The organism is Bordetella bronchiseptica (genome assembly GCF_900636925.1).
GTDB classification, from domain to species: domain Bacteria; phylum Pseudomonadota; class Gammaproteobacteria; order Burkholderiales; family Burkholderiaceae_B; genus Bordetella; species Bordetella pertussis.
The window spans coordinates 2,555,168-2,609,692 of sequence record NZ_LR134326.1 but is presented as its reverse complement, the minus strand read 5'-3'; the positions used below and the strand labels follow the sequence as shown (position 1 = coordinate 2,609,692).

The following is a 54,525-nucleotide window of genomic DNA, read 5'->3' as shown; positions in this document are numbered from 1 at the left end:
GCCGCGCAAGGCAAAGCCTTCCCGCTCGGCCAGCCGCTCCAGGCCGCGCAGCAGATTGTTGATGGCGTGGTGGCTGTTGGACGATACGGCCACGCGCCGGCCGGCGCGCAGCAGCTGCAGCAGCACCCGCGAACCGGTGTAGGTCTTGCCGGCGCCGGGCGGCCCTTGCAGGAACAAGGTGGTTTCGTCCATGCGCGCCACGACATCCAGCACCTGGGGCAACAGCTCGGCGTGCGGCGCGACCAGCGGCGCGCCGCGCGCCAGGCCGCGGATGCGCGGGGGCTCGCGGCGCAGCAGCGCGTCCACGGCGCGCATCGGCGTGGACATGCCGTCCGGCGCCCGGCACACCGCGTCGCCGTAGCGGAACACCGCGTTGACCAGCTCCTTGTTGTTGACCGGCGCCGCGGGCCCCAGCGCCATGCGCGGCGGCGGCGCGGGTTTGCGCGCGCTGCAGGTGAAGCTGGCCAGGCGCGCGTGCGGGTCGACCACCAGATTGGCCAGGCTGGCGCCGGTGCGCACGTCGGTGCAGCGCGCGCCGGTGCGCAGCTTGGTTTCCTGCGCGGGATAGCGGTAGGTATAGCGCAACGACTGCGCCTGCCGTACGGGCGGCGCCGCGTCGTCGCGCGCCAGCCCGCCCAGGCATTCGGCGTCCTCGATCAGCTCGCCGTCGGTGGCTTCGGCGCGCGCGAACCAGGCCCACCAGGCGGGCTTCTGTTCGCGCCGGTGGAAGTCCAGCAGGTGCCACGCCAGCGCCCGGAACGCGTCGCGCGGCGACCAGGCGGCTTCGTCGGCCGGCAGATCGTCGGCCAGCGCGGCCCGGTAGGGCAGCAGGCGGCGCTCGGCCTCGGTCATCTCGCCGATGACAGCCCGCGCGGCGTCGAGGTCCTGCTGGCCGGCCTCGTTGTGCCACGGCAGGGCGGCGGGGCGGATGCCGCACAGCCAGTCGCGCAAGCGCCAGGTGGAGATCACGTCGTCGCGGTTGTATTCGGCGATGTCCTGCAGCAGGCGCGGCTCGCCGGTGGCTTTCCAGCGCTCGTAGTACACGATGCTGGCGCCGGCATTGGTGACCTCGCCCGCGCGCCGCGGCAGGTAGAAGCGCTCGACGTACTTGATGGAATAGCTGGGCTCGGAGATGCGCAGCCCTTCGCGCACGACACGGTACAGGTCAACCAGCTTGCCGACGCGCAGCAGGTGGTCGACCTCCGCTTCCCGGGTGCCGTGCAGCGACATCAGCTTCTTCAAGGCCGTGGCCTCGTAGGGCGCATAGTGATAGATGTGCGCATCGGGATGGCGCCGCAGCCGTTCGGCCACGAAATCCATGAAGGCTTCGAACGCCTGCTTCTCCTGGCGCCGGTCGTGGGCCCAGAACGGCACGAAGCGTTCGGCACCGTCGTCGATGACATACAGGCCGAACAGGTACTCGAGGCCGCCGTCCTCGAGCGGATCGCCCTCCATGTCGAAGAACATGTCGCCGGGGTCCGGGCGGGGCAGGCGCGCCAGGCCTCGCGGTCCCTCGTCCTGCGCCGCCAGCAGCTCGTAGTGGCGCGCGCCATCGACGCGGGCGCGCCATTGCAGGGCGGCCTGCGCGCGCAGCCGCTGCAGCGTGCCGGCTTCGATGCCGGCCACCTGCGCGTGCTCGGGCAGGGCGCCGAGCTGCGCCAGCGTGGCCACGCCCTGGGCGTTCAGGCGCCGGGCCTGCTGGCGCGACATGCCGGCCACCAGCGAAAGATGGTCGTCGGCGACGCGGCGCGCTTCGCAGGCCACGCGCCAGCGGCACTGCGGGCAATGCTCGCAGGGCTCGGGATAGGTCGGTGGCGCCGGCTCGGCGGCGATCGCAGCCTCGAAGCGCCTCAGGACCTGCCGCAGGTAATGGGCGTAGTCGGCCACGCGCAGCGCCAGCTCGCGGCCGCTGCCCAGCACCACATGCATGCTGCGCGGCGCGACGCCTTGTGCGTGCTCCAGCAACCAGGCGTAGAACGACAGCTGCAGCACGAAGCTGGCGCGCGGGCTGCGCGCCAGCTTGGTGTCCAGCGCCTCGTAGCCGTAGTCGCCCAGCGCCGACGGGCACTCGGTGCGCAACAGGAAATCGGCATGCCCCACGTAGGGGCCGTGACAGAGCGCGGCCTGGTAGATGACCGGGGCGCCCGCGGCCATCGCCGCGCGCGTGGCGGCCAGCCGCGCCGCCAGGTCCGGACCGGCGCGCGTGACGTCGGCCAGGTCGGGGTGGCGGGCGCGCAGGCGCTCCAGCCAGGCCTGCTCGTGCGCCTGGCCCTTGGCCTGCACCAGCGCCATCTGTTCGTCGTCGGCCGCCGCCGGCGCCTGGCCCGCGTCGAGCGCGCGCAGGTCCAGTTGGGTGAGGTGTTCGCAGGCCAGGAAACCCACCAGGTCCGAGGCGGCGTAGCGCCGCGTTGCGCCGAGCTGCTGCATGGCGGGTTCAGTCTTCCTGCAGGGCCGCGAAGCGCTCGGCCAGGAAATCGACCAGCGTGCGCACCGACGACAGCAGGCCGCGCCGCGACGGAAATACCGCGTGGATCAATTCGCGGCACGGCGCCCATTCGGGCAACAGGCGCACCAGGGTGCCGTCGGCCAGCTGGCCGCGCACCATCATCGAGGGCAGCTGCACCACGCCCACGCCGGCCACCGCCGCGCTGCGCAGCGCCAGCATGTCGGTGGTGACCATGCGCGGGGCCAGGGGCACCGTGGCCTGCGCGCCTTGCGGGCCGGTCAGCAGCCAGCTGTGGGGCTGGTTCGGCAGGCCCAGCGCCAGGCTGGGCCAGGCGGCCAGGTCCGCGGGCAGGGCGGGCGCGCCATGGCGCGCGAGCAGGGCGGGGCTGGCCACCAGGCATTGGCCGCGGTCGGCGAACGGGCGCATGACCAGGTCGCTGTTCTCCAGCGGCGGCGGACGCACACGGATCGCCACGTCCACGCCTTCGCCCAGCACGTCGACGCGGCGGTTGCTGGCGTCCAGGTGCAGGGTGACGCGCGGATAGCGCAGCATGAATTCGCCCAGCATGGCGCCGACATGGGTGTGCAGCAGGGCCACGGGACAGGACAGCCGCACCACGCCGCGCGGCTCGACCTGGGCCGCGTCGATCGCCTCCTGGGCGGCCTCGGCCTCCACCAGCATGGCCTTGCAGTGTTCGTAATAGGTCTGGCCGATGTCGGTGACGGAGAAGTGGCGCGTCGAGCGCTGGATCAGGCGCACGCCCAGCCGCTCTTCGAGCACGGCGATGCGCCGGCTCAGCTTGGATTTCGGCATCCCCAGGGCGCGGCCGGCCGGCGCGAAGCCCCGGTGATCGACCGTCTGTACGAAATAATAGAGGTCGTTGAGATCCTGCATGGACGCCCCTCGATAGTTCTGAAAATAGGACAGCGCGGCCCGGAATCGCAGTCTACCCGCATTTTCGCTTCAGCAGCATGCTGGCGAGTGCCTGCTGCTATGCTGCCAACCGGGGCAGCGACACGCGAGGATTCGAACATGGCCAGACTCCACATCATCATCTGCAGCACGCGGCCCGGGCGGGTCGGGCCGGCCGTGGCCGACTGGTTCCATGCCCAGGCCCTGGCGCATGGCGGCTTCGAGGTGGCGCTGGTGGATCTGGCGCAGGTCGGGCTGCCGCTCTACGACGAGCCGCGCCACCCCATGCTGCAGCAATACGAACATGCGCACACGCGCGCCTGGAGCCGCAGCGTGGCCAGCGCCGACGCGTTCGTGTTCGTCACGCCGGAATACAACTACGGGCCACCACCGGCGCTGGTCAATGCCCTGAACTATGTCTACAAAGAGTGGAACTACAAGCCGGCGGCTTTCGTCAGCTATGGCGGCGTCTCCGGCGGCATGCGCGCCGTGCAGGCCGAGAAGCAGACCCTGACGACCTTGCGCATGGTGCCCATCTTCGAATACGTGGCCATCCCGATGGTGGCCGAGCGCCTGGACGCGGCCGGCCGCTTCCAGCCTCAACCCATCCACGACAGCATGGCCCAGGGCCTGCTGACCGAACTGCGCCGGTTCAGCGACGCCTTGCAGGTGTTGCGCGAACCGGCCTCCACGCCATGATTCCGGACCCCGCCACGGCCCCCTCCATGAACCCTACGCAAACCACGAACCCCATGCGCCCCTTCCGCTCGGTGCTTTATACCCCCGGCGCCAACGCGCGCGCGCTGGCGCGCGCCCGCGAACTCGACGCCGATGCGCTGATCCTCGACCTGGAAGACGCGGTCGCGGTGTCGGCCAAGGAAGAGGCGCGCGTGCAGGTGACGCACGCCTTGCGCGAGGGCGGCTTCGGACGACGCAGCGTCATCGTGCGCGTCAATGGCCTGGACACGCCCTGGGGCGAGGACGATGTGCGGGCGCTGGCGCCGCTGGGTCCGCATGCGATGCTACTGCCCAAGGTCGAACATCCCGCGCAGCTGGCGCGCGCCGCCGCGCTGGCGGCCGAGGCCGGCGCGCCGGGCCTGGCATGGTGGGCCATGATCGAAACGCCGCTGGCCATCCTCAATATCGGCGCCATCGCCGCCGCGGGCGCGCCGCTGCGGGCCCTGGTGGCCGGCACGTCGGACCTGGTCAAGGCGCTGCATGCGCGCCACACGCCGGCGCGCGCCGAAGTCCAGGCGGCGCTGTCGATGACGGTGCTGGCCGCGCGCGCGCATGGACTGCTGGCGCTCGACGGCGTGCACCTGGACCTGGCCGACGCCGAAGGCCTGCGCCACGCCTGCCGGCAAGGCCGCGACCTGGGCTTCGACGGCAAGACGCTGATCCATCCGCGCCAGATCGACAGCGCCAACGCCGCCTTCGGACCGTCGGAAGCCGAGGTCGTGCGCGCGCACGCCATCATGGCGGCCTGGCAGGACGCGCAGGCGCGCGGCGCGGGCGTGACCGTGGTCGACGGCATGCTGGTGGAAGCGCTGCACGTCGAGGACGCGCAGCGCGTGCTGGCGCTGGCCCAGGCCATCGCCGCGGACTGAATCCCTCGCGCGTTCAGGGCCGGAAGATATCCGGCGGCATGCGCTCGACCATTTCGCAGGCGCGCTTCAGGTGCGCCTTGACCTCGGCGGCGGCCTTGCGGCCGTTGCCGTCGACGATGGCCTGGGCGATGCGGCGATGCTCGTCGATCGAGGCCTGGATGGCCTGCGGCGTGATCGCACCGCCCAGCTGGAACATGATCAGCGGTAGCTGCAGCTTGCGGATCAGCTCGGCCAGCTGGGTGTTGGCGCTGAGATCGGCAATGGCCTGGTGGAAGCGCCGGTTCTCGTCGAAGTAGGAAGGCGCGGCGGCCAGCGAGTGCTCGTCCCAGATCGGCCCGATGGCCTGCAGGAAACGCGCCTTGGCGGCGGGATCATCCATGCACTCGGCGGCGCGGCGGGCCGCCAGCGCCTCAAGCTCGGCGCGGATCTCGAACAGCTCCAGCATTTCCGCCTTCGAATAGCGGCGCACCATGGTGGTCTGGTTGGGAATGCTCTCGACCAGCCCCTCGGCCGACAGGCGGCGGAACGACTCGCGCACCGGGCCGCGGCTGACGCCCAGCTGGCGCGTCAGGTCCGCCTCGACCAGGCGCTGGCCGGGCACGAGGCGCCCGCTGAGTATGCCCTGGCGCAGCGTATCGACCACGTACTCGAGCGTGCTGCCGGAAGTTGCGTTGGGCTTGCTGGTTCCTGTCATGGCGTCCATTCGGATAGGCGATAACCCTGATTGTACGACAAGTTGCCGAACGTTATTGTCCTACAAAAACGTGCATCAATATTCCGCCAGACATGGCGGCGCCCTGAAGGGGAGAACCATGCAAAACCCGGCCGTACCCGGCGCGACGCGCGATCCCGCGCTGCCGCCATTCCTGTTCCAGACACTGAGGAGAGCGCGTCCATGAACGCCGTCCAGCGCATAGGCAAGCTGCTCAATCCGAGCAGCATCGCAATCGTCGGCGCCTCGCCGGCGCCCAACAAGCTGGCCGGCCAGCTGATCCCGGCGCTGCGCGAAGGCGGCTACGAAGGCGCCATCTATCCTGTCAACCCGCGCTACCAGGAAGTGGCCGGCCTGCGCTGCTTCGCCTCGGTCGGCGATATTCCGGACGAGGTCGACCACTGCGTGATCGTGGTCGGCAAGGAGCGGGTGCCGCAGGTCTTGCGCGATTGCTGCGCCAAGCAGGTACCCGGCGCCAGCATTTACACCTCGGGCTACGCCGAGGCCAGCGGCGACGGGCGCGAGGCGCAGCGCGCGCTCGAGGAGGTGGCCAGCGCGCTGACCTTCATCGGCCCCAACTGCATGGGCTTTTCCAACCTGACGGCGCGCGTCATGGCCGCGCCCTCGGCCGTGCTCAAGCGGGCCGAGGGCGTGGGCGACGTGGCGCTGGTGTCGCAAAGCGGCGGGCTGGCCTATGCAACGATGGCGTACTACGCCCAGCGCGACGGGCTGGGCTTCAGCCATATCGTCAATACCGGCAATTCGGCTGGCGTCTCGTACAGCGACCTGATCGAATACATGTTCCAGGATCCGGCCACGCGCGTGGTGCTGGCCGTGGCCGAAGCCGAGCGCGCCGCCTGCGAGGTGATCGACGCGGTGCACCGGCTGGGCCTGCGCAAACCGGTGGTCCTGCTCAAGCTGGGGCGCGGGCAGACGGGCACGCGCATGGCCTTGTCGCACACCGGCTCGCTGGCCGGCGACTACCGCCTGGTGCGCGACGTGGCCGAGCAGCACGGCATTGCCTGCGCCGACGACGTGGACCAGGCGCTGGGCCTGTGCGAGCTGTTGCGCCACGGCTTCGGCGCCGAGCATGCCGAGGGTATCGCCTCGCTGTGCATATCGGGCGGCAACATCACCTTGTTCGCCGACCAGGCCGATGCCCACGGACTGGGCTTTGCCGAGCTGGACGCCGCCACCGAGGCGCGCCTGGCGGCGGTGCTGCCGGACTATATCTCGGTGCACAACCCGATCGACATCACCGCGCTGGGCTACGAGAATCCGGCGTTGCATGCCGACGTGCTGGACGTGCTGCTGACCGACGCGGCGGTGCGCACCGTCGTGCCCATCCTGACCACGGTGGACGATTACACGGAAGTCTGCCGCCTGCTGGCCGACGTGCGCGCCAGGACGCGCTGCGCCATGATCGCCTTGTGGAACGGCGGCTCGTACGAGACTCGTTCGCGCGAAATCCTGCGCGAGGCCGCCATACCGGTGTTCCATTCGGCCGCCTTGCTGGCAGCCTGCCTGCAGCGGCTGCGCCGCGCCGCCGGCCGGCGCGCGCCTATGCAGGCCGCGTCCGCCGCGCCGGTGGCCGACGGCGCGCTGCGCGCCCTGCGCGAGAGCGAGGCCATGCAATGGCTGGCCGGGCATGGCGTGGCGGTACCGCCGCTGCGCGCCTGTGCCCGCGCCGGCCTGGCCGAGGCGGCGCGCGAGGTGGGCTACCCGCTGGTCATCAAGGCCGATTCGGCCGACACCCATATTTCCGACCAGGACAGCGTGATCCTGAATATCCGCAATGACGGCGAGCTGGCGCAGGCGCTCGAGCGCGTGGCCGGCTGGCCGGACGAGCGCGTGCTGGCCATGCGCTATTTGCCCGGGCAGGAGCTGGTGGCCGGCGTGCTGGCGCATCCGCAATTGGGCCAGGTGCTGATGGTGGGTTCGGGCGGGCAGTGGGTGGAACTGCTCAAGGATGTGCGCTTCGCCGCGCTGCCGGCCAGCCGCGACGAACTGGCCGACGCCCTGGCCGGCACGCTGGTCGGGCGCGCGCTGCACGCGCGCTTTCGCGGCGCGGCGGGCTTTGACGAGGCGGTCGGGCTGCTGGCGGCCCTGGCCGAGGCGGCCGTGCGGGCCGGCCCGCAAGTGGCGCAGATCGAACTCAACCCAGTGACGGTGGGCCGTCACGGCGCGGTGGCGGTCGATGCCGCCGTCTACCTGCGCGCTTAGCGCGAATCAACCGAGGAGATGACCATGAAAAGAATCACGACCCTGTTGCGCGTGCTGGCGTTGGCCGGGGCGATCGCGCCGATGTGGGCGCAGGCCGCCGACTTTCCCAGCAAGCCGGTGCGCGTGGTGGTGCCTTATTCGCCAGGCGGCCCGGCCGACGCGCTGATGCGCGCGGTGGGGCAGAAGCTGAGCGACAAGTGGGGCCAGCCCGTCATCGTGGAGAACCGCCCGGGCGCCAACGAGATCATCGGCGCCGATACCGTGATCAAGGCCGCCCCCGACGGATACACGCTGCTGCTGGGCTCCGAGGCCGCGTTCTCGCTCAACCCGCAGCTGTACGCCAAGCTGTCGTACAAGCCGGCCGACCTGGCGCCGGTCAGCCGGCTGGTCACGGCGCAGTTGATGCTGGTGACGCGCCCTGATTTCCCGGCCGACGACGTGGCCGGGCTCATCAAGCACCTGAAGGCCAACCCGGGCAAGTACACCTATGGCATCACCGGCATCGGCGGCGTGCTGCACCTGGCCGGAGCGTGGTTCAACCAGCTCTATGGGGTGCAGACCAGCGAGGTGCCGTACAAGGGCCTGCCGCTGGCCATGCAGGACGTCATGGCCGGGCGGGTGGACATGCTGTTCGCCATTGCCGGCGGCCCCATGCCGCACGTGGCCACCGGCAAGCTGAAGGCGATCGCGCTGGCCGGGCCGCACCGCGTGGCGATCGCGCCCGATGTGCCCACGTTCGCGCAAGCCGGCTATCCCGAATTCGACGCGTCGGTCTACTTCGCGCTGGCGGCGCCGGCCGGCACTCCCGAGGATGTGCGCCGCAAGGTGGCCGACGACGTGGGCGCGGTGGTCAGCGACGCCGACTTCGTGGCTCGCAACCTGACCGCCATCGGCTTCGAACCGGTGCGCGAAACCCCGCAGGCGTTCGCCGCCTTCCTCGAGCTGGACCGCGGCGTCGCGGCCCAACGCGTGCAGGCGGCCGGCGTCAAGCTGGACCAACCCTGATTTTCCCCACACAAGGACTCTCACCATGAATGCACTGACTTCAGACATGGGCTGGAGCGACGCCCGCACCATCGTCGTGCGCGGGCACGACCTGAACCACGAGATCATCGGCCACCTCAACCTGGGCGACTTCGCCTTCCTCGAGATCACCGGCCGCAAGCCCGATCCGCAGGAGTCCACGCTGTTCAACGCCTTGCTGGCCGTGCTGGTCGAGCACGGCATGACGCCCACCGCCATGGTGGCGCGCCTGACCTACCTGGGCGCGCCCGAATCCATGCAGGCCGCCATCGCTGCCGGGCTGTGCGGCATGGGCACCAAGTTCGTCGGCACGGCCGAGGGCGCCGCGCGCCTGCTGCAGGAGGCCCTGCCGCTGGGCAGCGAGCAGGCGCTGGACATCGACGCCACCGCGCAGCGCATCGTGGCCGAGCAGCGCGCGGCGCGCCAGATGCTGCCCGGCATCGGCCACCCGGTGCACAAGCCGGTGGATCCGCGCACCACGGCGCTGTTCGCGCTGGCCGAGCGCACCGGCTTCCATGGGCGCTATGTGGCGCTGATGCAGGCCCTCTCGGCGCAGGCCGAAAAGGCGCTGGGCAAGCCGGGCGTGCTGCCGGTCAACGCCACCGGCGCACTGGCGGCGCTGGCCAGCGAGCTGGGCATTGCCTGGCAGCTGTGCCGCGGCATCGCCGTGATCGGCCGCGCGGTCGGCCTGGTGGGCCATATCGCCGAAGAGCTGCGCAACCCCATTGCCGAGCGCCTGTGGGTGCGCACCGACGCCGAGGTATCGGCGCACCTGAAGCCAGCCCCGCAGGAGCCGCGTCCATGAAGCTGCTGTCGCATATCCGCGTGCTCGACCTGGGCCGCTTCATCACCGCGCCGCTGGCCGGCCAGTTGCTGGGCGAGCTGGGCGCCGACGTGGTCAAGGTGGAGTCGCGCGACGCCATCGATCCGTTTCGCGCCTTCGAGGGCGGGCTGTACGGCCCGCACTTCCAGTCGCACAACCGCAACAAGCGCAGCCTGGCGCTGGAGTTCGCCACGCCCGAGGGGCAGGCGGCGCTGCGCCGTCTGATCGCCGGGGCCGACGTGGTGCTGCTCAACATGCGCCCGGGCGCCGAGCACAAGCTGGGCCTGGACTACGAAAGCCTGCGCGCGCTCAATCCGGGCCTGGTGTACTGCTCGATCACCGGCTTCGGCGCCAGCGGTCCCTATGCGCACCGGCCGGCCTTCGACAACGTCGGCCAGGCCTTGTCGGGCTGGCTGTCGATGTTCCACCAGGGCAGCGACCCGCGCGTGCCCGGCCCGCCGGTGTCCGACTCGCTGACCGGCCTGTACGCCGCCATGGGCGTGCTGGCCGCCTTGCTCGAACGCGCCCGCAGCGGGCAGGGACGCAAGGTGGAAGTCTCCATGCTGGAATCGCTGATCGCCTTTTCCAACGAGCCGCTGGGCCAGTTGTCGGCCAAGGGCGCGCGGCCGGCGCACTACGGCCGCGCCTCGCTGTCGCAGTCGTACATCCTGACCTGCGCCGACGGCCTGCGCATCGGCCTGCACTTGTCCAGTCCCGAGAAGTTCTGGCGCTCGCTGGTCGAGGCGATCGAACGGCCGGACCTGCTGGCGCGCTTTCCCGACCGCGCCAGCCGCGTCGACGGCTACGAGGCGCTGGCGCGCGAACTGGCCGCGGTGTTCGCGCAGCGCGAGCGCGCCGACTGGATGCGCGTGCTCGAAGCGCACGACGTGCCGGCCGCCCCGGAGCGCCTGCTCGACGAACTGGCCGACGACGCCCAGGTTCGCCACCTGGAGGTGTTCCAGCAACTGCGGCATCCGCGGCATGGGCCGGTGACGGCCGCCAACCGCGCCATCCGTTTCGATGGCGACAATCACAGCGCCTTCGCGCCGCCGCCGGCATTCGGCGAGCACACACTGGAAGTCCTGGTCCAGGCGGGCTTCGGCGCCGAGGACATCGAACGCCTGCACGCCTGCGGCGCCATCGCCGCGACCGGACACGGAGCCCACGCATGAAACCGAACATCCTGCAATGGGCGCTGGGCGCCGCCTTCGCCTGCGTGGCCGCTGCCTCGACGGCGCAGGACTACCCGGCGCGGCCGGTGCACCTGATCGTGCCGTACCCTCCGGGCGGCGGCACCGACGTCGTGGCGCGCGCGGTGGCCCAGCGGCTGCAGGCCGAGCTGGGACAGCCGGTGGTGGTCGAAAGCAAGCCGGGTGCCAGCGAGATCATCGGCACCGGCAGCGTGGCGCGGGCCGCGCCGGACGGCTACACCATAGGCCTGGTGACCAGCACGTATTCGATCAACTGGGTTCTGGACGCCAGCCTGCCGTACAAACCGGCGCAGTTCGCCGCGGTGGCGCCGCTGGTCGGCGTGCCCATGCTGGCGCTGGTGCCGGCCGGCTCGCCGGTCCAGGACATGGCCGGCCTGGTGGCCGCCAGCAGGCAAGCGCCAGGACGCATGAACTACGCGTCGCTGGGCCCCAACAGCCTGCAGGCCATGTCCACCGAATGGCTCAAGCACCTGTCGGGCGCCGACCTCACCGCGGTGGCCTACAAGGGCGCGGCGCCGGCGCTGGTGGCGCTGTCCACGGGCGAGGTGGATTTCACCTTCGCCGGGCTGGGCGCGAGCCGGCCGATGCTCGATGCCGGCAAGGTGAGGGCGCTGGCGATCTCCACCGCGCAGGCCTTTCCGCCCATGCCGACGCTGCCGCCGGTGGCCCAGGCCGCGCCCGGCTATGACGTGCAGATCTGGTATGGCCTGATCGCGCCGGCCGGGGTGCCGCCAGCCATCCTGGACCGCCTCAACGCGGCGCTGGCGCGGGTCATGGACGATGCGGCGCTGCGCCGCCAGTTCAGCGACCTGGGCTATGTGCCGACCGTGATGGATCGCAAGGCGTTCGAGCAGTTCCTGCAGCGCGACACGCTGCAATGGCGCGAGATGATAGGCGCGGCGGGCATCCGCGCGCAGTAGGGAAGGGGCAGGGCGGCTCAGCGCGCCAGCGGGCGCGTCGAGCCGCGGATGGCCAGCGTGGCGGGAAAGCGCGAGGCGGTCGCGTGCGCCGGGTCGGCGGCGGCCGGCACGGCCTCGCCCTGGATGCGCGCCAGCAGCAGATTGATGGCGTAGGCGCCCAGGGGATAGACCGGCGGCGACACCGTGGTCAGGCCATCGCCCACCAGTTCGAACCAGTCGGGGTCGCCATAGCCGACCACCGACACATCGGCCGGGCAAGACAGGCCCAGGCCGCGCAGCGCCTTGAGCGCGCCGACGGTCAGGCGCGAGCTGCCGATGATCAGCGCGGTGGGCGGCTTGGGGCCGCTCATCAGGCCGTGCACGGCGCGATGGGCGAACTCGACCCGCGGCGGGCCGACGGCGGTCAGGCTGGCGTCCAGCCCGGCCTTGCTCATGGCGCTGCTGAAACCGGACAGGCGGTCTTCGCCCAGGCTCAGGTCCGTGGTGGTGCCGACATAGGCGATGCGCCGGTGGCCGTAGTGGATCAGGTGCTCGGCGGCGGCGCGCGTGGCGGCCCGTTCGTCGATCACCACCGCTTCGGCGGCCACCGCCGCGTGCTGGCGGATCAGCTGGATGGCGCGCACGCCCTTGAGCAGGGCGATGGTCTCGGGCTTGGGCTTGATGGTGGGCGTGATGATCACGCCGGCCGCGCGCGACACCACGAACGCGCGCAAGTCGTTGAACTCGCGCTCGGGGTTGTCCTCGGTGATGCTCAGCGCCAGCTGGAAGCCGCGCGCCACCGCCGCGTCGGCCACGATCTTGGCCACGGCCGCGTAGAAATCGTTCTGGATGTCGGGCACGATCAGCCCGATCACCGGGCTGTGCGCCGTGCGCATGTTCTGCGCCGTGCCGTTGGGCACGTAGCCCATGGCCTGCGCCGCCTCGCGCACGCTGGCCTTGGTGGCGGCGCTGATCTTGGGATGGTCGGCCAGCGCGCGCGACACCGTGGCATGCGACAGCTTCAGGCGGGTCGCGATGTCCTTGATGGTGACGTTGGTGCGCGCCGCTATGCCAGCCATGGCTGATCCTGTTGCTGGCGCCGCTGGAACGGCGCGATGTCGGCCGCGCGCGCCAGCGCCAGGTCGATGTCGTCGACGCCTTCGAGCAGCAACTGGCGCCGGCCCGCGTCGATCTCGAACGGATAGGCGCGGCCGTCCGGGCCGATGACGCGCTGGCTGACCAGGTCCACCTCGCAGGCGCAGCCCGGGTCGGCCAGCGCCTGGGCCATCAGCGTCGCGACGTCGGCCGCGGGCAGGGTGACCGGCAGCAGGCCGTTCTTGAGGCAGTTCTCGTGGAAGATGGGGCCATAGCTGGCCGCGACGATGGCGCGTATGCCGTATCCCTGGTGCGCCCAGACCGCGTGTTCGCGCGACGAGCCGCAACCGTAGTTCTCGCGCGCCAGCACGATGGCCGCGCCCTGGTAGGCGGGCTGGTTGAGCACGCACTCGGGGCGGGGCTGGCCATGTTCGTCATAGCGCCAGGCGCCCATGAAGCCGTCGGCCAGCCCGTCGCGTTCGACGGTTACCAGCCAGCGCTGCGGGATGATCGCGTCGGTGTCGACGTGGTCCTGGTTCATGGGCAGGATGATGCCGTGGGCTCGAATGAAGGCTTGCATATTAGACCAGATCCCTGTGATCGACGATGGCGCCCGCGATGGCGGCGGCCGCGGCGCTGGCCGGGCTGGCCAGGTGAGTGCGCGCGCCCGGCCCCTGGCGGCCTTCGAAGTTGCGGTTGGAGGTGGAGACGCAGCGCTGGCCGGCCGGCACCTTGTCGGCGTTCATGCCCACGCACATCGAGCAGCCCGGTTCGCGCCATTCGAAGCCGGCGTCGAGGAACACGCGGTCCAGCCCCAGCGCTTCGGCGGCGCGCTTGACCCGCTGCGAGCCCGGCACCACCAGCGCGCGCACGCCGGCGGCCACGCGCCGGCCGCGCGCCACCGCCGCGGCGGCTTGCAGGTCGGACAGCCTGCCGTTGGTGCATGAACCGATGAACGCCCACTGCACCGGCACGCCCGCCAGCGGACGGCCCGCCCGCAGGCCCATGTAGTCATAGGCCTGCTGCATGGCGGCGCGCTCGCCGGCGTCGGCGGCGGCCGGATCAGGCAGCGGTTCGTGCACGTCCACGACCTGGGCCGGGTTCACGCCCCAGGTCATCTGCGGCGCCTGCAGTCCCAGGGTGATCGCGCGCTCGGACTCGTAGCGCGCGCCGGCGTCGCTGCGCAGCGCGCGAAACGCCGCCAGCGCCGCCTCGTCGCCGCGCACCGCGGGGGCATGGCGGCGCAGGTAGTCCAGGGTCACGTCGTCGGGCGCGATCAGCGCGGCGCGCGCGCCGGCCTCGATGGCCATGTTGCACAAGGTCAGGCGTTCTTCCATCGAGAGCGCCGCCACCGGCTCGCCGGCCAGCTCCAGGAACCCCACGGCCGCGCCGCGCACGCCGAGCTGGCGCAGGACATGCAGGGTCAGGTCCTTGGCGCTCAGGCCGGCGGGCAGGGCGCCTTGCAGCGTCAGGCGCATCGCGCGCGGGCGGCGCATGGCCAGGGTCTGGGTCGCCAGCACATGCTCGGCCTCCGAGGTGCCGATGCCCCAGGCCCAGGCGCCCAGCGCCCCCAGCGTCGAGGTGTGGCTGTCGCCACAGGCCACCGTCATGCCCGGCAGCACCAGGCCCAGTTCGGGCGCGATCACGTGCACGATGCCCTGGTCGGGGTCGTCCGGGCCGTAGTGGCGGATGCCGGTGCGCGCGGCGTTGGCGGCCAGCGCATCGATCATCGCCTGGCTGCCGTCCACGTGTTCGCCGCGCCGCCCGGGCGCGGTGGAGACGATGTGGTCGGCGATCGCCACGTTGCGCGCCGGACTGTGCACGGTGCGGCCCTGCGCGCGCAGCGCGGAGAAGGCCTGCGGGCTGGAAAGATCGTGCAGCAGGTGCCGGTCGATGTGGATCAGGCTGCGGCCGTCGGGCAGGTCGGCCACGTGGTGGCTGTCCCACAGGCGGTCGAACAGGGTGCGCGGCGGCGCACTGGCGGCGCCGGACGGGGTGGACGGGGTCATTCTGCCTCCTTGGTGCACACGTATGAAATTTTCATCGTGGCAGTATGTATCGGGTAAACCAGTATGTTCTGTTGTATTGACGCCCTAACTCTGGCTAATTATAGTTCGATCAGTGCAAACGTGTGCACTAAGAAAAACATCGTAGCGCCGACACAGCGAGGAGACAACCATGAATAGCATCAAGCGAGTACGCGGCAAGACCGCCGCCTTGTTCGCGGCGCTGGGCCTGTGGGCCGCGGCCGTGCCCGCGGCAGGCGCGGCGACCCCGTATCCCGAGCGCCCGATCCGGCTCATCGTGCCGTTCGGCGCGGGCGGCACCACCGACATCCTCGGCCGCGTGCTGGGCCAGCAACTGGGCGAGGCCCTCAAGCAGACCGTCATCGTGGAGAACCGCCCCGGCGCCAACGGCAACATCGGCAGCGACGCCGTGGCCAAGGCCGCGCCCGACGGCTATACGCTGCTGTTCGCCGCCGACGCCACCCTGGTCATCAACCCCACGCTGTACAGCCAGTTGCCATTCAAGCCCGAAAGCGACTTCGCGCCCATCTCGCGCATCGCGGTCGTGCCCCTGGTGCTGGTCGCCAACCCCGCGGTCAAGGCCGACACGCTGCCCGAACTGGTGAAGCTGGGCGGCAAGCCCGACGCGCGCCTGGACTTCGGCAGCGCCGGCGCGGGCAGCATGGGCCACCTGGTGGGCGAGCGCCTGAACCGCGCCACTGGCATGAGCATGACGCACATTCCCTACAAGAGCGGCGCCCAGGCCATCTCCGATGTGGTGTCCGGCCAGATCCCGCTGCTGATCACCGGCCTGGCGGTGGCCGAGCCGTTCCTGCGCGACGGCAAGCTGAAAGCCATCGCGGTGACCTCGGGACAGCGTTTTCCCGGCGCGCCCAAGGTGCCCACCATCGCCGAAGGCGGCGTGAAGGACTTCGATTCGCCCAGCTGGTATGGCCTGCTGGCGCCGGCCGGCACGCCCGCGCCCGTGCTGGAGAAGATCCACGCCGCCCTGGCCAGCGCCTTGCAGACCGAAGACATGAAGAAACGCATGGTGGAGCTGGGCGCCTGGCCCGTGGTCGATACCCAGGCGGCGTTCGCCGAACTCATCAAGGCCGATACGCAGCGCTGGTCGCAGATCATCCAGGCCGCCGGCATCACCGTCCAGTAACCCTTCCTATCCAGTATCCATGCGCATCACCGCCATACGAGAAATCGCCGTTCCCCTGCAGGGCAACATCTCCAACTCGCTGGTCAGTTTCGCCGAGCACACGGTCTCGCTGGTCGCCCTGGTCAGCGACGTCGTGCGCGACGGCCGGCCGCTCATCGGCTACGCCTTCGATTCGATCGGCCGCTACGCCCAGCCCGGGCTGATGCGCGAGCGCTTCATCCCGCGCCTGCTGCAGGCCGCGCCGCACGAGCTGCTCGATGACGGCGGGCAGGCGTTCGACCCGGCGCGCGCCAGCGCCATCATGCTGCGCAACGAGAAACCGGGCGGGCACGGCGACCGGGCGGCGGCCGTGGGCGCGCTGGAACTGGCGTTCTGGGACCTGAACGCCAAGCTGCGCGACGAGCCCGCCTATTGCACCATCGCGCGCCACGTCGGACGGCCGGCGCAAGCCGGCGCCACCCAGGTCTATGCGGCCGGCGGCTACTACTACGACAGCGGCGATCCGCTGCAGCGGCTGCGCGACGAGTTCCGCGGCTATCTCGACCAGGGCTTCGTCAAGTTCAAGATGAAGATCGGCGGCGCCTCGCTGGCCGACGACCTGGCCCGCATCGAGGCCGCGCTCGGCGTGGCGGGCGAGGGCGCCAACCTGGCGGTCGACGCCAACGGACGCTTCGACCTGGATACCGCGCTGGCCTATGCGCGCGCGCTCGAGCCCTATGGCTTGCGCTGGTACGAGGAAATCGGCGACCCGCTCGATTACCACCTGAACAGCCTGGTGGCGCAGGCCTACGCGGGCACCATCGCCACCGGCGAGAACCTGTTCTCGCTGCCCGACGTCAGGAACCTGCTGCATTTCGCCGGCGTGCGGCCCGGCCGCGATATCCTGCAGATGGACCCGGGGCTGTCGTACGGCTTGACCGAGTACCTGCGCATGATGGCGGCGGTCGAGGCGGCCGGCTTCGGGCGCTCCTGCCTGCACCCGCATGGCGGCCACCTGATCAACCTGCACATCGCCGCCGGATTGGGGCTGGGCGGCTGCGAGGCCTATCCGGGCGTGTTCCAGCCCTTCGGCGGCTACCCCGCGGCGTGCGCATTGGGCGCAGGCCAGGTGCGGCCGACCGACGCGCCGGGCTTCGGGCTGGAACAGAAACAAGAATTGGCGCCGTACATCTCCGTACTGGCGCACGGCAAGGCGTAAGGAAGAAATCATGAAGATTGCAATTATGGGATGCGGTGCGATGGGCTCGGTGTACGCCGGCCTGCTGGCGGCCAACGGCCATGAGGTCATCGCCGTCGACCGCTGGGCCGAACACGTCCAGGCCATGTCCGAACAGGGCCTGCGCGTCGAAGGCGCCAGCGGCGACCGCGTGGCGCGCCTGCGAGCCTACCGGGAGGCCCCGGCCGAACCCGTGGACCTGATCATCATCGCGGTCAAGGCGGCCCAGGCCGGCAGCGCCGCGGCGCAGGCGCGCGCCATGCTCGGTCCCGACACCCTGGTGCTGACCATCCAGAACGGCCTGGGCAGCGCCGACAGCGTGGCCGAGGCCATCGGCGCCGAGCGCCTGGCCGTGGGCATCGCGGCGGCCTTCGGCGCCTCGCTGAGCGGTCCGGGCCATGTCCACCACAACGGCATGTCGGCGGTGCGCATGGGCGCCTACGCCGGCCTCGGCGCCGAGAAGCTGGATGGCATCGCCGAAGTGTGGCGCGGCGCGGGCTTCAACGCGCAGGCGGTCGACAACCTGCCGGCCATGCAATGGGAAAAGCTGATCTGCAACGTCGCCTACAGCGCGCCGTGCACGCTGACCGGCCTGACCATCGGCGAAGTGCTGGATGCTCCGCATGCCAGCGCGGTCAGCCAGGCCGCCGCCACCGAAGCCTGGAACGTCGCGCGCGCGCTGGGCGTGCCGGTCGCCGTGGAAGACCCGGTTGCGCATGTGCGCGCATTCGGCGAACGCATCCGCGGCGCCAAGCCGTCGGTCATGCTGGACCACGAACAGCGGCGCGTCAGCGAAATCGACTACATCAACGGCGCCATCCCCAGGCAGGCGGCCCGCGCCGGCATCCAGGCCCCGGTCAACCAGACCCTTACCGCGCTGGTCAAGCAGCGCGAGGAGGCGTGGAAGTAGCCCGTCGCCGGCGCTGGCTGTCCCTGCGGGGACAGATACCGTCCGTCTTGGCAGGCTAGCGTTCATGGCGTACGGCAGTGTGCCTGTCCCCGCGGGGACAGGCACCCCGGATCAGCGCGTGCCAGTCCCCATGCGGGGACAGGCACGCGGGAAGCAGGCTTAGGCTTCCGACACGGGCCCCGGCGTGTAGCTCGCGCCGCCGCGCGGCGTCTTGTCGCCGATCCAGGCCTGGACCTCGATCTCCACGTCCACTTCCATGGCCAGCTTGGCTTCGACGGTGCTGCGGCACGGGAAGCCGTCCTGGAAGTGCTGTTTGTAGGCGTCGTTGAAATCGGCGAACAGCGCCAGATCGGACAGCCACACCGTCACCTTCACCACGTCCTGCAGACCGGCGCCGGCCAGCGCCAGCGTTTCGCGTATGCGGGCGATGGCGGCGTCGGTCTGGGCGCGGATATCGCCGCGCACCACCTGGCCGTTGGCGTCCATCGGGATCTGGCCGGACAGGAACAGGAAGCCGCCGGCGATGGTCGCGCGCGAAAAGGGCAGGGGCAGGGGGCTGGCAATGCGGGTGATGGCAGACATGTGGGTTTCCTTCTGCAAAGCATGAAAAAGTCCGAAGCAGCCATTCTCGGGGCGATGGCGCGGCAGGGCAAGCCGACGCGCCGTTCAGCGCCCGGGCGGCGCAATGCTTTGCCTTACGGCCTGTCGAGCAGGCGCAGCCCGCCGTCGCCGGTCAGTTCGATGTATTGCGTGTTGCGGTACGCGCCCGAACCGGCGGTTTCGCTGACCAGCCGCAGCACGCGCTTGCCCTGGCGTTCGTCCAGCGCCCATTCCACCAGCACGCCGTCGCGCGCGATGGCCAGCCCGGCGCGAAAGGCGCCGGCGTCCAGGTCGTCGTAGCGGTTGACGACGTACGAGCCGATCGAAGCCGGCTCGCAGGCGCCGTTGCTGACGACGACCGCGCCGCCGCCCGGCAGCGGCGCGCTGACGGCCTGTGCGGCGGGCGGGCAGGGCGCGGCGCCCGATGGCGCGGCCAGCACAGGCGCGGCAGGAACGGCCAGCAGGACGGCCAGGCAGGCCAGGGCAAGGCGTGGACGGCAAGACGGCATGGCGGCTATTCCTCGGACAGGGCGGCAGGCGCCGGCCCCGCCACTGTATGGGCTGGGCGGCGATGGCGCAAGCGCGCGTCAGCGCACCACCGTGTCGGCCACCAATCGCAGGCCGCTGCTGCCCACCGCCACGCCGCGCAGCACGCCGAGCAGGTCGCCAGGCCGGGCCTCGGCGGCGCCGGCGCGGCTCACGCGGATTTCCACGTCCACCGTGCTCGCCTGGGCCAGCGTGGCCGCCGGCGACATGGCCTGGGCGCGGTCGAGGGTGAAGTCCAGCGGCAGCTCGCGTACCTGCTTGCGCAGGATGGCCAGCGGCATGCGCCCGCCGCCGGCCGGGCGCGCCAGGATGAACACGGTATCGGTATCGGCCACCTGCGCGCGCAGCGCCGCGGCGATCGACGCATGGCCGGCCAGGCTGTCCGGCGCCGCCGCCTGCGGCGCGGGCGCGGGCGGCGCGCCCGTGGCCATGGCGCGCGCCTGCGCGATGTTGTTGTCGATCTGCGCGGCGGCCGGCGAATCGGGCGGCAGCAGCGTCTTGAGGCGCTGCCAGTGCGCCAGGGCCTGCGCCGCGTCGCCGCGCCGCAAGGCCGCCATGCCTGCCAACGCCAGCGCCTTGGGCTGGTCGGGCTGCAAGGCCAGCGCCTGGGCGATGACGCGCTCGGACTTGGCGTCGGGCGCGCCGCCATTGGCCGACAGCAAGGCGTCGGCCAGGTCGGCCAGCAGCGCCGGCTGGTCCGGCACCAGGCGCACGGTTTCCATATAGGCGGCGACCGCGTCGTCATAGCGCCCCAGCGTCTCGTACGAGCGCGCCAGCATGTACCAGCCCTCGGCGTCGTCGGGCTGGCGGCGCAGGCGCTCGGCCAGCGCGCCGATGGCCTGGGTCATGTCCTGCGCGGCATCCTCGGCGTGGGCGTCCTGCGGCGCGGCCAGCATCATCGAGGCGGCCGCGCGCGGGTCGCCCAGATGCTGGTACAGCAGCATGGCCGCGACCGGCACGGCCACGCTCAGCGCGCAGGCCGCCGCCAGGCTGGCGCGCCGCGCCGGCGCGGGCGCGGTGTCGCGGCGCGCGTCCAGGGCCTGCAGCAATTCGCGCTGCAGTTCTTCCTCGGCGCGCGCATGGGCCTGGGCGGTCAAGGCGCCCTCGCGCAGTTCGCGCTGCAGCTGCGCGCGCTGCGCCTGGTAGAAGGCGCGCACCGTGGCCGCCGCGTCGGCCGGGCCGGCCGCGCGCTCGCGGCGCAGCATGGGCAGGATCAGCGCCGCCAGCGTGGCCAGCAGCAACAGCAGCACGATCAGCCACAGCGCGGTCATGATTCCTCGTCCAGAAAGCGTTCGGCGCGGGCGCGCTGCGCGTCGGTCAGCGGCGCCGCGCCGGGGCGGCGCGCCAGCGCGCGCCACAGGACCACGAAGCCGGCCAGCAGCAGGGCGAACGGCCCCAGCCACAGCAGCCAGGTCGCCGGCTTGAAGGGCGGCTCGTAGCGCACGAAATCGCCGTAGCGGTCCTCGAAGAACTGCATCACTTCCTCGTCGCTGCGGCCATCGGCCAGCTGCTGGCGGATCAGGGCGCGCATATCGTGCGCCAGCGGCGCGTTGGATTCGGCCAGGGTCTGGTTCTGGCAGACCAGGCAGCGCAGCGAGTGCGCCAGGCGCAGCTCGCGCTGCGCGATATCGGCCGCCGCCGGGGCGCCCAGCAGCAGCCACAACCCCAGCAGCACGGCCGCGCGCCTCATCGCAGGCCCTCGATGACGGGCAGCAGGCGCTCGCGCCAGATCTGCGGCGTCAACACGCCGAGCTGGCGGTAGCGGATGCGGCCGGCCCCGTCGATGACAAAGGTTTCCGGCACGCCATAGACGCCGTACTCGATGCCGACGCGGCCGTCCACGTCGCTGGCCGAGGCCACGTACGGATTGCCGTGGCGGGCCAGCCAGGCGCGCGCGTCCTCGGGCTTGTCCTTGTAGTTGAGCCCGTAGATGGGCACCGCGTCGCGCGGTCCGACTTCCTGCAGCAAGGGCAGCTCTTCGCGGCAGGGCGCGCACCAGGAAGCCCAGACGTTGAGCACCCAGACGCGCCCGCGCAGCTGGGCGACTTCCAGCCGCCGCCCGTCGCCTTGCAGCAGCGGCAGGCCGATGGGCGGGGCCGGCTTGTCCAGCATGGCCGAGGGCAGGGCGCGCGGGTCGCGCCCCAGGCCCAGCGCCAGGAACGCGGCCATGGCCAGAAAGGCCGCCAGCGGCAACAGGTAGCGCAGCATCAGCCGGCCTCCCGCGCCACCGCCGCCACCGCTTGGCGCGCTTCGGCGGCGCGCCACTGGCGGTAGCGCCGGTCGGTTGCCGCCATCAGGCCGCCCAGCGCGATCAGCACGCAACCCGACCAGATCCAGGCCATGAAGGGCTTGACCTGCAGCCGCACCGTCCAGGCCCGCTCGCCGACCGGCTCGCCCAGCGCCACGAACAGGTCACGGGTAAAGCGGGTGTCGATGGCGGCATGGCTGAGCGGCATGCCCTGCACCGTGTAGTGGCGTTTCTCGGGATGCAGCGTGACCACCGGCCGGCCGTCGCGCGTGACCACGAAGCGGGCGCGTTCGGCCTGGTAGTTGGGGCCGGCGGCCGGCGCGATACCGGCGAAGGTGAACTGGTAGCCGCCGGCGGCCTGCGTGGCGCCGATGTCCATGCGCAATTCCTGCTTGTCCTCATAGCCATTGGCCAGCGTCACGCCGGCGATGAACACGCCCACGCCGGCGTGCGCCAGCAGCATGCCGTACCAGGCGCGCGGCTGGCGGCGCAGGCGCCGCGCCCACGAGCCTTCGCCGTCGGCCAGGCGCTGCCAGGCATGCGCGGCGGCGCTGGCGACCGACCAGGCCGCCAGCCACAGGCCCAATACGATCAGCGGCGAGCCTGGCCAGGCGCGCGCGCCGGGCCAGGCCAGCGGCACCGCCAGCGCGGTGGCCAGGCTCACGCCGAAGGCAATGCGCAGGCGCTGCGCCAGGTCCGGCACGGCGCTGTGCTTCCAGCGCGCCATCGGTCCCACGCCCATCAGGAAGATCGCCGGCGTCATCAGCGGCACGAACACCGCCTCGAAGTAGGGCGGGCCGATCGAGATCTTGCCCCAGTCCAGCACGTCCAGCGCCACCGGGTACAGCGTGCCCAGCAGCACCGCGCCGGTGGCCGCGGCCAGCACCACGTTGTTGCTGAGCAGCAGCGATTCGCGCGACAGCAGGGCGAAGCCCCCGCCCAGGCCCACGGTGGGCGCGCGCCAGGCGTACAGGGCCAGCGAGCCGCCCACGATCAGCGTCATGAAGCCCAGGATGTACAGCCCGCGGCCGGGATCGACCGCGAAGGCGTGCACCGAGGTCAGCACGCCGGAGCGCACCAGGAAAGTACCCAGTATGCTCAGCGAGAACGCCGCGATGGCCAGCAGCACCGTCCAGCTGCGGAAGGCGCCGCGCCGCTCCGTGACGATCAGGGAATGGATCAGCGCCGTGCCGGCCAGCCACGGCATGAACGAGGCGTTCTCGACCGGATCCCAGAACCACCAGCCGCCCCAGCCCAGGACGTAGTAGGCCCAGGCGCTGCCCAGCAGGATGCCGATGGTCAGGAACATCCAGGCCAGCAAGGTCCAGGGCCGCACCCAGCGCGCCCAGATGGCGTCCAGCTCGCCCGACAGCAGCGCGGCGATGGCGAAGGCGAACGCCACCGAAAAGCCCACATAGCCCATGTACAGCATGGGCGGATGCACGATCATGCCCGGATCCTGCAGCAAGGGGTTCAAGTCGCGTCCGGCCTGCGCCGGCGGCATCAGGCGCTCGAACGGATTGGACAGGAACAGCAGGAACAGCAGGAAGCCGATGCTGATCCAGGCCATGACGGCCAGCACGCGCGCCGCGAAGGCCGGCGGCAGCGCGCGGCTGTGCAGCGCCACCGCCAGCGTCCAGGCGGTCAGCAGGTACAGCCACAGCAGCAGCGATCCCTCGTGGCCGCCCCATAGCGCCGCGAAGCGGTAGGCGGCGGGCAGGTCGGCGTGCGAGTTGCCCGCCACGTACAGCACCGAGAAATCGTTGTCCAGGAACGACCACGCCAGGCAGCCCATGGCTACGGTGACCAGGCAGAATTGGGTGACGGCGGCCGGCCGCGCCACCCGCAGGCCGGCCTGCCAGCCGGTCGATGCGCCCACCAGCGGCAGCACGCCCTGCACGATGGCAACCAGCAACGCCAGGATGAGGCTGAACAGGCCGATTTCCGGGATCATCGCGCCTCCGTCTGCAAGGTGGCGCTGGGCAGGGCGCCCGCCTGCCTGAGTGCGTCGGCGGCCTGCGGCGGCATGTAGTTCTCGTCGTGCTTGGCCAGCACCTCGGTGGCGCGGAACACGCCGTCGGCGCCCATGTTGCCCGCCACCACCACGCCCTTGCCTTCGCGAAACAGCGCCGGCAGCAGCCCGGTATAGGCCACCGGCACCTCGCGCACCGTATCGGTGACGACGAAACGCAGGGTCAGGCCGTCGGCGGCGCGTTCGACCGAGCCGGCGCGCACCAGGCCGCCGACGCGGAAGCTGCCGCTGGACGGCGCCTCGTGCGCGTGCACCTGCGTGGGACTGAAAAAGAACACCAGGTTCGAACGCAGCGCATTGAGCACCAGCGCGGCGGCCAGCGCCAGCAGGCCCACGCCGCCGGCGATCAGCAGCGCGCGGCGGCCTCTACGCGTCGCCATCGTCGCCTCCGGTGGGCGGGCGCCGCGCGGCGCGCCACAGCACGGCCAGTTCGACCGCGATCAACAGCGCGGCGCCGCCATAGGCGGCCAGGATATAGGGGCTGTGCCCCTGCAGGGAAAACAGCGCGTCCCAGCTCATGAGCCCTCCCGCGACAAGGGGCCGCCGGCCGCGGCGGCCGGTTCGCGGCCGGCGATGACGACGCGCACGCGCGCCAGCGCCACGGCGGCGCTGTAGGCCCAGAACGCCGCCACCATCAACAGGGTGGCCGCCACCATGATGCGCGCCATGCTGGGCGCGGCGGTCAGCGAAATCGAGGCGCCCTGGTGCAGGGTGTTCCACCAGGTCACCGAGAAATAGATGATGGGTATGTTGATCACGCCCACCAGCAGCAGGATGGCGCCGCCTCGGTCGGCGCGCCGCGTGTCGCCGGCGGCCGCCTGCAGCGCCATGAAGCCCAGGTAGAGAAACAGCAGGATCAGCTCGGAGGTCAGGCGCGCGTCCCAGACCCACCAGGCGCCCCAGGTCGGCTTGCCCCACAAGGCCCCGGTCCACAAGGTTGCGGCGGTGAAGAGCGCGCCGGTGGGCGCCAGCGCCCGCATCATCATGAACGACAGCCGCGTGTTGTAGACCAGCCCCAGCGCGGCATAGCCGGCCATGACCAGGTACAGGAACATCGACATCCAGGCCGCTGCCACGTGCACGAACAGGATGCGGTAGACCTCGCCTTGCTGGCTGTCGACCGGCGCCACCGCCAGCCCCAGGTAGAGTCCGGCGGCCGCCAGCAGCGCGGCCAGCGCGCCCAGGCGCGGCGCCCAGCGGCCGGCCATGGGGTAGAAGACGGCGGGCGAGGCATAGCGCAGCCAGCCGCGACCGCCGGCGGGGCGGTCGCGCACGGGCAGGGCGGCCGATGATTTCGACATGGCGGGCTTACTCCAACGCCACGCGCAGCGCCGCCGAGGCGCTCCACGGGCACAACAGGATCGCCAGGCACAGGCATGCGCCCAGCAGGGACAATTGCGGCCAGGCGCCCAGGCCGGACGCGGTGGCGGCCACGGCGCCGCTGCCGAAGATCAGCACCGGCACGTACAGCGGCAGCACCACCAGCGGCAGCAGGGCGCCGCCGCGCAGGCCCAGCGTCAGGGCCGCGCCCAGCCCGCCTATCAAGGCCAGCGTGGGCGTACCCAGCAGCAGCGACAGCGCCAGCACGCCGACCGCCTGGGCCGACAACCCGAACTGCAGCGCCAGGAAAGGGCTGGCCAGGATCAGCGGGGCGCAGGTGGCCAGCCAGTGCGCCGCCAGCTTCAGGCCGACCAGCACCGGCAGGGGGTGGGGCGAGACCAGCAATTGCTCCAGGGCGCCGCTGCCGTGGTCGTGGACAAAGGGCTGCTGCAGCGAAAGCAGGATCGCCAGCAGGGCCGACACCCACAGCACGCCCGGGCCGATGGCGGCCAGCAGCTGCGGATCCGGACCCAGCGCCAAGGGAAACAGCGTGCCCGCCACCACGAAAAACAGCGTGGCGCCCAGCGTATCGGCCGGCCTGCGCCAGGCCAGCCGGAGCTCACGCCAGGCAATCTGCGCCAACGACTTCAGCATGCGCGTATTCGTCCAGATCCAGGGTTTGCGTACAACCGGCCCAGGCGCCGCCGCCGCGATGCGAAGCCAGCACGGCCGCGCCGCCGCCGGCCAGGTGTGCGTCCAGCATGCCGTGCAGCCGCTGCAGGCTGGCGGCGTCCAGGCCGGCGTCGGGCTCGTCGAGCAGCCACAGCCGTTTGCGCGACAGCATCACGCGCGCCAGCGCCAGCCGGCGGCCCTGGCCCTGCGACAGGCGCGCGGCCGGCGCGTCGGCGCCGGCGGCCAGGCCCCAGTCCCGCAAGGCCCGCTCCAGTTCCGGCTCGGCGCGCGGGGCGCCGGCCACGTGCAGCGCGTAGCGCAGGTTCTCGCGCGCGGTCAACGCATCGCTGCAGCCATTGTCGTGGCCCAGGTACGCCATGTGCAGGTAGTAGCCGGGCAGGTCGGCATGGATGTCGGCGCCGTTCCAGCGCACCTCGCCGCGCCGCGGCCGCAGCAGTCCGGCCAGCGTGCGCAGCAGGCTGGTCTTGCCGCTGCCGTTGGCGCCGCGCACATGCGCCAGCTGCCCCGGGCGCAGGTTCAGGTCCAGCGGCCGGCGGCCGCCGCGCCGTCCCACCAGGCCGTGCGCGGCCAGCAGGGCGGGCGCGGCCTCAGCGTTTTGCATGGCCGGTATCCGCGCGCGCCAGTTCGCGCGCCGGGCCTGCCGCGGGCGGCGCCAGCGAGGTCTGGTCCGGCGGCATCCTCGGCAGCGTGTGGGCGATGCCCTTGTGGCAATCGATGCAGGTCTTGCTCTTGTCCGCCAGATAGGTCGAGTGCATGTTCTGCGCGCGCACGCTCTGGCGCGTGAAGTCCATCGATTCGTAGTTGTGGCAGTTGCGGCACTCGAGCGAGTCGTTGGCCTTCAGGCGCGCCCATTCGTGCTGGGCCAGCTCCAGCCGCTTCTCGACGAACTTCTCGCGCGTATTGATGGTGCCGAAGATCTTGCCCCAGACTTCCTTGGAGGCCTGCATCTTGCGGGCGATCTTGTCGGTCCAGTTGTGCGGCACGTGGCAGTCCGAGCAGATGGCGCGCACGCCCGAGCGGTTGGTGTAGTGGATGGTGCCCTTGAGCTCGGCATACACGTTGTCGCGCATCTCGTGGCAGCCGGTACAGAACTGCTCGGTGTTGGTCAGCTCCATGGCGGTGTTGAAGGCGCCCCAGAACAGGATGCCGCCGACGAAGCCGCCGACGGTCAGAAAGCCCAGGCTGAAATGCACGCTGGGGCGGCGGATGATGTCCCAATAGCGCTTGATGAGTTCTCTCATGGCTGGCACCCGCCCGTCATTTCTGGTCCGGTTTCGGCGCCGTCAGGCGCTTGAGGATCACGTCGATATCCTGGAAGGTATTGGACACCAACGGGCGCGCTTCGGCCTGCGGCACGTGGCATTGCACACAGAAATAGCGGCGCGGCGACACCTCGGCCAGCACGTTGCTGTCGCGGTCCATGTAGTGGGTCACGCTCAGCGGCGGCGCCTGCGTCTCCTCGGTGTTCACGCGCGCATGGCAGGCCAGGCAGCGGTTGAAATTCTTGTCGATCTGGTAGCCGTCGATCTTGTGCGGAATGGTCGGCGGCTGCATGGAGTAGGTCCGCACGCGGCGGATATCCTTGTTCTCGACCGGACTCATCAGCGGCGGATTGGTCTCGTCGGCCACCGGCGTGGGCCCGCGCATGGGGTCCTGCAGCGGCAGGGGCGGCGCGGCCCAGGCGGCAGCGCCCAGCGCGACGGACAGGACGATGGCGGCGGTGCGTAAGCTCATGGCTGTCTCCCTGTCCTGGTCAGACCTTCACGATCTTGACCGCGCATTTCTTGAAGTCGGTCTGGAACGAGATCGGGTCGGTGGCGTCCAGCGTGACCTTGTTGATCAGCTGGCCGGCGTCGAACCATGGCACGAACACCAGGCCGCGCGGCGGCTTGTCGCGTCCGCGCGTCTCCACGCGGGTGCGCATCTTGCCGCGCCGCGACACCACCTCGACCTCGACGCCGCGCCGCACGCCCAGCGCCTGGGCGTCGTCGGGGTGCATGAAACAGACCGCCTCCGGAAAGGCCTTGTACAGCTCGGGCACGCGCCGCGTCATCGAGCCCGAGTGCCAGTGCTCCAGCACGCGGCCGGTCGACAGCCAGAAGGGGTACTCCTTGTCCGGCGCCTCGGGCGGCGGCTCGTAGGGCAGGGCGAAGATCACCGCCTTGCCGTCGGGGTTGCCGTAGAACTGGAAACCCGTGCCCGGCTTGACGTAGGGATCGGACCCTTCGCGGTAGCGCCACAGGGTTTCCTTGCCGTCGACCACCGGCCAGCGCAGGCCGCGCGCCTTGTGGTAGACGTCGAACGGCGCCAGGTCGTGGCCATGGCCGCGGCCGAACTCGGCGTATTCCTCGAACAGGCCCTTCTGCAGGTAGAAGCCGAAGGCCTGCGCCTCCTGGTTGGCGTACTCCGGGTCCAGCTCGGTGTTGGGGAACTGGTTGACCTTGCCGTTGGCGAACAGCACGTCGTAGAGCGTCTTGCCGCGATACTCGGGCTTCTTGGCCAGCAGGTCGGCCGGCCAGACTTCCTCGACCTTGAAGCGCTTGGAGAATTCCACCAGCTGCCACAGGTCCGAGCGCGCCTGGCCCGGGGCGTCGACCAGCTGGTGCCAGAACTGGGTGCGCCTTTCGGCGTTGCCGTAGGCGCCTTCCTTCTCCACCCACATGGCCGCCGGCAGGATCAGGTCGGCCGACAGGGTGGTGACCGTCGGGTAGGCGTCGGACACCACGATGAAGTTCTCGGGGTTGCGGTAGCCGGGCAGGCCCTCGTTCATCAGGTTGGCGGCGGCCTGCATATTGTTGTTGACCATCACCCAGTAGGCGTTGATCTTGCCGTCCTTGAGCATGCGGTTCTGCAGCACGGCGTGCGCGCCCACCTTGGACGGAATCGTGCCGTCGGGCAGCTTCCAGATCTCCTCGGCGTGGCGGCGGTGCTCGGGGTTGGTGACCACCAGGTCGGCCGGCAGGCGGTGCGAGAAGGTGCCCACCTCGCGCGCGGTGCCGCAGGCCGAGGGCTGGCCGGTCAGCGAGAACGGGCTGTTGCCCGGGGTGGAGATCTTGCCGGTCAGCAAATGGATGTTGTAGACCATGTTGTTGCACCACACGCCGCGCGTGTGCTGGTTGAAACCCATGGTCCAGAACGAGGTGACGCGCACCTTCGGGTCGGCGTACAGCTCGGCCAGCTCCTCCAGGCGGTTCTTGGGCACGCCGCTCAGCTTGGCGGTGTATTCCAGGTCGTACTTGGAGACGAAGCGCGCGAAGTCGTCGAAGGTGATCGGCTTGGAGCCGCCCGCGTCGCCGGCGTTCCTGGCCGCCTGCTGCAGCGGGTGCTCGGGGCGCAGGCCATAGCCGATATCGGCGTTGCCCTCGCGGAACACCGTGTGCTTGTCGACGAAGTCGCGGTTGACGCGCTTGGTCCGGATGATGTGGTTGGCGATGTAGTTGAGGATCGCCAGGTCGCTTTGCGGCTCGAACGTCAGCGTCAGGTCGGCCAGCTCGTACGAGCGGTGCTCGAAGGTCGACAGCACCGCCACCTTGGTGGCCGGCGCGCTCAGGCGCCGGTCGGTGACGCGCGTCCACAGGATGGGGTGCATCTCCGCCATGTTCGAGCCCCACAGCACGAACGCGTCGGCGTTTTCGATATCGTCGTAACAGCCCATCGGCTCGTCGGCGCCGAAGGTGCGCATGAAACCCACCGCGGCCGAGGCCATGCAGTGGCGCGCGTTGGGGTCGAGGTTGTTGGTGCGAAAGCCCGCCTTCATCAGCTTGAGCGCGGCGTAGCCTTCCCACACGGTCCACTGGCCCGAGCCGAACATCCCGACCGCTTCCGGCCCCTTGTCCTTGAGCACCCGCTTGAACTGCTCGGCCATCACGTCGAAGGCCTGGTCCCAGGACACGGGCGCGAACTCGCCGTCCTTGGCGTACTTGCCGTCCTTCATGCGCAACAGCGGCTGCGTCAGGCGGTCGCTGCCGTACATGATCTTGGACAGGAAATAACCCTTGACGCAGTTCAGGCCCTTGTTGACCTCGGCGTTGAAGTCGCCGTGCGTGGCCACCACCTGGTTGTCCTTGACGGCCACGTTCACGCCGCAGCCGGTGCCGCAGAATCTACAGGGCGCCTTGGACCACTTGAGCTTGGCGGCCTCGGACTCGGTCACGATGTTCTGGGTATACCCCGTCAACGGCACCCCGGCCACGGTGGCGGCGGCCGCGGCGGCGGTCTGCTTGATGAAATCCCTACGAGCCATTGACATCGTCAATCTCCTCGTTCATCGAGTCCAAAGTATCGATATGTTGATAGACCATCGCCGAAGCGAGCACGCCGTCCTGGCCCTGCACGGCGGCGATGCGCTCCAGCATTTCGCCTGTGCTGTGGGCTTCGAGCGTGACGACCAGCTTGCCGGTATCGGACACCGCATGGATTTCCGCGCCGGGCAGGGCGGCGATGGCCGCGCCCAGCGCCTGCGCGCGCCCGGGCAGGGCGTGCACGACCATGCTGGTGATATGCAGCTCGGCCACCGGCGGCGGGGCGAGTGCGCGGGAGGGAAGCGCTGACATGGGGGGCTGCGCCATCAGCTGCCGGGAGGGCCGGCAAGCAGCTGGTAGAACCATACGGCGAAGCCGTAGGTCACGATGATGATGCCTGTGATCACAGGGGCCATCACCGCCGCAAGCAGCAGGAAACTGTTGAGCTCCTGGCGCTTGGTGTAGGTGCTTGGATCGTTCGCCACGCGTCACCTTTCTGCTGGTTGATATTGCGCCAACGTGCCAATGCCATCGTTGTATCAAAGGCCGGTCATGGGGGTCAATGACATAAATCAATGTTGCGGCACGGCAAGCCGCCGGCGGAAATAGGCCGGTTCGATGTCCCCGCCGGTCCCGATAGCGGGCCGCGGCGCCCCGGTATGGCTACAATTGCGGCCTTGATCGCCCGGCGCCCCCGTCCCCGGGGCGGGATAAAATGGCTGTCCGCAGCCTGGGGCTGCGCCGCACCGTTGTCCATTCTTGCGCCCATCGCGCCACTATCCATGAAGAAAATCACCGCTGTATTGCTGTTCTCGGCCACCGCGCTGCTCTCCGCCTGCGGCCAGGGCGACGACGCCTCGTCCACCGCCAGCGCGCCGGCCGCGTCCCGGAAGGTCGTGGTCGGCCTGGACGACAACTTCCCGCCGATGGGCTTTCGCGACGAGAAGAACGAACTGGTCGGCTTCGACATCGACATGGCCAAGGAAGCCAGCCGCCGCCTGGGCATGCAGGTCGAATTCAAGCCGATCGACTGGAGCGCCAAGGAAGCCGAACTCAACGGCAAGCGCGTCGACGTGCTGTGGAACGGCCTGACCATCACCGAAGAGCGCAAGAAGAACATCAGCTTCACCGCGCCCTACATGGCCAACCACCAGATCATCATCGTGGGCAGCGCCTCGCCCATCAAGACCAAGGCCGACCTGGCCGGCAAGGTGGTCGGCGCCCAGGAAGGCAGCAGCGCCGTCGACGCCATCAAGAAAGACGCCCCCGTGGCCGCCAGCCTGAAGGAAATCAAGACCTTCGCCGACAACGTCACCGCCCTGATGGACCTGGCGGCCGGCCGCCTGGACGCCATCGTGGTCGACGAAGTGGTGGGCCGCTACCTGGCCAGCAAGCGCGAAGGGCAGTACCGCGTCCTGGAAGAGAACTTCGGCACCGAGGACTACGGCGTGGGCGTGCGCAAGGACGATACCGAGCTGCTCGCCAAGCTGGACAAGACCCTGGCGTCGATGAAGGAAGACGGCACGGCCGGCCGCATCGCCACCCAGTGGTTCGGCGCCAACATCATCAAGTAAACGGCCCCGCCCCTGTCCGCGCCCCGGCGCGGACGGGCAGGGCCCGGCCAATCCTCTTTCCCGCAGGTCGTCGCAGGCGGTGGGAACCCCTGGCATGGACTACGTAATTTCCCTCCTGGGGCCGATGGCGCAAGGCGCCCAGGTCACCCTCACGCTGTTCTTCATCACGCTGGCCCTGGCGGTGCCGCTGGGCCTGGTGCTGGCGCTGGCGCGCATCTCGCGCTGGCGCCTGCTGTCGCGCCTGGTCAACGGCTATATCTGGCTGATGCGCGGCACGCCGCTGATGCTGCAGTTGCTGTTCATCTACTTCGCGCTGCCGTTCGTGCCGGTGGTCGGCATCCGCCTGCCGGATTTCCCGGCGGCGGTGGTCGCCTTCGCGCTCAACTACGCGGCGTATTTCGCCGAGATCTTCCGCGCCGGCATCCAGTCGGTGGATCGCGGCCAGTACGAGGGCAGCAAGGTGCTGGGCATGACCTACCTGCAGACCATGCGGCGCATCGTCCTGCCGCAGATGGTGCAGCGCGTGCTGCCGCCCATGAGCAACGAAACCATCACCCTGGTCAAGGACACCTCGCTCATCTACGTACTGGCGCTCAACGACATCCTGCGCACCGCGCGCGGCATCGTGCAGCGCGACTTCACCACCACGCCGTTCCTGGTCGCCGCCGCCTTCTACCTGATCATGACGCTGATCCTCACCTGGTTCTTTCAACACATGGAAAAGCGCTATGCCAAATACGACCAGTAAGCCGGGGCCCGGCGAGCGCGCGGCCATGATAGACGCCCGGGGCATCGTCAAGGCGTTCCATGGCCTGCGCGTGCTCGACGGCGTATCGCTGACGCTGCGCAAGGGCGAGGTGGTGGCGGTGATCGGGCCGTCCGGCTCGGGCAAGAGCACCTTCCTGCGCTGCCTCAATCACCTCGAAATCATCGACGAAGGCAGCATCGAGGTCGAAGGCGAGGCGCTGGCGCGCGCCGTGCCCGGCGGCAAGAGCCAGTACGCCGCCGATGCCGACGTGCGCCGCCTCTGCCGCAAGATGGGCATGGTGTTCCAGTCGTTCAACCTGTTTCCGCACATGACGGTGCTGCAGAACGTGATCGAGGCGCCGGTCACGGTCAAGGGCCTGCGCCGCGACGCCGTGATCCCCAAGGCCGAAGAACTGCTGCGCAAGGTCGGCCTGCTGGCCAAGCGCGACAACTACCCCGGCCGGCTCTCGGGCGGCCAGAAGCAGCGCGTGGCCATCGCCCGCGCGCTGGCCATGGAGCCGGACATCATGCTGTTCGACGAGCCCACCTCGGCGCTCGACCCCGAGCTCACGGGCGAAGTGCTGCGCACCATGCGCCAGCTGGCCGACGAGCACATGACCATGCTGGTCGTCACCCACGAGATGGGCTTCGCCCGCGAGGCCGCGCACCGCGTCGTCTTCATGGACGAAGGCCGCATCCTCGAGGAAGCCGCGTCCGACCGCTTCTTCGACGCGCCGCAGCATCCCCGCACGCGCGAATTCCTCGCCCACATGCTGTAGGCCCGGGCGGCCTTGTCCGGCCGCTTGATCGCGGCCCGCGCCCGCATCCGTTTCAGACGCCTCCGGTTTCCTGCCCGGCTTGCGGCACGCAGAATGCGTGCGTGCCGGGGCGCGGGGTCCTGGCCGTCGACGAGGGGGCGCCATGCTTGGATGGTTGAAGAAAGGCCGCTACGCGGCCAAACGCTTGTTGTTTCGCATTTCGCCGGCATGGGCGGCCAGGAGGGGCGTGGCGTTCACGCTGCAGGCGCCGAGCCGCCAGTTCCTCGAAGCCGAAGTCTTCTCGTACATCAACGCCCGCGCCGCCAGCCTGGCTCATCCGGCCGCTTGCCTGTTCATCGGCGTGGACAAGCACAACTGGCATTACCCCAGGCTGCTCAGCCCGGCGTTCCATTCCATCGATTGCGACCCGGCCCATGCGGTCTACGGCCAGCCCGGGCTGCACGTCGTGGGCTCGGCGCTGGAGCTGGATCGCCACTATCGGTCCGCCATGTTCGATTTCGTCATCGCCAACGGCCTGCTCGGCTTCGGCATCGATACCCGCGGAGACTGCGACCGGCTGCTGGCCCAGGCCCACGGCGTGCTGGCGCCGGGCGGCCTGCTGGTGCTGGGCTACAACGACACCCCGGAACGCGTCCCGTTCCGTGTCGAAGACACCGACGGCCATGCGCTGTTCGAACCGCATGTGCCCGCCATCGACGGCGTGCACGGTTGCACGCATACGGTGCCGGACGAATTCCGGCACCGCTATCTGTTTCTGCGCCGGCCCCGCAACTGAAGCGCGGCCTTATTGTTTCTGCGCCCAGCGCCCCAGCGCGCCGGCCAGGTCGGTGGGGAAGGGGAACACCACGGTGGAATTGTTCTGCGCGCCGATCACGGCCAGCGTGCTCAGATAGCGCAACTGCATCGCCTCGGGCTGCTGCGCCAGCGTGCGCGCGGCATCCAGCAGCTTCTGCGCGGCCTGCTCCTCGCCCTCGGCGTTGATGACCTTGGCGCGCCGCTCGCGTTCGGCCTCGGCCTGGCGCGCGATCACGCGCACCATGCTTTCGTTCAGGTCGATATGCTTGATTTCCACATTGGCGACCTTGATGCCCCAGGCATCGGTCTGCGCGTCGAGGATCTCCTGGATGTCGATATTCAGCTTGTCGCGCTCGGACAGCATTTCGTCCAGGTCGTGCTTGCCCAGCACCGAGCGCAGCGTGGTCTGGGCCAGCTCGCTGGTGGCCTGGCGGAAGTTCTCCACCTGGATCACCGAGCGCTCCGGATCGATCACCCGGAAATAGATCACCGCGTTGACCTTGACCGACACGTTGTCGCGCGAGATCACGTCCTGGCTGGGAACGTCGAAGACGGACGTGCGCTGGTCGACCCGCACCATCTGCTGCACCACCGGGATGATCAGGATCAGGCCGGGCCCCTTGACGCCCGTGAAGCGCCCCAGCGTGAAGATCACGCCGCGCTCGTACTCGCGCAGGATGCGCACGGCCAGTGCGATCAGGGCCAGCAACAGCACGAGGATGGGGAGGTAGAAAGCGAGGTTCATGAACATGGCGCACTCCGGAAGGAAAGGGTAGTCGGGCCGCCCGCGGGTCACGGGCGGGAGGGCGCTTGCGGCGCCGGCGGCTCCGGCGCCACATGCAGCGTCACGCCCTGCACGGCGTGGATCGTCACGGCGTCGCCGGCGGCCAGGCCGGCCGGGCCGCGCGCGCGCCAGCGTTCGCCGTCGGCCGCGACGTAACCCTGATCGTGCTCCCAGCTCAGGACGCGGCCGCGCCGGCCGACCAGGCCCTGCGCGCCGCTGACCTGTGGCGCGCGGCGCGAGCGCAGCGCCAGCCGCGCGATCAGGAAAGTCAGCCCCAGGCTGGCCACCGCCACGCCGCCCACCAGCGGCAGCGACACCGCGTAGGCGGGCGTATCCGCGTCGACCAGCATGGTCGCGCCCAGCACGAACGACAGCGCGCCGCCCACGCCCAGCGCGCCAAGCGAGGGTGTGAAGATCTCCGCCACCATCAACGCCGCGCCCAGCGCGACCAGGCCCGCGCCGGCGTAGCTCAGCGGCAGCACCGACAAGGCATACAGGCCCAGCAACAGGCAGATGGCGCCGAGCACGCCCGGAAACAGCGCGCCGGGGCTCATGAATTCGAAGATCAGCCCGTACACGCCCACCATCAGCAGGATCAGCGCCAGATTGGGATTGGTGATCACGCCCAGCAGGCGCGTACGCCAGTCGGGCCCGCGCTCGACCAGCGCCAGGCCGCTGGTGTGCAGCACGACATTGGCCGCGCCCACGCGCACCGTGCGGCCGTCGGCCTGGGCGAGGAGGGCGGGGGTGTCCTCGGCCACGATATCGATCACATTGCGCGCCAGCGCCTGGCTGGCCGACAGAGACGCCGCCTCGCGCACCGCCTGCTCGGCCCAGTCGGCGTTGCGGCCGCGCAGATCGGCCAGCGCGCGGATATAGGCCACCGCGTCGTTGATGGCCTTGTATTCGGCGGCATTGCGCGGCGTGGCCGGCTTGCCGCCATCGGCCGGCGCCTTGGCGTCCGTCTTGTCGGGCTCTGTCTTGTCGTCCGACGGCGTGAAGCCGCCGCCCAGCGACACCGGGGTGGCCGCGCCCAGGTTGGTGGCCGGCGCCATGGCCGCCACATGGCTTGCGTACAGGATGTAGGTCCCCGCGCTGGCCGCCCGGGCGCCGCCCGGCGCCACATAGGCCAGCACCGGCACGGGCGAGGCCAGGATGGCGCGGATGATCTCGCGCATCGACGCATCCAGTCCGCCCGGGGTGTCGATGCGCAGCACGACCAGCGCATGCTGCGCGGCGGCGCCGGCCAGGCCGCGCGCCACGTAGTCGGCGCTGGCCGGCCCGACGATCCCGTCCAGCGACAGCACCACGGCCGTGCGCGGCGCCGGGGCGGCACTGTCGGCCGCGCGCGCGCCGTCCCAGGCGGCCGGCAGCAGCAGGGCGGCCAGGCAGCCCAGCAGGCGCAATAGGTGCAATAAATCGGCGACCAGCCTCGGGACGCGGGCATGCATGCGCGTATCCCCCAAATCGCGGTGGGCGGACGACGGCGGGCGGCGAGCCCGCCTCGTTGGGTCCAGCGTACTCCTTTTGCGGGCGTAGTTCCGTTTCACGCCCGCCGGTCAGCAAGGCCCGTGCCCGCGCGCGCCGGCCGGGAGCCGGCGCCGCCGCCTCAATACGCCTGTTCGAGGATCGCCACGATATCGGCCGGCGAGGCGATAGGGCGCGGATTGCTGCGGACCATCATGTTCTGCATGCCGCCGGCGGCGATGGCCTCGAAATGCGCCCGCTCGACCCCCACTTCGCGCAGCCGCGTCGGCATGCCCAGCTCGCGCGCCAGCGCCTCGATCAGGTCGGCGGCCGGCACGCCGGGCTGGCCCAGCGTGGCGGAAATCAGCGCCTGCCGCTCGGCGGTATGCGACAGGTTATGGCGCATCACGTTGTGCAGCATGACGCACGAGGTATGCCCATGGGGCACCGCGGCCACCGCGCCAAGCTGGTGGCCGATGCCGTGGCTGGCGCCCCATTCGATCCGGCCCAGGCCGGTGGAGGCCAGCCAGACGCCCAGCTGGCTCTGCAGCCGCGCATCCAGGTCGTCGGGCGCGCGCCGGGTCTGGCGCAATCCGTCGAACAGCATTTTCAGCCCATGCAGGCAGGTCGCATCGGTGAACGGCTGCGGATTGCGCGAGCAGATCGTCTCCACCGCATGGTCGATCGCGCGCATGCCGGTCGACAGCCACAGCCACTCGGGCGTGTGCACGGTCAGGCGCGGGTCCAGGATGACCGCCTGCGCGCCGATCAGCCGGCCGGTATAGAGGTCCTTTACCTGGCGCAGCGGGTCGGAGCAGCCGCCCAGATTGCTGAATTCCGCGCCCGACAGCGTGGTCGGCACCACGATCTGGCGGATCGGCGGCTCCTTGACCGCCGGGATGCGCTTGCTGCCGTCCTCGAGCACCTGGATGCGATAGGCGCCCAGTTCGTCGGCCGTGCGGATGTCCTCGGCCAGGCAGATCAGCAGGATCTTGGCCGTATCGATCGGCGTGCCGCCGCCGATGGTGACGATGAGGTCGGGCCGGGCCTGCCGGACGCGCCCTGCGGCCTCCAGCACGCTGTCGCGCGGCACATGGGCCACGCATTCGTCGAAAATGCCGCAGTAGCGCCCGCCCAGGGCAGCCTTGATGGCCTCGATCTCGTCGGTCTTGCGGCTGAGGGTGGCGCTGCTGACGAGGAACACCCGGTTGGCGCCCATCTGCGTCGCCATATCGAGCACGGCGGCGGCGGCCGGCTCGCCATAGATGACCCGGTCCTGGGCCAGGAATTCGTATCGACCCCGCATGGTTTGTCTCCTTGGCTGGCGTTATGGTTATCGGTCAAGCCTGATGCATTCCAGGGCGCCATCCGATCCATGGCGGCACGAAAGACTCGCAGGGAACGCGCACCGATTATGCATGAATTCAACCATAACGTCAGCATGCTAACCGATCGTTCAATTCTCTTTCGCAACCGCCGTCTTCGGGCTACAGTAGCGTATCAATATGTATCGAAAAGGGCTGGATATGCCTGACGCAAGCACGCTGTTCAACGACAGCGCGGTGTACCGAACCTTGCTCGAGTCGACCAAGGCGATTCCCTGGAAGATCGACTGGGCCACGATGAAATTCACCTATATCGGCCCCCAGATCGAGGCCTTGCTGGGCTGGAGCGCCGACAGCTGGGTAAGCGTCGAGGACTGGGCCATGCGCATGCATCCCGAGGACCGCGAATACGTGGTGAATTACTGCGTATCCCAATCCCAGGCCGGCCAGGACCATGAAGCGGACTACCGGGCGCTGACCAAGGACAACGGCTATGTGTGGATACGCGACGTGGTGCACGTGGTGCGCAACGACAAGGGCGAGGCAGAGGCGCTGATCGGCTTCATGTTCGACATCACCGAACGCAAGAAGACGGAAGAAAAGCTGCTGCTGCTGCAAAAGGAGCTGGAAGTGCTGTCCTTCAAGGATGGCTTGACGAACATCGCCAACCGGCGCCGCTTCGACAGCAGTTTCGACCTGGAGTGGGAGCGGGCGCGCCACGAACGCCAGCCGCTGTCCATGCTGTTGTTCGACGTCGATTATTTCAAGCAATACAACGACTTGTATGGCCACACCCAGGGCGACGAATGCCTGGTGGAGATCGCCCAGACGCTGAGCCTGGCGCTGGACGGTCCGCGCGATCTCGTGGCGCGCTACGGCGGCGAGGAGTTTGTCGTGCTGCTGCCCGAAGCCGGCGCCGAGGTGGCCCGCAAGGTCGCCGAGCGCTGCCAGCGATTGATCGAGAAGAAGTCCATCGTGCACGCGCTGTCGCCGCACGGTCGGCGCGTCACGGTCAGCATCGGAGCCGGCACGGTGGTGCCCGGCGGGCAGACGGCGCCGGCCGGCTTCATCAAGGCCGTGGATCAGCAGCTCTATGCGGCCAAGAAGAACGGACGGCACCGCATCGAGCATGTGCGGCTGGAAACCTGAGCGCGCAGGCCGGGTCCAGGGCGCTTGCGCGCCCGGACTAGCCTTTCGATAATTCGCATAATGTATATTATGTAAAGTACGAGATGGGCGCGCCGGCGGATCGACTGTTGCCCGCATGCATGCCGCTTCGCTGCCCGCCCTGGCCAGCCATCAGGCCCGGCTAGACCCTGTACAGCGCGTAAGCCAGGAAACCCGCGCCCAGCGCGAGATGGATGGCGACCCCGTACCGGCCTTGCAGGATCGACGCGGGCCGCTGGCCGCGCACCAGGCACGCCAGCAGACCGGAATGCGCCAGCAGCAGGCCCACCGGCCACAGCGCCAGGAAAAGCAAGACCCCGAGCGGGTCCGGCCCGTAGCCGTCGCCGTGACGCGGGGCCTTGTAGAGCGTGACGGCGATCGCCCAGGCCGCGAGCGCCAGCACGCTCAGGACGAAACTGATCCGGTAATAGAGAGACAAGGCGGGCTGCTCCTGTTGGAATGTTGAATCCGACCGACACCGCGTCCTTCCCAGGCTTGGCTGGCCGGCGGCATCGACGCCATGATAAAAGACGGGGCCGACAAGCATGGGCCCAACCGACATGAGAGTATCCACCCGCCAGCTCCAAGCCTTCCTGCTGGTCGCCGAGGTCCGCAGCTTCACGCGCGCGGCCGAAACCCTGCACGTCACCCAGGCGGGCCTGAGCTCCATGATCAACGAACTGGAGACGCAGGTCGGAATCCGGCTGTTCGAGCGTTCGAACCGCGCGACCGCCCTCACCCAGGCCGGCACGCAGTTCCTGCCCTATGCCCGCCAGGCCGTCGAAAGCCTCAACAAGGGCATGCTGGAGCTGTCCGCGCTGAACCGCCGCCAGCAAGGCGGGATCCGCGTCGGGGTGTCGCCCTTGATCGCCAGCACGGTGCTGCCGGCCGTGATGCGCGAGTTCCAGCAATGCACGGGCCGTTCGTGCGAGGTCGTGGACGCCGAACTGGAAGTGCTGCACGACATGGTGGAGACCGGCAGGCTCGACGCGACCTACGGCACCTATATGCGCCGCGCCTCGCGGCTCAAGAGCGAGTACATCTTCGGCATGGCGCTGCGGCTGGCCGGTCCCGGCAGGCTGATCCCGCCGGGCCTGGAGATCGCGGGGGTGGAAGACTGGGCGCGCCAGCACGACATTGTGCTGTGGGCGCTGCCGGACTCCAACGCGGTCCAGCAGGTCGTCGACCGGTACCTGCTGGAGGTCGGCGCGCATGCCCTGCGCCGCCAGGAGGTCTGCCACGTGGCCACGGTGGCGTCCTTGATCAGCGCCGGCATGGGGATGGGTTTCGTGCCCACTTTCCTGGCGGATTTCTACGATCGCGACACGATCGGCCAGATTGCGCTGCCGCAGGGCGCGCCGGCGGTCGATTTCTATTGCACGAGCGACGCGTCCAATCCGGCCTCCTCGTCCATCCACGTATTCTCCAGGCTGCTGGCGGCCCACTGCAGCGCCGCCGCATAGCGCTCTAGTAGCGGTTCACGATCGGAATGCAGGCGCCGTTGATCTGGGCGGCCAGCGGCGAGGCCAGGAACAGGATCAGCGCCGCCGCCGCGTCGAGCGACACCCAGCGGGAAAAATCGGCATCGGGCATGGCGCGCCGATTGCCCGGGGTATCCAGGGTGCCGGGCAGCACCGCGTTGGCCGCGATGCCCTGGTCGCGGGTTTCGGCGGCCAGGGTCCTGACCAGTTCGGCCACGCCCGCCTTGGACGCGGCATACGCCCCGAGCCCGGCGTGCGCGCGCCCGATGGCGTCCGAGCCGATGCACACGACATGCCCGGCGCCGCGCGCCAGCATCAGCGGCAGCGCGGCCTGGCAGGCCACCACGGCGGTGCGCAGATTGAGCGCGTACATGCGGTCCCAGGCCTCGACCTTGCCCTCGGCCAGCGTTTCGTGATGGAAACCGCCGGCCACGCTGACCAGGGCGTCGAGCCGGCCGAACCGGCGCGCGATCGTGTCGAAGGCATGGCGCGTGCTGGCGACGTCGTTGAGATCGACGTCGAGCAAGGCCAGGTCGGCGCCCGCCTGCGGCAGGCCGGCGGCGTCGGTGGCCTGGTCCAGCACGACGACCTGGTCGCCGCGCTGCTTGAACCGCTGCGCCAGCGCCCTGCCCAGCGCGCCCATTCCGCCCGCGATGGCCACCACCGCCGCGCCATCGCCGGCTGTTGCTTGCGTCTTCATGCCGGGCCGCTCATCAGTTGGTTTTCATGTCGACCGATTTGACGATGGGCGCCCACTTGCCCAGGTCGCTGTCGATCTTGCCGGCCATGTACGCCACCGACAGGTCGCTGGCCGGCCGCAGGCCGATGTTCTGCAGCGCGTCGCGCACCTGCTGCTTGTCGAACACCTTGCGCACGCTGGCGTTGAGCCTGGCGATGACCGCGTCGGGCGTGCCCGCGGGCGCCACCAGGCCATACCAGGGTTCGACATCGAAGCCTTTCATGCCGCTTTCCTGCATGGTCGGGATATCGGGGATGCGGCCGTCGCGCTGTGACCCGGTCACGGCCAGCGCGCGCAGCTTGCCGGCCTGCACCATGGGGACCGCGCTCAGGTCGCTGAACATCAGCGTCAGCCGCCCGCCCAGCAGGTCCGACCTGGCCGGTCCGCCGCCGCGGTACGGGACGTGCGTCATCTTGACCTGCGCCGTGGTGCTGAACAGTTCGCCCGCCAGGTGCATGGTGCTGCCGGTGCCGGACGAGCCGAAGGTGGCCTGGCCAGGATGTTGCCTGGCATAGTCGGCCAGATCCGCCACCGATTGGATCTTGCTCTCGGGGTTGACGACCAGGATGTTCTGCGTGGTGACCAGCATCGACACCGGCTTGAAGTCCTTGACCGGATCGAACGGCAAGTCCGGGTACAGCGACGGATTGATGGTCAGGATGCTGATCGTGCCCAGCAGCAGCGTATAGCCGTCGCCCGGCGACTTGGCCACGATATCGGCGCCGATGTTGCCGCCGGCGCCGGTCTTGAACTCGGTGTACACCGGCGTGCCCAGGTCGCTGGACAGTTGCTCGGACACCAGCTGCGCGAGCGGGCCGATCGTGGCGCCCGGCGCGAAGGGCACCACCAGCTTGATGGGCTGGTCGGGAAACGCGGCCTGGGCCGGGCCCTGCCAGGAAGCCGCAAGCGCGGCGAACGCAAACGCTGCACAGATGCCTTTCATCATGGTCTTCTCCTCCTTGTTTATTGTTCGTGGGCCGTCGCCGGCCGCGCTGTGACGGCGCGATCAGGCGGCCGCGGGCTCGGCCGCCATGCGCACCAGCCTGCCCGGCAGCGCGCCGGTGGCCGCGGCGTCGCGGTAGACCACCACGCCGGACACGATGGTCGCCACGTAGCCGCTGGGCTTTTGCAGGTAGCGGCCCTTGCCGGCCGGCAGGTCCATGTTCATGACGGGCACGCCGGGATCTATCGTCGCGGGGTCGATGACGTTGATGTCCGCCTTCTTGCCGACCTCCAGCACGCCGCGGTCATGCAGGCCGACGGCCCGCGCGGTGTCCGCCGTCTGGCGCTTGACCAGCCACGGCAGATCGAAGGCCGGCCGCCCTGCTCCCCCGCCCCAATGCTTGAGCAGGAAGGTCGGGAAGCTGGCGTCGGAGATCAGCGCCACGTGCGCGCCGCCGTCGCCCAGGCCGATGACCGTGTTCGGGTCGGCAAGCATTTGCGCGCAGGCGTCCAGGTTCTGGTCGGCATAGTTCGCGAATGGCGAGAACAGCAGCGCCTTGCCGTCTTCCTCGAGCAGGCAGTCGTAGGCCAGCTCGGCCGGATCGGCGCCGGCGCGCCGGGCCAGCGCCGCGATCGAGCGTTCCGGGCCCGGGTCGTAGCACGGCGGGTTGCCCAGCGGAAAGATGTTGTCGAACTCGTTCAGGCGCTTGCCCAGCGGCGTATCCTGGCTCTCGCGCAGTTCGCGCAGCAGCTGCGCGCGCAAGGCCGGGTCCCGCATGCGGCGCACCCGTTCATCCAGCGCAAGCTGGGCGATGGCCTTGTAGCTGGCGCAGTCCGAGAAGACATTGCGGCTGCCCTGCAGCCCCAGCAGCACGCCTACCCCGCGCGGCGCGACCTGCGCGCGGATGGGCAGGCCGTCGGCCGCCGCCTGCGCCGTCAGGGCCAGCAGCCGGCGCCACCCGTCCTTGTTGCCGTGCTTCTGCATCAGCGAGAACGACAGCGGCCGGCCGGATTTCTCCACCAGGCGGCGCATCATGCCGAACTCGGCCTCCAGCATGTCCGGATCGTCGAAGTCGATGATGATCTCCAGCACGCCGCCGCCGGCATCGGCCAGCCCCATGGCGATGCCGGTCAGCTCTTCCTCGGCCGCGCGCAGCGACGGCATCGGGTCGCCGGTGACCGAGCGGTGATTGATCGAGCGCGAAGTCGAGAAGCCGATCGCGCCATGGCGCATGGCCTCGGCCGCCAGGCTGCGCATCCGCGCGATGTCCTCGGGCGTGGCCATCTCGAGCCGCAGCGCGCGCTCGCCCATGACGTACACGCGCAGCGCCGCGTGCGGCAGTTGCGCGCAGAAATCGATGTCGTGCTCGATCCGTTCGGTCGCGCGCAGGAAGTCGGGAAACGTCTCCCAGGCCCAGTCCAGCCCTTCGTGCAGCGCGATGCCGGGGATGTCTTCCACGCCTTCCATCAGCTCGATCAGATTGCCGCGATCGGCCGCGCGCACCGGCGCGAACCCGACCCCGCAGTTGCCCATCACCACCGTGGTCACGCCGTGCCAGCTGGATGGAGCCAGGCGGGAATTCCAGATGATCTGCCCGTCGTAGTGCGTATGGATGTCGACGAAGCCTGGCGTGACGATCTTGCCGCGCGCGTCGATCTCGGCGGCCGCGCCCGGCGCGATGTCGCCGATCTCGGCGATCAGGGCGCCGCGCACCCCGATGTCGGCAACCCGGGGCGCGCCGCCATGCCCGTCCATGAGCAATCCGCCGCGGATGACAAGATCAAGTGCCTGTTCGTCGTGCATTTCTTCCTCGATTGAGCTGCCCTGTGCGCGTCTGCGTTGGGGCCGGATTCGGCAATGCCTGCCCCGACGAATTACACCGGCGAACCCCGCGAGCGACAAGCAAGGATTTCTTATGCTGCGACAAGGATTCCCGATCCACGGCGCGGCCGCCAGGCCGTTCGCCCGCCCACCTGCCCCGCCCGGGCCGGCAATTCGGCGCAGCCCATCATGACTATTCAATGATTCAAGAATCATTGTATTATTTCGGCATGAATGCAGAACAAGCCGTTTCCTCCCTCGGCGCCCTGGCCCATGCGCAACGCCTGAGCGTGTTTCGCGCCCTTGTCGTCGCGGGCCCGGCGGGGCTCACGCCCAGCGTCATGGCCGACGGGCTCGGCATCGCCCGCAATGCGCTGTCCTTTCACCTGAAGGAGCTGGCGCACGCCGGCCTGGTCAGCGTCGAGCAACAGGGCCGCAATCTGATCTACCGCGCCGATTTCTTCCGGATGAATGCATTGCTCGGCTATCTCACCGAACACTGCTGCCAGGGCGCGACCTGCGAGGTGTCCGATTCCCGAAAGAACACAGCCGGTTGCGACGCCGGCGCCAGGCGGGCCTGATCCATGCCAGGCGCACCGGTTCGCGTCGTCGGGATCCTGGGAACCGCCCAGACGCTGGCCTGGGCCTCCTCGTACTATCTGCCGGCGATGCTGGCGGATCCGATGGCTCGCGACCTGGGCGTGTCCACGCCGACGGTCTATGCGGCGTTCTCCGCCGCCCTGGTCGCATCGGCGTTGATCGGGCCATGGACGGGACTGGCGATCGACCGCCACGGCGGCCGTATGGTCCTGGCCGGCACCAGTCTGTTGTTTGCCCTCGGGCTGGGCATGCTCGGCGCCGCCCAGGGCCTGTGGACGATGGTTGCCGCCTGGCTCGTCATGGGCGTGGCGATGGGCGCCGGCCTCTACGAGGCCGCCTTCTCCAGCCTGGTACGCCTTTATGGCCATCACGCCCGCGGGGCCATCACCGGAATCACGCTGATCGCCGGTTTCGCCAGCACCGTTGGCTGGCCGCTTTCCGCCTGGATGGAGACGCTGTTCGGCTGGCGCGGCGCATGCCTGGGCTGGGCGGCCTTGCATTTGATGATCGGCCTGCCGTTGAACGCCTGGCTTCCCAAAGCCGTTGCCGCCGAGACGCCAAGCCCGGATGCCCCGGCCGCGCAGGAGGGGACCCTCCCTGCTGCGCGGCCGGGACCGCAGGGGCTGGCCACCGCCCTGCTCGCCTTCGTGTTCGCGGCGACGTGGTTCATCAGCACCGCGATGGCCACCCACTTGCCGCGCATGCTGCAAGCCACGGGCGCCACGCTCGCGGCCGCCGTGGCCGTGGGCGCGCTCATCGGTCCCGCGCAAGTGGCCGGCCGCCTGCTCGAGTTCGGCTTGCTGCGGCATGTTCATCCTTTGCTGTCGGCGCGCCTGGCGGCCCTGGCGCATCCGGCCGGCGTTGCCGTGCTGTTGGCCGCCGGCCCGGCGCTGGCCCCGCTGTTCGCCATCCTGCATGGGGCGGGCAACGGCATCCTGACCATCGCCAAAGGCACGTTGCCGCTGGCGCTGTTCGGCCCCCGGGGCTATGGCGCGCGCCAAGGCTGGCTGATGATGCCGGCGCGGGTCGCGCAGGCGCTGGCGCCGTTTCTCTTCGGCCTGGCGCTGGACGCCTGGCGCGCCAACGCTTTGTGGCTATCCGGGGGCATAGGCCTGGCGGCCTGCGCCGCGCTGCTCGTGCTGCGCGCGCGGCCCGACCCAATCAAGCCCTAGTCTTGCATCAACAGAGGTGTGTCATGACTTCCATCACGATCTATCACAACCCGGCCTGCGCGACATCGCGCAATGTGCTCGGGCTGATTCGCAACAGCGGCGAGGAGCCGGCCATCATCGAATATCTGAAGACGCCGCCCGACGCCGCAACGCTGCGGTCGTTGATCGTCGCCATGGGGATGCCGGTGCGCGACCTGCTCAGGAAAAAGGGCACGCCTTACGACGAGCTCGGTTTGTCGGATCCGAAATGGACAGACGAGCAGCTGATCGATTTCATGCTCCAGTACCCGATCCTGATCAATCGCCCCATCGTGACAACCCCACTGGGAACGCGTCTGTGCCGGCCGTCGGAAACCGTTCTGGATCTCCTGTCCCGGCCCCAGCGCGGCGCCTTCGACAAGGAGGACGGGCAGCCCGTCATCGATGCGGACGGCAACCGTGTCTGAGGTTCTCGCCGATCTGCCCAATATCGATCCGTCACGGTTCAAGCAGCCGAGCGCGGCCGAGCTGTTCCCGCCCGGGCGCGCCACGCATGCCCCGCGCTTCCTGCTGCTGTATGGGTCGTTGCGCGAGCGCTCCTACAGCCGCCTGGTCGCGGAGGAAGCCGCGCGGCTGCTCCGGGCGCTGGGCGGCGAGACCCGGCTGTTCAACCCGTCCGGGCTGCCGCTGGTCGACGACGCCAGCGAGGACCATCCCAAGGTCCGTGAGCTGCATGAGCTGGTCCGGTGGGCCGAAGGCATGATCTGGAGTTCGCCGGAGCGGCACGGCGCCATGAGCGGCCTGATGAAGACGCAGATCGACTGGATCCCGCTGTCGATGGGCGCGGTGCGCCCGACCCAGGGCAAGACGCTGGCGGTCATGCAGGTATCGGGGGGATCCCAGTCATTCAACGCCGTGAACCAGATGCGGGTGCTGGGCCGCTGGATGCGCATGCTGACCATCCCGAACCAATCGTCGGTGGCCAAGGCCTACCAGGAGTTCGACGAGGCGGGACGCATGCAGCCTTCGCCTTACTATGACCGGGTGGTCGACGTGGCCGAGGAGCTGATGAAGTTCACCTTGCTCACGCGCGACGCGTCGCCGTACCTGGTCGATCGCTACAGCGAGCGCAAGCAAGCCGCCGAGGCGCTGTCGCGGCGCACGGCGCAAGCCCGCATCTAGCGCGCGGCCGTGGCGCCCATGTGTTCGGCCGCCACCGAGCCGAAGCATTGCGCGAAAGCGTCGATGCGCTCGCCATCCCCCTGCCCGGCCCGCATGATGCAGTAGTAATCGACCGCCACGCGCGGCGCCACCGGCACCAGGCTGACGCGCCAGCGCCGGCGCGCCACCGCGGCGAACGACGGCACCACAGCCTGGCCCAGCCCCGCCTCGACCATGGCCAATACCGTTTCCAGGTGCGTGACCACGCGCGCCGGCGCATCGCCCTGCACGCCCAGGTGCCGGTTGACCAGGCGCTGGATCGGATTCTCGTCGGGCAAGGCGATCAGCCCGTCGCGGTCGATCTGGGGCCAGCGCACCGACCGGCGCCGCTCGCCCTCCACGCGCGGCACGGCCAGCGCCAGCCGGGCCGGGAAAACGGTTTGCCGCCGTATGCCGGCCGCGCGCGTGAAGAAGGCGCCGAAGCCGGCGTCCAGGTCGCCGCTTTCCACCCGGGCGGCGATCAGGCTGCGATCCAGGTCCATCACTTCCACGCGCACCTGCGGCGCCAGCGCCTGGAAACGCTTGAGCACATCCGGGATCACGCTGCAGGCGATCAACGGCGTCACGCCGATGCGCAGGCGGTCACGTCCGCCGGCGCCCAGGGCCCCCAGTTGCGCCACCGCCGCGCCCAGGTCCTGCACCGCGCGCTGCGCCACCGGCAGCAGGCTCTGGCCCGCCGGCGTCAGGCGGACCGCGCGCGTGGTGCGCTCGAACAGCCGGCTGCCCAGCTGCGTTTCCAGGTCGCGCACCATGGCGCTCAGCCCGGCCTGCGAGATGTGCAGCTGTTCGGCCGCCTTGGTGAAACTGGCATGGCGCGCCACCGCGAGAAAGGCGCGCATCTGGCGAAAGGAGAAGTTCATGGTCGGCCGGCCGGGGGGGAAACAGGCATTCATATTAACAAGCAATGCTTGTCAATTTATCCAATATTGTTCTTTTACTTATTTAATCCGATGCGGTGAAATAAGCCCATCGGCCCATGCGAGGCCTCATTGCCACTAGAGACACAGGAGACGAGACATGACGAGTTCGCCCGCTTTGACCATGACGCTGCGCGCCGTGCTGGCGCTGGCCGCCACCGCCAGCCTGGCCCTGGGCCCGGCCGCGCCGGCGGCCGCCGAGACGTTCCCCGCCAAGCCCGTGACCCTGGTCGTGCCCTTCCCGCCCGGCGGCCCGACCGACACCAGCGCGCGCCTGTTCGGCGCCGTCATGGCCGACAAGCTGGGCCAGCCCGTCATCGTCGAGAACCGCGCCGGCGCCGGCGGCAGCGTCGGCACCACCGTGGTCACCCGCGCCAAGCCCGACGGCTACACCCTGCTGTGGGGCGGCACCAGCAGCATCGTGGTCGCGCCGGCCCTCTACACCAACCTGCAGTACGACCCGATCAAGTCCTTCACGCCCATCGGCATGGCCGTGCGCGGCCCGCTGATCCTGGTCAGCCGCCCCGACCTGGGCCCCAAGGACATCGGCCAGCTGCGCGACTACGCCAAGAACCATGACCTGAGCGTGGCCTCGGCCGGCACCGGCTCCATCGGCCACCTGACCGCCGAGATGTTCAAGAGCGAGGCCGGCGCCCGCATGCTGCACGTGCCCTACCGCGGCGGCGCGCCGGCCCTGACCGACGTCATGGGCGGCCAGGTCGACCTGTTCTTCGATACGGTCACGCTGCTGACGCCGCAGATCCGCGCCGGCAAGCTGCGCGCCTACGCCGTCACCGGCAGCCAGCGCTACAGCGGCCTGCCCGAGGTGCCCACCGTCGCGGAGACGATCGGCAAGCCCTTCGAGGCCTACTCCTGGTTCGGCCTGCTGGCGCCGGCCGGCACCCCCGCGCCGGCGGTGCAGGCCCTGACCGACGCGCTGGCCGCCGCCGCCAAGGATCCCGAGGTCATCAAGCAGCTCAGCGCGCTGGGCCTGGAGCCGGTCGGCGACACCCCGCAGGAGTTCGCCCAGGCGATCCGCGCCGACCTCGACAAATGGACCGGCGTGGTCCGCAGCGCGGGCGTCAAGCCCCAGTAACCGCGCCTACGCATACGCGACACAGAAGGACAACCCACGATGCCCGACACCTCCTCCCCCCGGATCCTGATCGCCGGCGCCGGCCTGGGCGGCCTGACCGCCGCGCTGGCCCTGCAGGCGCGCGGTTTCCAGGTCCGCGTGCTGGAACAAGCCGCGCAGCTGCGCGAACTGGGCGCGGGCATCCAGCTCAGCGCCAACGCCAACCGCGTGCTGTACCAGCTGGGCCTGGGCGCGGCCCTGGAACAGGTGGCCAGCCCGGCGTCCGGCAAGCGCATCCGCCTGTGGAACACCGGCCAGACCTGGCCGCTGTTCGACCTGGGCGCGCAGTCCGTCGAACGCTATGGCTACCCGTACCTGACCATCTACCGCGCCGACCTGCACCGCGTGCTGGCCGAAGCCGTGCTGGCGCGCGATCCGCAGGCCATCGAACTGGGCGCCCGGGTCGAGAGCGTCGCGCAGGACGATGCCGCGGCCAGCGTCACGCTGGCCGACGGCAGCACGCGCCAGGCCGATATCCTGGTGGGCGCCGATGGCGTGCACTCGCGCGTGCGCGCCGCCCTGCATGGCCAGGACCAGGCGCGCTTCTCCGGCGCGCTGGCCTGGCGCGGCGTCATCCCGGCGCACAAGCTGCCGCCGCATTTGCGCGAGCCGTATGCCGTCAACTGGGTCGGCCCCGGCGCCCATGTCATCCACTACCCGCTGCGCCGCGGCGAACTGGTGAACTTCGTCGGCATCCTGGAGCGCGACGACTGGCAGGTCGAGTCCTGGACACAGCAGGGCACGATCGCGGAATGCGCGCGGGATTTCGCCGGCTGGCACGAGGACGTGCAGACGCTGATCCATGCGCTGGATACGCCCTTCAAGTGGGCGATGATGCTGCGCGAGCCCCTGGCGCGCTGGACCAGCGGGCGCATCACCCTGCTGGGCGACGCCTGCCACCCGACCCTGCCGATGCTGGCCTCGGGCGCGGCCATGGCCATCGAGGACGGCTACGTGCTGGCGCGCTGCCTCGACGGCATGCGCGCCGATGCGCGGCAGGCGCTGGTCCGCTACCAGGATCTGCGCGTCGAGCGCACGGCGCGCGTGGTGCGCGGCTCGGCCGAGAACGCCAGGCGCTTCCACAACCCGGAGCTGGCGCACGCGGCCGGCGCGGCCGCCTATGTCGAACAGCAATGGAGCGAGGCCCGGGTACGCGAAAGATACGAGTGGCTCTTCACGTACGACGTGGACGCCGAACCGGTCTGAGGGCGCCGCCCGCGCGTGGCCAGGGTTTCCCCTTGGATGCGCGCCCGCGTCTTGTCCTGCCGGCGCAATCGCTGTAACTTGTGCCGGTTCCACCAACGTGCAGTTCGGGAGAGACCGTCCAGCGGACGGCGCCGACGGAGCAACCACCCCGGAAACTCTCAGGCAAAAGGACCGACCTGCTGGAACATCTGGAGAGTGGCGCGCGGTACGGCGCCCACCGAAGGGGATCCCTGGCGCGTTTGCAGCGGCGCACGGGTGAAGCTCTCAGGTAAATGGACAGATGGGGTTGCGGCCGGGCCATTCCGATGGCCGGCAGACGCCAACCTCCTCTGGGACCACGACCATGTCTCGAATCGCCGTCATCGGCGCCGGCATCACCGGCGTCACCACCGCCTATGCGCTCGCCTTGCGCGATCACCAGGTCACGGTGTTCGACCGCCACCGCTATAGCGCGATGGAAACCTCGTTCGCCAACGGCGGGCAGCTCTCGGCCAGCAACGCCGAGGTCTGGAACAGCCGCTCCACGCTCTTCAAGGGCCTGCGCTGGATGCTGCGGCGCGACGCTCCGCTGCTGCTCAATCCCCGGCCCAGCTGGCACAAGTACTCGTGGCTGGGAGAGTTCCTGCGCCAGATCCCCCGCTACGAAGCCAACACCATAGAAACCGTGCGGCTGGCCATCGCCGCGCGCCAGCATCTGTTCGACATCGCGGCCCGCGAACGGATCGATTTCGATCATGAGCGGCGCGGCATCCTGCACTTCTATGCCAGCAGGCGGGAGTACGACAGCGCCTTGCGGGTCAACGCCCTGCTGCGCGCCGGCGGGCTGGAGCGGCGGCCCGTATCGCCCGAGGAAATGCGCGCCATCGAACCGGCCCTGCAGGGCGACTTCTACGGCGGCTTCTTTACCGAGTCGGACTCCACCGGCGACATCCACAAGTTCACCACTGGCCTGGCCCGGGCCGCCGCGCGGCACGGCGCCCTATTCCGCTACGAAACGCCAGTCAGCGGCATCGACCATCGCGGCGGCGCCATCGCCATCACGACCGCCGAAGACGTCGAACGCTACGACAAGGTGGTGATCTGCGCGGGCGTGGGCAGCCGCCGCTTCGCCAGCATGGTGGGCGACCGCGTCAACATCTATCCGGTCAAGGGATATTCGATCACGGTGAGCCTGGACGACGAGGCCAGCCAGGCCGGCGCGCCCTGGACCAGCCTGCTGGACGACCGCGCCAAGATCGTGACCAGCCGGCTCGGCGCCGGCCGGTTCCGGGTGGCCGGCACCGCCGAATTCAACGGCTTCAATCGCGATATCCGCGCCGACCGCGTCGAACCGCTGGTCGCATGGGTGCGCCGGTATTTTCCGCAGGTCTCGACCAGCCGCGTCGTGCCCTGGGCGGGCCTGCGGCCCATGCTGCCCAGCATGCTGCCGCGCGTCGGGCCCGGCAAGCGGCCGGGCGTGTTCTACAACACCGGCCATGGCCACCTCGGATGGACGCTGTCGGCCGCGACCGCCCAGCTGGTGGCCGAAGCGGTGACGGCCGGCGCCGGCACGTAGACGGCAGGCAGGCGGCCAGCGGCGCGCGCCTCAAGCGCGCCCGGCCGCCGCCAGCCGGCCCAGGCAGGCCCGCAGGCCGGCTGGCAGCGCCACGGGGCGGCGGCTGGCGCGCTCGACGTAGACATGCACGAAGTGGCCCTGGGCCGTGCACAGTTCGTCGCCGGCGCGGAACACGCCCAGCTCGTAGCGCACGCTGCTGCGCCCCACGTGGGCCACGCGCAGGCCGATCTGCAATGTTTCCGGGAACTCGGCCGGCGCGTGGAAATTGCAGTGCGTTTCCACGACCAGGCCGATCACGGCGCCCGCCTGCGGGTCGAGCTGGCCGGCCGACGCCAGGTAGCGATTCACCGCCGTATCGAAGTAGGCGTAATACACGACGTTGTTGACATGCCCATACATGTCGCAATCCATCCAGCGTACCGGCATGGCCTCGAAATGGCCGAAGCCGGCCCGCTGCCACCGTTGCGGACGCGGGGCCTGGCCCGCGCTATCGTTCACAGCGCCTCCCGGTAAAGGCGCAAGGCGTCGTCGTAGCCGAGCTCCCTGGGGTTGTTGACCAGCAAACGCTGTTGCTGCATGGCCTGTTGCGCGAGCATGGGCAGATCGCGTTCGGCCACCCCGACTTCGGCCAGGCGCCGCGGCAGCCCCAGACGCGGCCCCAGGCCGGCCATTTCCTGCACGAATCCTTCGGCGCGCGCCTGCTGCGGGCCGTCGACCTGCGGACAGGCGATCTGCGCAAGCTGGGCATAGGCGGCGCCGGCCTGCGGCAGGTTGAAACGCAGCACCGCGCCGAACATCAATGCATTGGACAGGCCGTGCGGCACGTGGAAAACGCCGCCCAGCGGATAGGCCAGCGCATGCACGGCCGCCACCGGCGCATTGGCGAACGCCTGCCCCGCCAGCATCGCGCCCAGCAACATGTCATGGCGGGCCGCCATGTCGGCGCCGTCGCGGCATGCGGGGCCGATGGAACGGCACAGCAGGCGCAACGCCTCGCGCGCCAGGCCATCGGAGATCGGGTTCTTGCGCAGCCGGCTGGTATAGGCCTCGACGGCGTGCACGATGGCGTCGATGCCGGTGGCGGCGGTCACGGCCGGCGGCAGGCCCCGGGTCAACGCGGCATCCAGTACGGCGATGTCGCAGTACAGGACGGGGGAGACAATGCCCGCCTTGGAGGCGTCCTCGCGGGTTACGATGGCGATGGGCGTGGCTTCCGAGCCGGTGCCGGCCGTGGTCGGCACCTGCACCAGCGGCAGGCGCGCCGTGGCGACGCGGTCGATGCCGTAGCTGTCGCGAAAGTCGGCCGCGGAGCCGGCGAACGCCGCCACCAGTTTCGCGATATCCATCGACGAGCCGCCGCCGAAGCCGATCACGCATTGCACGTCCGTTTCCCGGCCCCGCGCGATCGCCTGGCTCACCACCGCTTCGGGCGGATCGGCCAGCACGCCGTCGTAGACCTGGACCGTGTGGCCGGCGTCGCGCAGGCTTTGCGCCAGGGCCGCGACCAGGCCCAGCCGCACCAGCTGCTCGTCCGTGACGACCAGGATGCGGCACGGCCCCCATTGCGCCGCGACCGCCTCGCCCAACCGTTGCGAGGCCCCCTCGCCCGCCAGCGTGCGGGCATGTGTCCGAAACTCGAATCCGTTCATAGCACCTCGAATAGTCCCGCGGCGCCCATGCCGCCGCCCACGCACATGGTCACCACCACATAACGCACGCCCCGGGCGCGTCCTTCCAGCAGCGCATGCCCCACCAGCCGCGCGCCGGACATGCCATAGGGATGGCCCAGCGCGATGGCGCCGCCGTTCACGTTCAGGCGTTCATCGGGCAGGCCCAGGCGGTCACGGCAATAGATTACCTGCACGGCGAACGCCTCGTTCAACTCCCACAGGCCGATGTCGCCGATCGCCAGGCCGGCGCGCGCCAGCAGGCGGGGCACGGCCTGCACCGGGCCGATGCCCATTTCATCGGGACGGCAGCCCGCCACCGCAAAGCCGCGGAAGCGGCCCAGGGGCCGCAGGCCACGCGCCCGCGCGGCAGCCGCGCGCATCAGCACGCAGGCCGAGGCGCCGTCCGAAAGCTGGCTGGCATTGCCCGCCGTAATGCAGCCGCCCTCGCGCACGCTCTTGAGCGCGGTCAGTTTTTCGGAAGTCGTCCCGGGGCGCACGCCTTCGTCCTCGGCCACCAGCATTTCGGTTTCAACGGGCGGCGCGCCGTGCGGGTCGGCCGCCAGGTGGCTCACACGCATGGGCGCGATTTCGTCGCGCATGCGGCCGGCCGCGCGCGCCTGCGCGGCGCGCTGCTGGCTGCGCGCCGCGTACTCGTCCTGGCGCTGGCGCGAAATGCCGTAGCGCCGGGCGATCACTTCGGCGGTATCGATCATGGGCAGGAAAATCTCCGGCTGGTGCCGCGCCAGCCAGGGGTCCTGTTCCATGTGGTGATTCATGTGTTCGTTCTGCACGCAGGAAATCGAATCCAGCCCGCCCGCCACCACGATATCGGCGCTGCCGCACAGGATGGACTGGGCGCCCATGGCGATGGCCTGCAGCCCGGACGAGCAAAGCCGGTTCACCGTGACGCCGGGCACCTCGACCGGCAGGCCGGCGCGCAAGGCGGCCTGGCGCGCGATGTTCTCGCCCGCCGTTCCTTCCGGGCGGCCGCACCCCATGATGAGGTCATCGACCTCGGCCGGCTCGATCCCGGCGCGCCGCACCGCGTGCTCGACGGCGTGCCCGCCCAGGGTGGCGCCATGGGTATTGTTGAAGGCGCCCCGATAGGCCTTGCCGATGGGCGTGCGCGCGGTCGATACGATGACGATGTCGTCGCTCATGCGCCCTCCTGGCCGTGATCCTGCAGCCGGCCGCCCTGCGCCGCCAGGCGGGCCAGCAGGCCGGGCGGTTGCCAGAATTCCGGTTCCGCCGTGGCGGCGCGCCGCCGCAAGCCGGCCACCACCGCCGGCAGGCCCATGGCGTCGGCGCTGTGGCAAGGGCCGCCGCGCCAGCGCGGAAAGCCATAGCCGGCCAGGAACACCGCGTCCACGTCCGTCGCGCTGGCCGCGATGCCCTCCTCCAGCAGGCGCGCGGCCTCGACGACGAGCGCGTGCAGGCAACGCTCGACGATCTCGTCGGCCGCAATGGCCCGGCGGGATACTCCGGCCTCGCGCGAAGCGGCCGCAATCATGGCCTCC

Annotated in this window: 57 protein-coding genes and 1 riboswitch (2 of these 58 only partly in view); of the genes, 23 read left to right on the top strand and 34 right to left on the bottom strand. The window is 70.0% G+C overall.

What is annotated here, in order from left to right:
* Together EL288_RS12220 and EL288_RS12215 are read right to left on the bottom strand one after the other, a co-directional pair.
* Positions 1–2,427: the 5' portion of a TM0106 family RecB-like putative nuclease gene (locus EL288_RS12220; RefSeq protein WP_033459384.1), read on the bottom strand. It extends 993 nt beyond the left edge of the window; 2,427 of the gene's 3,420 nt are visible here — the first part of the coding sequence; the start codon lies at positions 2,425–2,427; its stop codon lies beyond the left edge, outside the window.
* 7 nt (positions 2,428–2,434) lie between these two features.
* Positions 2,435–3,340 carry a LysR family transcriptional regulator gene (locus EL288_RS12215; RefSeq protein ID WP_003811380.1) on the bottom strand — a complete coding sequence of 302 codons (906 nt, stop codon included), beginning with the start codon at positions 3,338–3,340 and terminating at the stop codon, positions 2,435–2,437.
* Positions 3,341–3,478: 138 nt separating this feature from the next.
* Between EL288_RS12215 and EL288_RS12210 the strand changes: the two genes are divergently transcribed.
* Positions 3,479–4,057, top strand: a complete 579-nt coding sequence (locus tag EL288_RS12210) for an NADPH-dependent FMN reductase (protein WP_003811381.1) — start codon at positions 3,479–3,481, stop codon at positions 4,055–4,057.
* A complete protein-coding gene (locus EL288_RS12205; RefSeq protein ID WP_003811382.1) occupies positions 4,054–4,965 on the top strand; it encodes an HpcH/HpaI aldolase/citrate lyase family protein in 912 nt (303 codons plus the stop codon). The genes EL288_RS12210 and EL288_RS12205 overlap by 4 nt, the downstream gene beginning before the upstream one ends.
* Before the next feature lie 13 nt (positions 4,966–4,978).
* Here the strand turns inward: EL288_RS12205 and EL288_RS12200 are convergent, their stop codons facing one another.
* Positions 4,979–5,659, bottom strand: coding sequence for a GntR family transcriptional regulator (locus EL288_RS12200; protein WP_003811383.1), 681 nt, complete (start codon positions 5,657–5,659; stop codon positions 4,979–4,981).
* Positions 5,660–5,860: 201 nt separating this feature from the next.
* Between EL288_RS12200 and EL288_RS12195 the strand changes: the two genes are divergently transcribed.
* Genes EL288_RS12195 through EL288_RS12175 form a run of 5 tightly spaced genes read left to right on the top strand, consistent with a single transcriptional unit; the run spans position 5,861 to position 11,877 of the window.
* Complete coding sequence (locus EL288_RS12195) at positions 5,861–7,900, top strand: acetate--CoA ligase family protein (RefSeq protein ID WP_126621944.1); 2,040 nt, start codon at positions 5,861–5,863, stop codon at positions 7,898–7,900.
* A gap of 18 nt (positions 7,901–7,918) precedes the next feature.
* Positions 7,919–8,905: a Bug family tripartite tricarboxylate transporter substrate binding protein gene (locus EL288_RS12190; protein WP_003811386.1), complete on the top strand. Its 987-nt coding sequence runs from the start codon at positions 7,919–7,921 to the stop codon at positions 8,903–8,905.
* 25 nt (positions 8,906–8,930) lie between these two features.
* Positions 8,931–9,728: a citryl-CoA lyase gene (locus EL288_RS12185; RefSeq protein WP_010926648.1), complete on the top strand. Its 798-nt coding sequence runs from the start codon at positions 8,931–8,933 to the stop codon at positions 9,726–9,728.
* Entirely contained in the window at positions 9,725–10,918 is a 1,194-nt protein-coding gene (locus tag EL288_RS12180; protein WP_003811389.1) for a CaiB/BaiF CoA transferase family protein, read from the top strand. The genes EL288_RS12185 and EL288_RS12180 overlap by 4 nt, the downstream gene beginning before the upstream one ends.
* Entirely contained in the window at positions 10,915–11,877 is a 963-nt protein-coding gene (locus EL288_RS12175) for a Bug family tripartite tricarboxylate transporter substrate binding protein (protein WP_003811391.1), read from the top strand. The genes EL288_RS12180 and EL288_RS12175 overlap by 4 nt, the downstream gene beginning before the upstream one ends.
* A 17-nt stretch (positions 11,878–11,894) precedes the next feature.
* Here the strand turns inward: EL288_RS12175 and EL288_RS12170 are convergent, their stop codons facing one another.
* The 3 genes from EL288_RS12170 to leuC are packed head-to-tail and all read right to left on the bottom strand — an operon-like array spanning position 11,895 to position 14,960.
* Complete coding sequence (locus tag EL288_RS12170) at positions 11,895–12,935, bottom strand: LacI family DNA-binding transcriptional regulator (protein ID WP_003811393.1); 1,041 nt, start codon at positions 12,933–12,935, stop codon at positions 11,895–11,897.
* Positions 12,923–13,531 (bottom strand): 3-isopropylmalate dehydratase small subunit, encoded by a 609-nt coding sequence (gene leuD / locus EL288_RS12165; protein WP_126621943.1) that lies wholly within the window; start codon positions 13,529–13,531, stop codon positions 12,923–12,925. The genes EL288_RS12170 and leuD overlap by 13 nt, the downstream gene beginning before the upstream one ends.
* A 1-nt stretch (position 13,532) precedes the next feature.
* The gene (gene leuC / locus EL288_RS12160; protein ID WP_010926647.1) at positions 13,533–14,960 is read right to left on the bottom strand and encodes a 3-isopropylmalate dehydratase large subunit; all 1,428 of its coding nucleotides are present in this window, start codon (positions 14,958–14,960) and stop codon (positions 13,533–13,535) included.
* A 169-nt stretch (positions 14,961–15,129) separates the two neighbouring features.
* On the opposite strand from leuC, the gene EL288_RS12155 reads away from it, so the two are divergent.
* The 3 genes from EL288_RS12155 to EL288_RS12145 are packed head-to-tail and all read left to right on the top strand — an operon-like array spanning position 15,130 to position 18,251.
* A complete protein-coding gene (locus tag EL288_RS12155; protein WP_003811399.1) occupies positions 15,130–16,125 on the top strand; it encodes a Bug family tripartite tricarboxylate transporter substrate binding protein in 996 nt (331 codons plus the stop codon).
* A 19-nt stretch (positions 16,126–16,144) separates the two neighbouring features.
* On the top strand, positions 16,145–17,323 hold the full coding sequence (locus EL288_RS12150) for a mandelate racemase/muconate lactonizing enzyme family protein (protein WP_003811400.1): 1,179 nt from the start codon (positions 16,145–16,147) through the stop codon (positions 17,321–17,323).
* Positions 17,324–17,333: 10 nt separating this feature from the next.
* Positions 17,334–18,251, top strand: a complete 918-nt coding sequence (locus EL288_RS12145; RefSeq protein ID WP_003811401.1) for a ketopantoate reductase family protein — start codon at positions 17,334–17,336, stop codon at positions 18,249–18,251.
* Between the two features lie 159 nt (positions 18,252–18,410).
* On the opposite strand, the gene EL288_RS12140 is transcribed toward EL288_RS12145, so the two are convergent.
* The 16 genes from EL288_RS12140 to napE form a co-directional block, all read right to left on the bottom strand.
* A complete protein-coding gene (locus EL288_RS12140; RefSeq protein ID WP_003811403.1) occupies positions 18,411–18,833 on the bottom strand; it encodes a RidA family protein in 423 nt (140 codons plus the stop codon).
* 113 nt (positions 18,834–18,946) lie between these two features.
* Complete coding sequence (locus EL288_RS12135) at positions 18,947–19,360, bottom strand: PliI family lysozyme inhibitor of I-type lysozyme (RefSeq protein WP_003811406.1); 414 nt, start codon at positions 19,358–19,360, stop codon at positions 18,947–18,949.
* 78 nt (positions 19,361–19,438) lie between these two features.
* Complete coding sequence (gene ccmI, locus EL288_RS12130; RefSeq protein ID WP_126621942.1) at positions 19,439–20,668, bottom strand: c-type cytochrome biogenesis protein CcmI; 1,230 nt, start codon at positions 20,666–20,668, stop codon at positions 19,439–19,441.
* Complete coding sequence (locus EL288_RS12125) at positions 20,665–21,087, bottom strand: cytochrome c-type biogenesis protein (RefSeq protein WP_003811409.1); 423 nt, start codon at positions 21,085–21,087, stop codon at positions 20,665–20,667. The genes ccmI and EL288_RS12125 overlap by 4 nt, the downstream gene beginning before the upstream one ends.
* Positions 21,084–21,605: a DsbE family thiol:disulfide interchange protein gene (locus tag EL288_RS12120; RefSeq protein ID WP_003811410.1), complete on the bottom strand. Its 522-nt coding sequence runs from the start codon at positions 21,603–21,605 to the stop codon at positions 21,084–21,086. Before EL288_RS12120 ends, EL288_RS12125 begins: the two co-directional genes overlap by 4 nt.
* Positions 21,605–23,599 carry a heme lyase CcmF/NrfE family subunit gene (locus tag EL288_RS12115; protein ID WP_126621941.1) on the bottom strand — a complete coding sequence of 665 codons (1,995 nt, stop codon included), beginning with the start codon at positions 23,597–23,599 and terminating at the stop codon, positions 21,605–21,607. Before EL288_RS12115 ends, EL288_RS12120 begins: the two co-directional genes overlap by 1 nt.
* The gene (gene ccmE, locus EL288_RS12110) at positions 23,596–24,057 is read right to left on the bottom strand and encodes a cytochrome c maturation protein CcmE (RefSeq protein ID WP_003811414.1); all 462 of its coding nucleotides are present in this window, start codon (positions 24,055–24,057) and stop codon (positions 23,596–23,598) included. Before ccmE ends, EL288_RS12115 begins: the two co-directional genes overlap by 4 nt.
* Complete coding sequence (locus tag EL288_RS12105; RefSeq protein ID WP_003811416.1) at positions 24,044–24,196, bottom strand: heme exporter protein CcmD; 153 nt, start codon at positions 24,194–24,196, stop codon at positions 24,044–24,046. Before EL288_RS12105 ends, ccmE begins: the two co-directional genes overlap by 14 nt.
* Positions 24,193–24,978 (bottom strand): heme ABC transporter permease CcmC, encoded by a 786-nt coding sequence (gene ccmC / locus EL288_RS12100; RefSeq protein ID WP_003811417.1) that lies wholly within the window; start codon positions 24,976–24,978, stop codon positions 24,193–24,195. Before ccmC ends, EL288_RS12105 begins: the two co-directional genes overlap by 4 nt.
* Positions 24,979–24,985: 7 nt before the next feature.
* Positions 24,986–25,651, bottom strand: a complete 666-nt coding sequence (gene ccmB, locus EL288_RS12095) for a heme exporter protein CcmB (RefSeq protein WP_010928682.1) — start codon at positions 25,649–25,651, stop codon at positions 24,986–24,988.
* A complete protein-coding gene (gene ccmA / locus EL288_RS12090; RefSeq protein ID WP_033456658.1) occupies positions 25,617–26,291 on the bottom strand; it encodes a heme ABC exporter ATP-binding protein CcmA in 675 nt (224 codons plus the stop codon). Before ccmA ends, ccmB begins: the two co-directional genes overlap by 35 nt.
* A complete protein-coding gene (locus EL288_RS12085; protein ID WP_033448283.1) occupies positions 26,278–26,931 on the bottom strand; it encodes a cytochrome c3 family protein in 654 nt (217 codons plus the stop codon). The genes ccmA and EL288_RS12085 overlap by 14 nt, the downstream gene beginning before the upstream one ends.
* A gap of 16 nt (positions 26,932–26,947) precedes the next feature.
* Entirely contained in the window at positions 26,948–27,424 is a 477-nt protein-coding gene (locus EL288_RS12080) for a nitrate reductase cytochrome c-type subunit (RefSeq protein WP_003811425.1), read from the bottom strand.
* A 19-nt stretch (positions 27,425–27,443) separates the two neighbouring features.
* On the bottom strand, positions 27,444–29,939 hold the full coding sequence (gene napA, locus EL288_RS12075) for a periplasmic nitrate reductase subunit alpha (protein WP_033467030.1): 2,496 nt from the start codon (positions 29,937–29,939) through the stop codon (positions 27,444–27,446).
* Positions 29,923–30,258, bottom strand: a complete 336-nt coding sequence (locus EL288_RS12070; protein WP_003811429.1) for a chaperone NapD — start codon at positions 30,256–30,258, stop codon at positions 29,923–29,925. Before EL288_RS12070 ends, napA begins: the two co-directional genes overlap by 17 nt.
* A complete protein-coding gene (gene napE, locus EL288_RS12065; protein ID WP_003811431.1) occupies positions 30,258–30,416 on the bottom strand; it encodes a periplasmic nitrate reductase, NapE protein in 159 nt (52 codons plus the stop codon). Before napE ends, EL288_RS12070 begins: the two co-directional genes overlap by 1 nt.
* A gap of 297 nt (positions 30,417–30,713) precedes the next feature.
* Here napE and EL288_RS12060 point away from each other — a divergent pair, with 297 nt between their 5' ends.
* From EL288_RS12060 to EL288_RS12045, 4 genes are all read left to right on the top strand, one after another.
* Positions 30,714–31,505 (top strand): amino acid ABC transporter substrate-binding protein, encoded by a 792-nt coding sequence (locus EL288_RS12060; protein WP_003811433.1) that lies wholly within the window; start codon positions 30,714–30,716, stop codon positions 31,503–31,505.
* A gap of 94 nt (positions 31,506–31,599) precedes the next feature.
* Complete coding sequence (locus EL288_RS12055; RefSeq protein WP_003811435.1) at positions 31,600–32,253, top strand: amino acid ABC transporter permease; 654 nt, start codon at positions 31,600–31,602, stop codon at positions 32,251–32,253.
* Between the two features lie 25 nt (positions 32,254–32,278).
* A complete protein-coding gene (locus EL288_RS12050; RefSeq protein WP_003811436.1) occupies positions 32,279–33,031 on the top strand; it encodes an amino acid ABC transporter ATP-binding protein in 753 nt (250 codons plus the stop codon).
* Between the two features lie 142 nt (positions 33,032–33,173).
* Complete coding sequence (locus tag EL288_RS12045; RefSeq protein WP_225665628.1) at positions 33,174–33,806, top strand: class I SAM-dependent methyltransferase; 633 nt, start codon at positions 33,174–33,176, stop codon at positions 33,804–33,806.
* 9 nt (positions 33,807–33,815) lie between these two features.
* On the opposite strand, the gene EL288_RS12040 is transcribed toward EL288_RS12045, so the two are convergent.
* Genes EL288_RS12040 through EL288_RS12030 form a run of 3 tightly spaced genes read right to left on the bottom strand, consistent with a single transcriptional unit; the run spans position 33,816 to position 37,383 of the window.
* Positions 33,816–34,577, bottom strand: a complete 762-nt coding sequence (locus tag EL288_RS12040) for a slipin family protein (protein WP_003811441.1) — start codon at positions 34,575–34,577, stop codon at positions 33,816–33,818.
* Between the two features lie 41 nt (positions 34,578–34,618).
* Positions 34,619–36,160 (bottom strand): NfeD family protein, encoded by a 1,542-nt coding sequence (locus EL288_RS12035; RefSeq protein WP_003811443.1) that lies wholly within the window; start codon positions 36,158–36,160, stop codon positions 34,619–34,621.
* Between the two features lie 59 nt (positions 36,161–36,219).
* Positions 36,220–37,383 (bottom strand): iron-containing alcohol dehydrogenase, encoded by a 1,164-nt coding sequence (locus tag EL288_RS12030; protein ID WP_033451177.1) that lies wholly within the window; start codon positions 37,381–37,383, stop codon positions 36,220–36,222.
* A gap of 220 nt (positions 37,384–37,603) precedes the next feature.
* Here EL288_RS12030 and EL288_RS12025 point away from each other — a divergent pair, with 220 nt between their 5' ends.
* A complete protein-coding gene (locus EL288_RS12025; protein ID WP_033459390.1) occupies positions 37,604–38,551 on the top strand; it encodes a sensor domain-containing diguanylate cyclase in 948 nt (315 codons plus the stop codon).
* A 160-nt stretch (positions 38,552–38,711) separates the two neighbouring features.
* Here the strand turns inward: EL288_RS12025 and EL288_RS12020 are convergent, their stop codons facing one another.
* Positions 38,712–39,008, bottom strand: coding sequence for a hypothetical protein (locus EL288_RS12020; protein ID WP_003811452.1), 297 nt, complete (start codon positions 39,006–39,008; stop codon positions 38,712–38,714).
* Positions 39,009–39,114: 106 nt separating this feature from the next.
* On the opposite strand from EL288_RS12020, the gene EL288_RS12015 reads away from it, so the two are divergent.
* The gene (locus tag EL288_RS12015; protein ID WP_003811455.1) at positions 39,115–40,032 is read left to right on the top strand and encodes a LysR family transcriptional regulator; all 918 of its coding nucleotides are present in this window, start codon (positions 39,115–39,117) and stop codon (positions 40,030–40,032) included.
* Between the two features lie 4 nt (positions 40,033–40,036).
* Here the strand turns inward: EL288_RS12015 and EL288_RS12010 are convergent, their stop codons facing one another.
* Genes EL288_RS12010 through EL288_RS12000 form a run of 3 tightly spaced genes read right to left on the bottom strand, consistent with a single transcriptional unit; the run spans position 40,037 to position 43,535 of the window.
* Entirely contained in the window at positions 40,037–40,750 is a 714-nt protein-coding gene (locus EL288_RS12010) for an SDR family oxidoreductase (RefSeq protein ID WP_126621940.1), read from the bottom strand.
* A 13-nt stretch (positions 40,751–40,763) separates the two neighbouring features.
* A complete protein-coding gene (locus tag EL288_RS12005) occupies positions 40,764–41,735 on the bottom strand; it encodes a Bug family tripartite tricarboxylate transporter substrate binding protein (protein WP_003817440.1) in 972 nt (323 codons plus the stop codon).
* 60 nt (positions 41,736–41,795) lie between these two features.
* Entirely contained in the window at positions 41,796–43,535 is a 1,740-nt protein-coding gene (locus EL288_RS12000; RefSeq protein ID WP_010926642.1) for an N-acyl-D-amino-acid deacylase family protein, read from the bottom strand.
* 218 nt (positions 43,536–43,753) lie between these two features.
* Between EL288_RS12000 and EL288_RS11995 the strand changes: the two genes are divergently transcribed.
* The 4 genes from EL288_RS11995 to arsH are packed head-to-tail and all read left to right on the top strand — an operon-like array spanning position 43,754 to position 46,486.
* Complete coding sequence (locus EL288_RS11995) at positions 43,754–44,134, top strand: ArsR/SmtB family transcription factor (protein ID WP_003811464.1); 381 nt, start codon at positions 43,754–43,756, stop codon at positions 44,132–44,134.
* Positions 44,135–44,137: 3 nt separating this feature from the next.
* Positions 44,138–45,325, top strand: coding sequence for an MFS transporter (locus EL288_RS11990; RefSeq protein ID WP_014905835.1), 1,188 nt, complete (start codon positions 44,138–44,140; stop codon positions 45,323–45,325).
* A gap of 23 nt (positions 45,326–45,348) precedes the next feature.
* Positions 45,349–45,771: an arsenate reductase (glutaredoxin) gene (gene arsC, locus EL288_RS11985; protein ID WP_033459395.1), complete on the top strand. Its 423-nt coding sequence runs from the start codon at positions 45,349–45,351 to the stop codon at positions 45,769–45,771.
* The gene (gene arsH, locus EL288_RS11980) at positions 45,764–46,486 is read left to right on the top strand and encodes an arsenical resistance protein ArsH (RefSeq protein WP_003811471.1); all 723 of its coding nucleotides are present in this window, start codon (positions 45,764–45,766) and stop codon (positions 46,484–46,486) included. The genes arsC and arsH overlap by 8 nt, the downstream gene beginning before the upstream one ends.
* Here arsH and EL288_RS11975 read toward each other — a convergent pair.
* Positions 46,483–47,385 (bottom strand): LysR family transcriptional regulator, encoded by a 903-nt coding sequence (locus tag EL288_RS11975; RefSeq protein WP_003811472.1) that lies wholly within the window; start codon positions 47,383–47,385, stop codon positions 46,483–46,485. The genes arsH and EL288_RS11975 overlap by 4 nt on opposite strands.
* Before the next feature lie 157 nt (positions 47,386–47,542).
* Between EL288_RS11975 and EL288_RS11970 the strand changes: the two genes are divergently transcribed.
* From EL288_RS11970 to EL288_RS11960, 3 genes are all read left to right on the top strand, one after another.
* Positions 47,543–48,538, top strand: coding sequence for a Bug family tripartite tricarboxylate transporter substrate binding protein (locus EL288_RS11970; RefSeq protein ID WP_003811475.1), 996 nt, complete (start codon positions 47,543–47,545; stop codon positions 48,536–48,538).
* A 39-nt stretch (positions 48,539–48,577) separates the two neighbouring features.
* Positions 48,578–49,783, top strand: coding sequence for an FAD-dependent monooxygenase (locus EL288_RS11965; RefSeq protein WP_033459396.1), 1,206 nt, complete (start codon positions 48,578–48,580; stop codon positions 49,781–49,783).
* 95 nt (positions 49,784–49,878) lie between these two features.
* A riboswitch (glycine riboswitch) is annotated at positions 49,879–49,967 on the top strand.
* A gap of 159 nt (positions 49,968–50,126) precedes the next feature.
* Positions 50,127–51,338, top strand: a complete 1,212-nt coding sequence (locus tag EL288_RS11960) for a D-amino acid dehydrogenase (RefSeq protein ID WP_003811478.1) — start codon at positions 50,127–50,129, stop codon at positions 51,336–51,338.
* A 30-nt stretch (positions 51,339–51,368) separates the two neighbouring features.
* Here EL288_RS11960 and EL288_RS11955 read toward each other — a convergent pair whose 3' ends face one another.
* The 4 genes in view from EL288_RS11955 to EL288_RS11940 are tightly spaced (each overlapping or abutting the next) and all read right to left on the bottom strand, a layout consistent with a single transcriptional unit that may run on beyond the window.
* Positions 51,369–51,836 carry an acyl-CoA thioesterase gene (locus EL288_RS11955; protein WP_003811480.1) on the bottom strand — a complete coding sequence of 156 codons (468 nt, stop codon included), beginning with the start codon at positions 51,834–51,836 and terminating at the stop codon, positions 51,369–51,371.
* The gene (locus EL288_RS11950) at positions 51,833–52,987 is read right to left on the bottom strand and encodes an iron-containing alcohol dehydrogenase (protein ID WP_010926638.1); all 1,155 of its coding nucleotides are present in this window, start codon (positions 52,985–52,987) and stop codon (positions 51,833–51,835) included. The genes EL288_RS11955 and EL288_RS11950 overlap by 4 nt, the downstream gene beginning before the upstream one ends.
* Positions 52,984–54,168: an acetyl-CoA C-acyltransferase gene (locus EL288_RS11945; RefSeq protein ID WP_033459397.1), complete on the bottom strand. Its 1,185-nt coding sequence runs from the start codon at positions 54,166–54,168 to the stop codon at positions 52,984–52,986. Before EL288_RS11945 ends, EL288_RS11950 begins: the two co-directional genes overlap by 4 nt.
* Positions 54,165–54,525, bottom strand: the 3' portion of a protein-coding gene (locus EL288_RS11940) for a 3-hydroxyacyl-CoA dehydrogenase NAD-binding domain-containing protein (RefSeq protein ID WP_033459398.1). It continues 1,724 nt past the right edge of the window; only the last 361 of its 2,085 coding nucleotides appear in the window; its start codon lies off the right edge, out of view; the stop codon is at positions 54,165–54,167. Before EL288_RS11940 ends, EL288_RS11945 begins: the two co-directional genes overlap by 4 nt.

Bases quoted from the DNA above. Each gene is read 5' to 3' on its own strand.
- EL288_RS12015 (WP_003811455.1), top strand. From the start codon at position 39,115: ATGGGCCCAACCGACATGAGAGTATCCACCCGCCAGCTCCAAGCCTTC.
- EL288_RS12085 (WP_033448283.1), bottom strand. From the start codon at position 26,931: ATGAGAGAACTCATCAAGCGCTATTGGGACATCATCCGCCGCCCCAGC.
- ccmC (WP_003811417.1), bottom strand. From the start codon at position 24,978: ATGTCGAAATCATCGGCCGCCCTGCCCGTGCGCGACCGCCCCGCCGGC.
- EL288_RS12185 (WP_010926648.1), top strand. From the start codon at position 8,931: ATGAATGCACTGACTTCAGACATGGGCTGGAGCGACGCCCGCACCATC.
- EL288_RS11970 (WP_003811475.1), top strand. From the start codon at position 47,543: ATGACGAGTTCGCCCGCTTTGACCATGACGCTGCGCGCCGTGCTGGCG.
- EL288_RS12195 (WP_126621944.1), top strand. From the start codon at position 5,861: ATGAACGCCGTCCAGCGCATAGGCAAGCTGCTCAATCCGAGCAGCATC.
- EL288_RS12060 (WP_003811433.1), top strand. From the start codon at position 30,714: ATGAAGAAAATCACCGCTGTATTGCTGTTCTCGGCCACCGCGCTGCTC.
- EL288_RS12125 (WP_003811409.1), bottom strand. From the start codon at position 21,087: ATGAGGCGCGCGGCCGTGCTGCTGGGGTTGTGGCTGCTGCTGGGCGCC.
- EL288_RS12030 (WP_033451177.1), bottom strand. From the start codon at position 37,383: ATGCGGGGTCGATACGAATTCCTGGCCCAGGACCGGGTCATCTATGGC.
- EL288_RS12210 (WP_003811381.1), top strand. From the start codon at position 3,479: ATGGCCAGACTCCACATCATCATCTGCAGCACGCGGCCCGGGCGGGTC.
- EL288_RS12005 (WP_003817440.1), bottom strand. From the start codon at position 41,735: ATGATGAAAGGCATCTGTGCAGCGTTTGCGTTCGCCGCGCTTGCGGCT.
- EL288_RS12070 (WP_003811429.1), bottom strand. From the start codon at position 30,258: ATGGCGCAGCCCCCCATGTCAGCGCTTCCCTCCCGCGCACTCGCCCCG.
- EL288_RS11995 (WP_003811464.1), top strand. From the start codon at position 43,754: ATGATTCAAGAATCATTGTATTATTTCGGCATGAATGCAGAACAAGCC.
- EL288_RS11990 (WP_014905835.1), top strand. From the start codon at position 44,138: ATGCCAGGCGCACCGGTTCGCGTCGTCGGGATCCTGGGAACCGCCCAG.
- EL288_RS12105 (WP_003811416.1), bottom strand. From the start codon at position 24,196: ATGAGCTGGGACGCGCTGTTTTCCCTGCAGGGGCACAGCCCCTATATC.
- EL288_RS12200 (WP_003811383.1), bottom strand. From the start codon at position 5,659: ATGACAGGAACCAGCAAGCCCAACGCAACTTCCGGCAGCACGCTCGAG.
- leuD (WP_126621943.1), bottom strand. From the start codon at position 13,531: ATGCAAGCCTTCATTCGAGCCCACGGCATCATCCTGCCCATGAACCAG.
- EL288_RS12045 (WP_225665628.1), top strand. From the start codon at position 33,174: ATGCTTGGATGGTTGAAGAAAGGCCGCTACGCGGCCAAACGCTTGTTG.
- napA (WP_033467030.1), bottom strand. From the start codon at position 29,939: ATGTCAATGGCTCGTAGGGATTTCATCAAGCAGACCGCCGCCGCGGCC.
- EL288_RS12155 (WP_003811399.1), top strand. From the start codon at position 15,130: ATGAATAGCATCAAGCGAGTACGCGGCAAGACCGCCGCCTTGTTCGCG.
- ccmI (WP_126621942.1), bottom strand. From the start codon at position 20,668: ATGACCGCGCTGTGGCTGATCGTGCTGCTGTTGCTGCTGGCCACGCTG.
- EL288_RS12040 (WP_003811441.1), bottom strand. From the start codon at position 34,577: ATGTTCATGAACCTCGCTTTCTACCTCCCCATCCTCGTGCTGTTGCTG.
- EL288_RS12175 (WP_003811391.1), top strand. From the start codon at position 10,915: ATGAAACCGAACATCCTGCAATGGGCGCTGGGCGCCGCCTTCGCCTGC.
- EL288_RS12150 (WP_003811400.1), top strand. From the start codon at position 16,145: ATGCGCATCACCGCCATACGAGAAATCGCCGTTCCCCTGCAGGGCAAC.
- EL288_RS12115 (WP_126621941.1), bottom strand. From the start codon at position 23,599: ATGATCCCGGAAATCGGCCTGTTCAGCCTCATCCTGGCGTTGCTGGTT.
- EL288_RS12055 (WP_003811435.1), top strand. From the start codon at position 31,600: ATGGACTACGTAATTTCCCTCCTGGGGCCGATGGCGCAAGGCGCCCAG.
- EL288_RS12010 (WP_126621940.1), bottom strand. From the start codon at position 40,750: ATGAAGACGCAAGCAACAGCCGGCGATGGCGCGGCGGTGGTGGCCATC.
- EL288_RS12050 (WP_003811436.1), top strand. From the start codon at position 32,279: ATGATAGACGCCCGGGGCATCGTCAAGGCGTTCCATGGCCTGCGCGTG.
- EL288_RS12140 (WP_003811403.1), bottom strand. From the start codon at position 18,833: ATGTCTGCCATCACCCGCATTGCCAGCCCCCTGCCCCTGCCCTTTTCG.
- ccmA (WP_033456658.1), bottom strand. From the start codon at position 26,291: ATGCAAAACGCTGAGGCCGCGCCCGCCCTGCTGGCCGCGCACGGCCTG.
- EL288_RS12080 (WP_003811425.1), bottom strand. From the start codon at position 27,424: ATGAGCTTACGCACCGCCGCCATCGTCCTGTCCGTCGCGCTGGGCGCT.
- ccmB (WP_010928682.1), bottom strand. From the start codon at position 25,651: ATGCTGAAGTCGTTGGCGCAGATTGCCTGGCGTGAGCTCCGGCTGGCC.
- EL288_RS12145 (WP_003811401.1), top strand. From the start codon at position 17,334: ATGAAGATTGCAATTATGGGATGCGGTGCGATGGGCTCGGTGTACGCC.
- EL288_RS12025 (WP_033459390.1), top strand. From the start codon at position 37,604: ATGCCTGACGCAAGCACGCTGTTCAACGACAGCGCGGTGTACCGAACC.
- EL288_RS11965 (WP_033459396.1), top strand. From the start codon at position 48,578: ATGCCCGACACCTCCTCCCCCCGGATCCTGATCGCCGGCGCCGGCCTG.
- EL288_RS12135 (WP_003811406.1), bottom strand. From the start codon at position 19,360: ATGCCGTCTTGCCGTCCACGCCTTGCCCTGGCCTGCCTGGCCGTCCTG.
- EL288_RS11945 (WP_033459397.1), bottom strand. From the start codon at position 54,168: ATGAGCGACGACATCGTCATCGTATCGACCGCGCGCACGCCCATCGGC.
- arsC (WP_033459395.1), top strand. From the start codon at position 45,349: ATGACTTCCATCACGATCTATCACAACCCGGCCTGCGCGACATCGCGC.
- EL288_RS11950 (WP_010926638.1), bottom strand. From the start codon at position 52,987: ATGAACGGATTCGAGTTTCGGACACATGCCCGCACGCTGGCGGGCGAG.
- leuC (WP_010926647.1), bottom strand. From the start codon at position 14,960: ATGACCCCGTCCACCCCGTCCGGCGCCGCCAGTGCGCCGCCGCGCACC.
- EL288_RS12120 (WP_003811410.1), bottom strand. From the start codon at position 21,605: ATGCTGCGCTACCTGTTGCCGCTGGCGGCCTTTCTGGCCATGGCCGCG.
- EL288_RS12205 (WP_003811382.1), top strand. From the start codon at position 4,054: ATGATTCCGGACCCCGCCACGGCCCCCTCCATGAACCCTACGCAAACC.
- EL288_RS12180 (WP_003811389.1), top strand. From the start codon at position 9,725: ATGAAGCTGCTGTCGCATATCCGCGTGCTCGACCTGGGCCGCTTCATC.
- ccmE (WP_003811414.1), bottom strand. From the start codon at position 24,057: ATGGCGACGCGTAGAGGCCGCCGCGCGCTGCTGATCGCCGGCGGCGTG.
- EL288_RS11960 (WP_003811478.1), top strand. From the start codon at position 50,127: ATGTCTCGAATCGCCGTCATCGGCGCCGGCATCACCGGCGTCACCACC.
- EL288_RS12215 (WP_003811380.1), bottom strand. From the start codon at position 3,340: ATGCAGGATCTCAACGACCTCTATTATTTCGTACAGACGGTCGATCAC.
- EL288_RS12170 (WP_003811393.1), bottom strand. From the start codon at position 12,935: ATGGCTGGCATAGCGGCGCGCACCAACGTCACCATCAAGGACATCGCG.
- EL288_RS11975 (WP_003811472.1), bottom strand. From the start codon at position 47,385: ATGAACTTCTCCTTTCGCCAGATGCGCGCCTTTCTCGCGGTGGCGCGC.
- EL288_RS12000 (WP_010926642.1), bottom strand. From the start codon at position 43,535: ATGCACGACGAACAGGCACTTGATCTTGTCATCCGCGGCGGATTGCTC.
- EL288_RS12190 (WP_003811386.1), top strand. From the start codon at position 7,919: ATGACCATGAAAAGAATCACGACCCTGTTGCGCGTGCTGGCGTTGGCC.